Source organism: Rahnella sp. EDr1-12, assembly GCF_049206505.1.
Classification (GTDB): Bacteria; Pseudomonadota; Gammaproteobacteria; order Enterobacterales; family Enterobacteriaceae; genus Rahnella; species Rahnella rivi.
In genome coordinates this window covers 1,665,901-1,723,571 of the sequence record NZ_JBLZNY010000001.1, presented here as the reverse complement: position 1 = coordinate 1,723,571, position 57,671 = coordinate 1,665,901, and the positions used below count along the sequence as shown (strand labels likewise).

Genomic DNA, 57,671 nt, shown 5'->3' with positions numbered 1-57,671 from the left:
TCAGAACAGGTTGATCCAACGGGCGCTGCGGCGAATTAAGCCAGCCCCGCCTGACTGCGGCATGACTGGTAAGGGTTCCGACCGGCAAGTTTAGCGTGTTTCAGTCGTGTTCCCAACCATCAGCTTCACAGTAAGACGAGAATGTTGCTGGCGCAGTGTCAGGCAGTCAGTATTTAACCGGCAGTCAGGGCGATTTCTCCGGATTCACTGGCGGGGCGCAGAGGGTGAGGGCGGCCAACAAACATACCGGAAGTCAGAATATCCGTGAGTTTAACCACATGATAAATCGCCTGTTTGTTGTGTGTTTTGACCTTGCGCTTAATATTGCCTTTGTGCGATGCGACGGTTTTTTGTTTGATATTCAGATGCTGTGAAATGTTCAGCGTATCCAGCCCTGACATCCACATTTTCAGAATGCTGAACTCGGTGCGGCTCAGGCTGACCGGAGTGAGATCTAACGGAACCCCGATTTCTATCGCCCGTGAGATTTGCAGGTTAGGAGCGATAAGCTGATAGATAGTGGTCGTGCGGATGGATTTCGACACAATGATGACGTTGTGGCGGATCGGGACATAGTTCTGATAATTCAGGTTATCTTTGGAAATAAACACAAAAAACAGCGTGCCGGGATGGGCGTTGATCACGGCTTTTAACGCCAGGCCCGCCTGCACATCCGACATAAAGCAGTCTTCATTTACAAAGATGATTTCAGGTGTCAGAGACTTGCAGGCAGTTTGCAGCTCAGTAATGTCCTTTAGCGAAAGAATGTCTTTCTGATGTTGTCCGTTGAGTTGCAAAAGTGACTGCAATGCCAGCTGTGTGTAAAAGCACTTATCTACAATGAGCGATGACATCGTGAGTTACCTATTTTTGGCTCCATGTGGTTCTGCTTGCGCAGAAAGAGCTCGTTTTTATGAAACTGCTGAGGATCTATCGGGTAGTGTCCTGAAAATCGCCGGTGAGCGGGGAAGCTGAAATGGCTGTGCGCCGGGAATACCCTTGGGCAGAGTAATAAGTCGGGGGCGGGTTGATGTAAATCAGTTGTACGGGCTTTGGGATGTTTTGTGTGAAATTTGAGACGAAATGAGCGCCGGTGAGGCTGAATTATTTGAATATGTTACTTTTATGACAAAAAAACCGGGCTACAGAATATAGCCCGGCAGGTTGCATTAAGGTCAGACTTTTTTGCGGATGTAGCGGTTAACCAGCCATTTTTCGATTTCGACGATAATGAAGATCATCGCACCGACCACCAGCGTAATTCCCCAGAATTTCAGTGGCATTGGCACGGTGCCGAACAGGTTGTTCATCACCGGCAGGTAAATCAGCGCCAGCTGCAACACCAGTAATACGCCGGAGACAATCCACAGACCTTTGTTGACGAACACTTCGCGGGTCAGCGGGAAACGGTCCATGACGCGGCAGTTAAACATGTACACCCACTGCGCGGTGACCAGCGTTTGCAACAGCACGGTGCGGATAAGATCGCTGCTGTAGCCACGCGGCTGCATCCAGGCTTCGAGGATAAAGGCGCTGCAGGCGATCAGAATCCCCACGAACGCGATACGCCAGACAGAGTACAGGTCGAGAACGTGCTGACCCGGTGCGCGCGGTGCGCGACGCATCATGCCTTTCTCCGCGGGCTCGAAGGCCAGACCGAAAGAGAGCGTGGTCGAGGTGGCCATGTTCATCCATAAGATCTGCACCGGGGTGAGCGGAATGACCGCGCCAGCCAGAATCGCCAGGATGATCAGCAGCCCCTGCGCGAGGTTAGTCGGTAAAATAAACAGAATGGTTTTCTTGAGGTTGTCGTATACCCGACGTCCTTCTTTCACCGCACTGGCAATCGTCGCAAAGTTGTCATCGGTAAGCACCATGTCTGCCGCTTCTTTGGTGACTTCTGTCCCTTTGATGCCCATCGCGATGCCGACGTCGGCTTGTTTCAGCGCGGGCGCATCGTTCACGCCATCGCCGGTCATGCCCACCACTTCACCGGTATCCTGTAACGCTTTTACCAGACGCAGCTTATGCTCAGGGCTGGTTCGGGCGAAAATATCGTACTGACTGGCGGCAATCGCCAGTTCGGTGTCATCCATGTGCTCCAGCTGGTAGCCGGTGATGGAGTCGCCGCTGTTACCGATGCCTAACATTTTACCGATAGCCATCGCCGTTTCCTGGTGGTCACCGGTGATCATTTTCACGCGGATCCCGGCCTGCTGGCACTGAGCAATGGCGTCAATCGCTTCGGGACGCGGTGGATCCATCATCCCGGCAATACCGGCGAAGATCAGACCGTCCTGCAAATCATCATGATCCAAATCGCCGTTGATCTCTGGCTCATCTTTAAACGCCGCTGCGACCATGCGCAGACCCTGACGGGCATAGCGCGCCATTTCTTCTTCCCAGTATGCGCGGCGGAAAGGCGTAATGCCGTTTTCAGTCAGCTCAAATTTAGCCAGCGAGAACAGAACATCCGGTGCGCCGGTCAGGAACAGCTGCGTTTTGCCGTCAATGCGTTGCAGGGTAGACATGTATTTGTGCTTGGAATCGAACGGAATTTTATCCAGTGGCTCGACCTTGCCGGTGTTCAGATTCGATTTGGCTGCCAGCACTTTCAGGGCGCCGGACGTGGGTCCGCCGGTGATGCCCCAGTGGCCTTTTTCGTCCTGCATCAGCTGGCTATCGTTACACAGATCCACGGCGGTGATGAAGGTATTGAGCACCGGCGTGTTGATCACATCGACCTGTTTGTGCGTTTGCGCGTCAACGATGCGGCCTTTCGGCTGGTAGCTTTCGCCTTCGACGTTATAGACCCGGTCTGCCAGGATCACGGCCTTGACGGTCATTTCATTCATGGTCAGCGTGCCGGTTTTATCCGAGCAGATCACGGTCATGGAACCCAGGGTTTCGACAGTCGGCAGCTTACGGATAATGGCGTGATTACGCGCCATCGACTGAACGCCCAGGGAGAGAATAATCGAGATAATGGCCGGTAAACCTTCCGGCACCGAGGCGACAGCCAGGCTAATCAGCGACAACAGCAGCTCGCCGAGTGGCATATCACGCAGGATGAAAGCGAAGACGAACAGGAACGCCATCATCAGTAAAATCAGGGCGAAAATGCCTTTGCCCAGTTTGTCGATTTGCTGCAACAGCGGCGTACGCTGCGGCTTAATCGCCGACATCATCTGATTGATGTGGCCGAGTTCGGTGTCTTTACCGGTGGCATAAACCACACCGGACGCAGTACCGCCGCTGATCATCGTGCCGGAGAACAGCAGATTGTGGCGATCGCCAATCATCACTTCGCCATCGATCACATGGGCATTTTTGGTCACAACGGTGGATTCACCGGTGAGGATCGCTTCTTCGACCTGCAGGTTATGGGCGCTGATAATGCGCAGGTCAGCCGGAATTTTGTCGCCGGGACGCAGTTGCACGATATCACCGGGCACAAGCTGGTCGGCATTGATGGTTTGCACCTGTCCGTCGCGCAGCACGACGGCCTGGCTTGAGAGCATATTCTGAATACTTTTCAGTGACTTCTCTGCGCTGTTTTCCTGCAAAAAGCCAATCATCGCGTTGACTACTGCCACGCCGAGGATCACAAAGGTATCGACCCAGTGGCCCATTGCGCCGGTCACCACCGCAGCTGCCAGCAGGATATAAATCAGAACATCATTGAAGTGCGCCAGAAAACGCATCAGCGCGCTTTTGGTTTGTTTTTCAGGTAATGCATTTGGCCCGTATTCTTTCAGACGTTCGGTCGCATCCGGCTGGCTCAGACCATTTTCGCCGGTACCCAGACGTAACATGGCTTCTTTACCGCTCAGCTGATACCAGGTTTTGTTATCTGGCGGTGCTGAAGAAGAAGGGCTGGCATTCGTTTTTACTGCACTAGATGAATGGTTCATAATGTTTTCCGTAAGCGAGTAAAGGAGTGTCGCTGATTAATTAATTCACCGATGTAATGGCGGAGAATATTAAGACCGCTTTTACAATATGAGTGAGATGATAATTTAATCGTATTTAAGGTTTTTGATCTGAGTTAAGAAATACTTTGTTACGTTCGCTTTTAATAGTTTTTTTCATTAAAAACAATGAAATATAAATTTTAAGATTATCCGTATTAATGCATTTTCATTTAGTAATCGTTTAGGAATCAAATATCAATGTAAATTAGCGTAAATATATCTCAGCTTTGTTATGGGCTTATTATTTATGTGATAGTAAGGAAGCTATCTATTATCGTGAATAATCCTAAGAATATTGTTATTCACTCAATAATAATGCGGGTATTACCTCGCATAAAGTAAAGGCGTGAAGTAAAAACGTCCGGCCACGTCTGGTAACCGCGCACTGCTTGCACCACACTGTGTAAAGTTTGTGATGTCGCGGCGGCATTACTTCAATTTTAAAAATGAATCGATTAGCGTAGTCGAGGTCTGAATAACGCATAACGGTTCCGGCAAGAATTTCAGAGCGTCTGCAGGGCAATTCCTGTGCAGTCTGCGCAGCAAGAAACACAACCCGCGAGGATAAAGGTAAGTATGGTCAAGGTGGACAGATGGCACTCGCTGGCAATGAGCATGTTGCTGGTGACGGTTTCGGGCGTGGCGAAAGCAGATTCCCTCGACGCACAGCGTCAGCATTACATGCAGATTAAACAGGCATGGGACAGCAACCAGATGGATGTCGTCAGTCAACTGATGCCAACGCTGGAAGATTATCCGCTTTATCCCTACCTCGAATACCGTCAGCTGACGCAGGATCTTGGCGAGGCGACGCCTGCCCAGATCAACGCTTTTGTGAAAGCGAACCCGACATTACCGCCTGCGCGCTCGTTGCCTTCTCGTTTCGTCAACGAGCTGGCGCGCCGTCAGGACTGGAACAGTCTGCTTTCTTTCAGCCCGCAGCCACCAAAGCCCGTCGCTGCCCGCTGTAACTACTATTATGCAAAATGGGCGACCGGCGATCAGAAAACGGCTTTCGACGGCGCCAAAGACATCTGGCTGACCGGCACTTCATTGCCGAATACCTGCGATAAACTGTTCAACGTGTGGCAGGGCGCCGGGAATCAAACCGCGCTGACCACATTGCAGCGTATCGGTCTGGCGATGAAAGCCGGGAATACCAACCTGGTTAACTTCCTGGCGAAACAGTTGCCACCGGATTATCAGACCATGCGCGATGCGCTGCTGGCGCTGCAAAACAATCCCAACACCATTGAAAGCTTTGCACGCAGCGTAGGGCCGACCGATTTCACCCGTAACGCGACCAGCATTACGTTCGCCCGCATTGCGCGCGATGATTCAGAAAATGCGCGCTCGATGATCCCGGTGCTGGCACGGTTGCAGAAGATGAGCGACAGCGATCGTCTTGAACTGGAAGAGGCTGTCGCCTGGCGCTACATGGGCAGCGATGTCACCTCTGAACAGGCGGCATGGCGCGATAACGTGATTCTGCGCAGCCATTCCACCACGCTGGTGGAACGTCGCATCCGTATGGCGCTGGCCGCCGGTGACCGTCAGGGTTTAAGCCAGTGGCTGGAACGTTTGCCGCAGGACGCGCTGCAAGAAGACGAATGGCAGTACTGGCGTGCTTCAGTGATGATCGACAAAGGGCAGAAAACGCAGGGCGAGGCGATGCTGCGCACCTTGATGAAAGGGCGTGGTTTCTATCCGATGGCCGCGGCTCAGAAGCTGAATGTCGCGTATCCGATGCAGATTTCCGTTGCCGCCAGACCGGATGCCAGCATTGGCAAATTGCCGGAAGTGGCGCGCGTTCGCGAGCTGATGTACTGGCAGATGGATAATCTGGCGCGCACCGAGTGGAGCTATCTGGTGAGCAGCCGCAGTGAATCTCAGCAGTCGGCGCTGGCACGTTATGCTTTCGAACAAAAATGGCCGGATCTGAGCGTGCAGGCGACCATCACCGGCAAGCTGTGGGATTATCTGGAAGAACGTTTCCCGCTTGCCTGGCCGGATGAATTCCGCCGTGCGACCAATGATAAAGGCATCACGCAAAGTTATGCGATGGCGATTGCCCGTCAGGAAAGTGCGTGGAATCCTAAAGCCCGTTCGCCGGTTGGCGCGGCGGGTCTGATGCAGGTCATGCCTGCCACCGCGCAGCACACGGTGGATATGTTCAGTTTGCAGGGTTACAGCAATCCGGCGCAGTTGCTGGATCCGCAGATGAATATCACTATCGGTACCAGCTATCTGGAATACGTCTATCAGATGTTTGGCCGCAACCGTATTCTTGCCAGCGCCGCTTACAACGCCGGGCCTTCGCGTGTGAATACCTGGCTTGGCAACAGTGCGGGCAGGGTCGATTCTGTCGCCTTTGTCGAAAGCATCCCGTTCTCTGAAACACGCCGATATGTTAAAAATGTGTTGGCATATGATGCGTTTTATCGCTATTTTTTACATCAACCCGCCAAAATATTGACGGATGCCGAATGGCAGAGGCGTTACTGATCGCCGGTTGTCTATGTTAAACTGCTGTACTAGTTCAATAGTATGGCAGCCAAACATGACTCAACGACCGCTCAATGACCCTGCTCTTTCCCAACAAGGCAATGAGGACTGGCAGTGCTTTCTGGCACTGCTACAGCAATCTTTTGCTGAAAATCTGCATCAGGATCTCTTGCAACTGCTGCTGACGCCCGACGAACGTGCGGCGCTCGGCACGCGGGTGCGGATTATTCAGGAGCTGATGCGCGGGGAGATGAGCCAGCGGGAGCTGAAGAGTCAGTTAGGTGCGGGGATCGCCACGATTACGCGCGGTTCCAACGGCCTGAAGAACGCGCCGGCACCGCTGAAGGCATGGCTGGGAGAGCAACTGTTGACGGAGGGATCTTCGGCAGACAAAACGGACGACTGATGCGTCCGTTTTGATCATAAATTTAATGTGTCAGCGATCTTATCTGATAAACCGCATTATGGAAGGGCGCTAAGGCCAGTACCAGCGCCTGATGGTAAACACTGGTGCGGGTCAGTTTCCCTGCTGTAAACACACCAATGGCACCGCCTTTGCGTTTCACTTCTGCGATACCCGTCAGTTTTTCCATCTCATCCCCCAGTTCACTGCCCTGGTTGATTCCCTGTAAAATGATTTCAGGTAACATCAGGCTGGCTGAGCGGGATTCACCGCGCTGGTGCATGTTCTCAATCACCATCCAGGCGAACGTCATATTGTCTTCGATACCGGCTTCCACGCCGACCCAGAAGTCAGCTTCCGGGCGAACCTGACGTGCGCCGATCACGCGATGACGCGCTCCGGTGCGGGTTTCATTGCTGCCGATGGGCTGATTGGGTACACCACTGTCGACGTCAACACCTTCGATGCGGAATGCCTCAGCGCCGAAAATATCTTCAAAAGCCATGGCGATAGCTTTGATCTTTGCCGGGTTAGTGGTTGCAGCGACAACATGGTACATAGAGTTTTAGCATCCTTTAGCAAATTTCACGCAGTATAACGGAAAACACTCATGTTACAGGTATATCTCGTCCGTCATGGCGAAACAGAATGGAACGCAGCGCGCCGTATTCAGGGGCAGTCAGACAGCCCGCTGACGGAAAAAGGTCTTTTTCAGGCCCGTCAGGTGGCGGAGCGTGTGCGCAACGAAGGCATCACTCACGTTATCACCAGTGATTTGGGGCGTACCCGTCACACCGCACAGATTATCGCTGATGCCTGTGGCTGTGAAGTGATCAACGAACCGCGCCTGCGGGAGTTGCATATGGGCGTACTCGAAGAGCGTATTCTCGATGGTCTGACGGAACAGGAAGAAATCTGGCGTAAGCAGATGGTGGACGGTTCGCCGGAAGGGCGTATTCCGCAAGGCGAAACCATGACCGAACTGGCAACCCGGATGCGCGCCGCGCTCGACAGTTGTCTGGATCTGCCTGCGGGCAGCAAGCCTCTGCTGGTCAGCCACGGCATTGCGCTGGGCAGTCTGATCAGTACGATCCTGGGGTTGCCTGCTTATGCTGAGCGTCGTCTGCGGTTGCGTAACTGCTCGCTGTCGCGAGTCGATCATCAGGAAAGCGCCTGGCTGGCGAGTGGCTGGATAGTGGAAACAGCGGGCGATATCTCACATCTGGATCAGCCCGCTTTGGACGAATTACAACGCTAACGCCAGAGGCGTTAGCGGCGGATTGGGATCAGGTAATCACATTCTATTTCGGTCGGCGTCGTACCCGGCGCCCGGCCGTTGGTGTAGAAGCGTTCGATGTCCTGTCCCTTTCTGCGCGTCAGTTTCAGGGTCGGCAGACAGGTGCTGTACAAGGTCAGAATGAATTCCTGCAAATGCTCAGGCGTGCCACTGTAGTGGAACATGGCATATTCCCCTTCCTGTAACACAATCGGCTGACCTTCAACGTTTTCCGGCAAATGATTCGGTTCCAGCGCCGTGGTGTACATGACTTCCTGCTCATCATCCTTTTCCTGACTTGGACGCGAATGGTGCAGGCCGTAGAGGACTGGCGGCAGGGTTTTCGCTTCACCAATGTACTGGCGCCAGAAGTGACGGCGCATCTCGTTACGGTACGTGGTAATTTGCTCCAGCGTACAGGCGTAACTCTGCGTCATCCCAATCAGGTGTTGTTCCGGCAGTGAGATATACTCAGGCTGCGGCAGAATGAAAGCACCGAGACGGATAGGCGGACAAATGCCGAACGAATGCCAGTCTTCAGCACGGCGATACAGCGCAGGCGTCTGGGCAAACTGTTTTTTAAAGGCCCGGGTAAACGTTTGTTGAGAGTCAAAACGGTATTGCAGGGCGATATCTAAAATCGGGCGGCTGGTGAGACGAAGTGCGACGGCCGCTTTAGAGAGACGACGTGCGCGTATGTATGCGCCAATAGCGTTATTGGTGACATCTTTAAACATGCGCTGCAGGTGCCACTTGGAATAGCCAGCCTTGGCTGCGACATTGTCGAGTGACAAAGGCTGGTCTAAATGGGTTTCTAACCAGCTAAGAAGGTCACGAATGATTCCTGCTTGATCCATAGATCGTCCTCGTTGAGCTAAGATAAATGCACAGAATGATGGTCGGCATAATAGCAACTTTTTCGAGATAAGACTTCTTAAGAATTTTTTGGCTATCTGTGCTATTCGCGGGTGTTACAGAGTATTTCACTCTGAAAGTGTGAATAAACGCTTTCTGAATGGGGTTTCTATAGAAAACAACGTCATGCTTATGACGTGGAGTAACTTAATGAAAAAGTGTTGGATTTTTGTTTTTGGGATGTTTGTTTTTTGTTCTGGTGCTGCGCATGCAGAGCAGGTGGGGTCGGTAGATACGGTCTTTAAACTGTTCGGTCCGGATCACAAGATCGTGGTCGAGGCCTTTGATGATCCTGATATTAAAAATGTAACCTGTTATATCAGCCGTGCAAAAACCGGCGGTATTAAGGGCGGGCTGGGTCTGGCGGAAGATACTTCTGATGCTGCGATTTCCTGTCAGCAGGTCGGGCCGATTGAACTGAGTGACAAAATTAAACAAGCGAAAGATAAGGGGGAGGTTGTTTTTCAGAAACGGACATCACTGGTGTTTAAAAAGCTTCAGGTGGTTCGGTTCTACGATGAGAAACGCAACGCCCTTATTTATCTGAGCTATTCCGATAAAGTCGTTGATGGTTCGCCGAAAAATGCGCTGAGCGCCGTGCCGATCATTCCCTGGGGGCATCCGGCACCGTAAATCAGGGTGTCATCCTGCTATAGAAAAGGCCAGCTTTCGCTGGCCTTTTACGTTTGATACCTGTGGCAACAGAACGGTTGGCAACCTTCTGTATGCGGGCCGGGGATCAGTCTTCCAGATCACCGCAGAAACGGTAGCCTTCGCCGTGAATGGTGGCGATGATTTCAGGTGTGTCAGGCGTCGCTTCGAAATGCTTACGGATGCGACGGATAGTCACGTCCACCGTACGGTCATGAGGTTTCAGCTCACGGCCAGTCATTTTCTTCAGCAAATCGCCACGGGTTTGGATCTTGCCCGGGTTTTCACAGAAGTGCAGCATGGCGCGGAATTCACTGCGCGGTAATTTGTACTGCTCACCCTGAGGGCTGATCAGTGAACGGCTGTTGATGTCTAATTCCCAGCCATTAAATTTGTAGCTTTCTACCAGACGACGTTCTTCACCGGCAGTACCCAGGTTCATCGTGCGGGAAAGCAGGTTGCGAGCGCGGATGGTCAGCTCACGTGGGTTGAACGGCTTGGTGATGTAATCATCTGCGCCGATTTCAAGACCCAGAATTTTATCAACTTCATTGTCGCGGCCGGTCAGGAACATCAGTGCAACGCTGGCTTGTTCACGCAGTTCGCGTGCCAGCAGCAGGCCATTTTTGCCCGGCAGGTTGATGTCCATGATAACCAGATTGATGTCATTTTCGGACAGGATGTGGTGCATTTCTGCGCCATCATTGGCTTCATGTACCATGTAGCCTTCTGCTTCAAAAATGCTCTTTAACGTATTACGTGTCACTAACTCGTCTTCGACGATCAGAATATGTGGGGTCTGCATGATTGCTACCTAAGATTGCCAACAAATAGAAAATAGGAGTACAGAAGTCCTTGTTATCCCGATGAATTTCGACGGCTTACTGGCCATCTCACTCGTTACATGACTAAAGTACGTAAACGCGTTCTCGATGCAATTTCCATCAACGGCAACAACATCGCAAGCTCGGTCAGGGATTCCACTTTCTGCAGTTCCACGTGGTCCTAAAGCGGCGCATATCCTAACCCTATTAACAGCAATATAACAGCGAGTGCCGAAATTACCACCCAACAAAACTACGGTTTGTTGACATATATCAAGTTCAATTGTAGCACGGTAACAGAAACGTGAAAAACACTTATAAGAATGCACGCTTGAGTCACATTTCGTCCTTTATTGTACACGATTCAGCAATTCATTAAGTTGACCGAGATAAATGCAAAAAATGGATGAGTGAGTATTATATATCCTTATGAAAAATAATGATTTAAATTTTAATAAAGTTTGCTTAACCGCGCCAGCACCTTTTTTTACTGTCAGCTTCGGTTTTCCGATAAAATGGATGAATATATTCCGTCGGCTGTTAAGTTCTTGTGAATAATATAAGCATTGAATAAGGTCTGGCGCAGGGCAAAAATTCATCGCTGAACCACACCCGACATTATCTCTCCCACTCTTTGCGAAGGTACGACATGCAACTTCATATTATTTTGGTTTCACCTGCGCGCCCTGAAAATGTCGGGGCGGCGGCACGAGCCATGAAAACCATGGGCTTCGCATCCTTGCGTATTGTCGACAGCGAAGCGCATCTGAAACCGGAAGCGGGCTGGGTGGCGCATGGTTCGCAGGAGATCCTGCAAAATGCCCTGCATTTCACCACGCTGGCGGAGGCACTGGCCGATATCGATTTTACGGTGGCGACCACTGCCCGCAGCCGTGCGCGCTTCCACTATTACTGCACGCCGCCGGATTTGCTGACGCAGCTGGAAGAAAAAAGTCAGTGGGTGAACCATGCGGCGCTGGTGTTTGGGCGTGAAGATTCAGGCCTGACGAACGAAGAGCTTGAGCTCGCCGACATCCTCACGGGTGTGCCGATGGTGGCTGATTACCCGTCTCTGAATCTCGGGCAGGCGGTGATGGTTTTCTGTTACCAGCTGTCGTCGCTCAACCAGGTTGCCGCTGCACGTGCGGAAAATGCCGAGGCAGGGCAGTTGTCTGCCTTGCGTTCGCGGGTGGGCCGATTACTGGAAAACGTCGGGGCTGAAGATGATCAAAAACTGGCCGACTGGGTGCATCAGCGCCTCGGACTTTTGCAGCAGCGGGATGCTGCAATGCTGCACACTTTGCTGCATGACATCGAAAAAAAGCTGAACCAATGATGTGAGGGGTTTATTCTTTACGGTAGTGCAATATTCCGGATAAACTGAATAACCCTGCTATTTGAACTGGAATTTACTTTACGTGCAGCGGATTGTTCATTTTGTTACGACCGTGACCGTCAGCGTAAAACCAGAAAAAATTTGACTTGTTGTGCCTTATGCTTTAGCTAATAGAGGCAGACAGCGTAAAAACTCTAAGACAGACAGAAGATAAAAATGCGAATCATCAGCCTGAACACAACAATTATTACCACCACCGATACCACAGGTAACGGGGCGGGCTGACGCGTACAGGAAAAAAGAAAAAAGCCCGCACCTAACCAGTGCGGGCTTTTTTTTTAACACTTTAAAACGACGAGCTTCAGGAGAGAATCAGAAATGCGAGTGTTGAAATTTGGCGGGACCTCGGTAGCAAACGCAGAACGCTTCTTGCGGGTTGCGGACATTATGGAAAGCAATGCGCGTCAGGGACAGGTCGCAACGGTATTATCTGCACCTGCCAAAATTACCAACTATCTGGTCGCCATGATTGAGCGAACTGTCGCAGGACAGGACATTCACACCATCATGAGTGATGCAGAAAGCATTTTCGGACAGCTGATCTCGGGTCTGGCGGACGCACAACCGGGCTTTGATCTGGCAAAAGTGAAAGCCTATGTGGATCAGGAATTCGCTCAGCTCAAACAGTTGCTGCACGGCATCACCCTGCTGGGCCAGTGCCCGGACAGCGTCAACGCCTCAATCATCTGTCGTGGCGAAAAACTCTCTATCGCCATCATGGAAGCCGTATTTATTGCCAAAGGCTTTGGCGTCACCGTGATCAATCCGGTTGAGAAGCTGCTCGCGCAAGGCCATTACCTTGAATCCACCGTAGATATCAATGAATCCACCCGTCGCATTGCGGCAAGTGCCATTCCCGCTGACCACATTGTGCTGATGGCCGGTTTCACCGCCGGTAACGACAAAGGCGAACTGGTGGTGCTGGGGCGCAACGGCTCTGACTATTCCGCCGCCGTGCTGGCAGCGTGTTTACGCGCTGACTGCTGCGAAATCTGGACCGATGTTGACGGTGTCTATACCTGTGACCCGCGCATTGTGCCCGATGCCCGCCTGCTGAAATCGATGTCGTATCAGGAAGCGATGGAGCTGTCGTACTTTGGTGCGAAAGTGCTTCATCCGCGTACCATCCTGCCTATTGCTCAGTTCCAGATCCCTTGTCTCATCAAAAACACCACTAACCCGCAGGCGCCGGGTACCCTGATTGGCAGTGAAAGCCTTGGCGATAACACGCCGGTGAAAGGCATTACCAACCTGAACAACATGGCGATGATCAACGTGTCCGGGCCGGGTATGAAAGGGATGATCGGCATGGCGGCGCGCGTTTTTGCGGTGATGTCCCGTTCAGGCATTTCCGTCGTTCTGATCACTCAGTCCTCGTCTGAATACAGCATCAGTTTCTGTGTGCCGCAAAATGAGCTGGAGCGCGCGCGTAAGGCGCTGGAAGACGAATTCTATCTGGAACTGAAAGACGGCCTGCTTGAGCCGCTCGACGTGATGGAAAAACTGGCGGTGATTTCCGTGGTCGGCGACGGCATGCGGACGCTGCGCGGGATCTCGGCGAAATTCTTCTCTGCGCTGGCGCGTGCCAACATCAATATTGTGGCGATTGCCCAGGGTTCTTCTGAGCGTTCAATTTCTGTTGTCGTCAATAACGACGATGCGACTACTGGTGTGCGTGTCAGCCACCAGATGCTGTTTAACACCGATCAGGTGATCGAAGTATTCCTGATCGGCGTCGGCGGTGTGGGCGGCGCGTTGATCGAACAGATCCGCCGTCAGCAGGCATGGCTGAAAACCAAACATATCGATCTGCGCGTTTGCGGTATCGCCAATTCCCGCGCGTTGCTGACCAACGTTCACGGCATTGCGCTCGACAGCTGGCAGCAGGAGCTGGCCGCCGCGAAAGAGCCGCTGAATCTGGGGCGCCTGATCCGTCTGGTCAAAGAATATCATCTGCTCAATCCGGTGATCGTCGACTGTACGTCCAGCCAGGAAGTGGCCGATCAGTATGCCGATTTCCTGACAGACGGTTTCCACGTTGTTACGCCGAACAAAAAAGCCAACACCTCATCGATGAATTACTACCACCAGTTGCGCAAAGCGGCGGATGGTTCGCGCCGTAAATTCCTGTACGACACCAACGTCGGTGCGGGTTTGCCGGTGATCGAAAACCTGCAAAACCTGCTGAACGCCGGTGACGAACTGCTGCGATTCTCCGGCATCCTTTCCGGTTCGTTATCGTTCATCTTCGGTAAACTGGATGAAGGCATGTCACTGTCTGCGGCGACCTTGCAGGCGAAGGAAATGGGCTATACCGAGCCGGATCCGCGTGATGATCTTTCCGGTATGGACGTTGCCCGTAAGTTGCTGATTCTGGCGCGTGAAGCCGGATACAAGCTGGAGCTGACGGATATCGAGGTGGAATCTGTTTTACCGTCTTCCTTCAATGCAGAAGGCAACGTGAATGAATTTGTGGCGCGTCTGCCGGAACTGGATGCACAATTCGCCAAACGCGTGGCCGAGGCTACCGCAGAGGGCAAGGTACTGCGTTATGTCGGTGCTATCGAAGAGGGGCGTTGCAAAGTGAAAATCGATGCCGTCGATGGTAATGACCCGCTTTATAAAGTAAAAAATGGTGAGAATGCGCTGGCGTTTTATAGTCGCTATTATCAGCCGTTGCCGCTGGTTCTGCGTGGTTACGGTGCCGGTAATGATGTGACGGCAGCAGGTGTGTTTGCCGATCTTTTGCGAACGCTGTCATGGAAGTTAGGAGTTTAATATGGTTAAGGTGTATGCCCCGGCTTCAATTGGGAACGTCAGCGTCGGTTTCGACGTGCTGGGCGCGGCAGTTTCTCCGGTGGACGGTACGCTGCTCGGCGACTGTGTGTCGGTTGAAGCTGCCACAGAATTTAGCCTGAAAAGTGAAGGCAAGTTTGTCTCCAAACTGCCAGACCGCATGGAAGACAACATTGTCTATCAGTGCTGGCAGCGTTTCTGTCAGGAAATCGGCAAGGAAGTGCCGGTGGCGATGACGCTGGAAAAAAACATGCCGATCGGATCCGGTCTGGGTTCCAGCGCATGCTCGGTGGTTGCCGGTCTGATGGCGATGAATGAATTCTGCGGCAAGCCGTTAAGTGAAAACCAGATGCTGTCGCTAATGGGAGAGCTGGAAGGGCGTATTTCCGGCAGCGTACATTTTGACAACGTCGCGCCGTGCTATCTGGGCGGCATTCAGCTGATGCTGGAAGAGCTGGATATCATCAGCCAGAACGTGCCGAGTTTTGACGACTGGCTGTGGGTGATGGCGTATCCGGGGATTAAAGTTTCAACGGCGGAAGCTCGGGCAATCTTACCGGCACAGTATCGCCGTCAGGATTGCATCAGCCATGGCCGTTATCTGGCGGGCTTTATTCACGCCTGCCATACCCAGCAACCCGCGCTGGCGGCGAAGCTGATGAAAGACGTGATTGCTGAACCGTATCGCACTCGTCTGCTGCCGGGCTTTGCGGAAGCACGCACCGCCGCAGAAGAAATCGGTGCGCTGGCCTGCGGGATTTCCGGTTCCGGCCCGACGCTGTTTGCAGTGTGTAACGACAGCGCCACGGCGAAACGCATGGCTGACTGGTTGCAGGCGCACTATCTGCAAAATGACGAAGGTTTTGTTCATATTTGTCGTCTTGATACCGCGGGCGCGCGGGTATTGGGATAACTCGAAAATTTACTGGGATAACAAATGAAACTGTACAACCTGAAGGATCACAACGAGCAGGTCAGCTTTGCTCAGGCAGTTAAACAAGGTTTAGGAAAACAGCAGGGTTTATTCTTCCCGCTGGATCTGCCTGAATTTGAACTGACCGAAATCGACCGCTTGCTGGAGCTGGATTTCGTCACCCGCAGCAGCCATATTCTTTCTGCTTTCATCGGCGATGAAATCCCTGAAGAAGCGTTACATCAGCGTGTGAAAAATGCGTTTGCCTTCCCGGCGCCGGTCGCCAAAGTGGAAGAAGACATCGCCTGCCTGGAGCTGTTCCACGGCCCGACGCTGGCGTTTAAAGATTTCGGTGGCCGCTTCATGGCGCAGATCCTGACTCAGGTGTCTGGCGATCAGCCGGTGACCATTCTGACCGCAACCTCCGGGGATACCGGTGCGGCAGTGGCGCATGCTTTCCACGGTATGAAAAATGTGCGCGTTGTTATTCTGTATCCGCGCGGCAAAATCAGCCCGCTGCAGGAAAAACTGTTCTGTACGCTCGGTGGCAATATTCATACCGTGGCGATTGATGGCGATTTCGATGCCTGTCAGGCGCTGGTCAAGCATGCCTTTGATGATGAAGAGCTGAAACACGCGCTGAAGCTGAACTCGGCGAACTCTATCAACATCAGCCGTCTGCTGGCGCAGATCTGCTATTACTTCGAAGCCGTTGCCCAACTGCCGCAGGAAGCGCGCAATCAGCTGGTTGTGTCGGTACCAAGCGGTAACTTCGGCGATCTGACCGCCGGTTTGCTGGCGAAATCTCTGGGCCTGCCGATCAAACGCTTTATTGCGGCAACTAACGCCAACGACACGGTGCCACGTTTCCTGTCTAACGGGGAATGGGAACCGAAGAAAACCGTCGCGACGCTGTCGAATGCGATGGACGTCAGCCAGCCTAACAACTGGCCGCGCGTGGAAGAGTTGTACCGCCGCAAGATCTGGCAACTGAAAGATCTCGGTTTTGGTGCCGTCAGCGATGACACCACCGAAGACGCGATGCGCGAGCTGGCGGACCTCGGTTATATCTCTGAGCCGCACGCCGCAATTGCTTACCGCGTGCTGCGCGATCAGCTGCAACCGGGCGAGTTCGGCCTGTTTATCGGCACCGCGCATCCGGCGAAATTCAAAGAAAGCGTGGAATCGATTTTGGGTCAGGATATCGGCTTGCCGAAAGAACTGGCTGAACGCGCGGATTTACCGCTGCTGTCGCATAACCTGCCGGCTGATTTCAGCGAAATGCGTGCATTCCTGATGGCACTGCCTGAATAAAGGCTGTGCGTCAGAAAGGCAAAAGCCCTCTTCAGGAGGGCTTTTTTATGTCTGTCACTCAGGGAAATCAGCGTTCAGGGCGGGTAAATACCAGCTCATTGCCCTGTGAACGTGATTCATCAAATGCGTAACCTTCCAGATTGAAATCCTGAAGCTGTTTCGGCTTATCCAGACGCTCTTTGATGATAAACCGGCTCATCAGACCGCGGGCTTTTTTGGCGTAGAAGCTGATGACTTTGTATTTGCCATTTTTTTCATCGAGGAAGACGGGCTTGATGATCTCCCCATCCAGAAGTTTAGGTTTCACCGCTTTAAAATATTCGTCGGAGGCCAGGTTCACCAGTACTTTGCTTTTATGTTCGCTGAGCAACAGGTTCAGTTTCTCAGTCAGTAATTCGCCCCAGAAAGCATAAAGATTCGTGCCCTGCGGATTTTCCAGGCGGATACCCATTTCCAGACGGTAGGGCATCATCAGATCCAGCGGACGCAGCAGGCCATACAAACCGGACAACATGCGCAGATGTTTCTGGGCAAAATCGAAGTCTTTCTCGCTGAAATCTTCTGCCTGTAAGCCGGTATACACGTCCCCTTTGAAGGCCAGCAGCGCCTGGCGCGCATTCTTCGGCGTGAAATCGGGCTGCCAGTCGTTGAACCTTTCCGCGTTCAGATGGGCCAGTTTGTCGCTGATCCCCATCAGGGAAGATATCTGCGCAGGGGACATTTTACGCGCCACGGTGATCAGCTCACTGGATTTTTCCAGCAGTTCAGGCTGGGTGTAGCGCGTTGTCGCAAGCGGGCTTTCGTAATCGAGCGTTTTAGCAGGAGAAATAATGGTCAGCATAGTGCGTCCGTTTGGTCAGTGACGGTTCAGATTCAGGAATTTTTCGTTGCACTACTGTAGCAAAAAAGTCAGTGAAATAGCGCGCTGGTGAAAATAACAGCGATAGGGAAAATCAGTTTTGATGCGGATTTTTATCCCAGATACCCGGCTCAAGCTGGCCGCGCAGTTCAGGAAAATGGTTCGGATTAAACACGGGGATTTTCCCCATGCGCTGCTGACGTTCATAGTCTTTCACGACTTTGACGGCAATGCCTGACAGCAACAGCAGGGCGGTCAGATTGAGAAGGGCCATCAGAGCCATGAAGATATCCGCCAGTTTCCATAAGACCTGTAATTCCATCAGGCAGCCGCCGAATACCATCGCAATCACCAGTAAACGAAAAGCCAGTAATTTCCCGCCCCTTTCGCTGCGCACAAAGCCGAGGTTGTTTTCCGCATAGGCGTAATTTCCGCAGATGGAGGTGAACGCAAACGTAAACACCAGTGCCGCCAGCACGACATTGCTCCAGCCCGGTATCGCAGGAGAAATGGCCTGATGGAGCAGGGCAATTCCGGACGGTGCACCGGGATTTGCGAGCGCGCCGGAGGTCAGAATGATCAACGCCGTCGCGGTACAAATCACTACAGTATCGATAAATACGGCCAGCATCTGATTAAAACCCAGCGCCGCCGGATGACTTACCGAAGCCATTGCGGCGGCGTTAGGCGAGGATCCAACCCCCGCTTCGCTGGCAAACACACCGCGCTGCATGCCCTGCGTGATGGCCTGCGTCATACCGTACGCCAGCGCGCCGGAAGCCGCTTCCTGCAAACCAAAGGCGCTTTTGAACACCAGCGCCAGAACCTGCGGCAGTTTTTCCACATGATGACCAATGACCCAGACAGCCAGCAGCAAATAGCCGAGGGCGATGAAGGGCATGAGTTTGTTCGCCAGCCGCGTTATCGCGCTTATGCCGCCAAAAATCAGTATGGCCGTCAGTGCGGCCAGTACGAAGGAGGTGGTCAGCGCGGGCGTGTCTAAAAACCGGGAGGAGGCCTGTGCGATAGCATTGGCCTGCAAGGCGATAAAAATGAATCCGCAGGAAATGACGATCAAAATGGAAAACAGGATGCCCATCCAGCGCATGCCCAGACCTTTCTCCATGTAATCCGCGGGGCCGCCACGGAAACGACCTTTGTTGCCGGGGCTTTTATAAATTTGCGCCAGCGTATTTTCTATCATCCCGGTGGCCATACTGAATACCGCAATCACCCACATCCAGAATATGGCACCTGGCCCGCCCAGCGTCAGCGCAATCGCCACGCCGGTCAGATTACCTGTCCCCATTCTTGAGGACATGCTCAGGCAAAATACGCTCCATACGGACAAGCCCCGGGCGTCGGGATGACGTTTGAACGGTGCGCGGGAAAAGAGATGGCGAAAGCGGCGGAACTGAATAAAGCCGAGGCGGAAGCTGAGATAAATACCGGTGCCTAACAACAGATAAATCAGGATCGAACTCCAGAGAACTGTATCGAAAAATTCCAGTAACTCATTCATGACTTATCCTTGTTTGATTACCTTTCATCATTTTTATCCACTCCGTGCGTGCGCCTCGCTGCGGGAGGGCTAACATACCTTTTTTACGTGACGGGGAATATATTCATTTTGGCTGATTTTGTGTGTTTTGGAAGGTGGGAAAATCCATGATGTTCGTAGCCGAGCATGCCGCGATAAGCGCCTTGCGCCTGGCTTTTTGCATGTTATCATCAGCCAAAGGCAAGGCATGAAAATGCCTATACGAAAACGTCCAAACGATGAGATATGCCAAAATGACCGATAAACTGACTTCCCTACGCCAAATGACTCAGGTTGTTGCTGACACCGGAGATATCGCGGCAATGAAGTTGTACCAGCCGCAGGATGCGACCACCAACCCGTCACTGATCCTCAGCGCTGCGCAAATTCCTGAATACCGTAAACTGATCGACGAAGCAATCGCCTGGGCACGTGACCAGAGCAGCGATCACGATCAGCAGATTACTGATGCCGCTGACAAACTGGCAGTAAACATCGGTCTGGAAATTCTGAAACTGGTCCCTGGCCGCATTTCAACTGAAGTTGATGCTCGTCTGTCTTACGACACTGACGCGAGCGTGGCTAAAGCTAAACGTCTGATCAAACTGTACAACGACGCGGGTATCACTAACGACCGTATCCTGATCAAACTGGCGTCTACCTGGCAGGGCATCCGCGCTGCAGAGAAACTGGAAAAAGAAGGCATCAACTGTAACCTGACGCTGCTGTTCTCCTTCGCTCAGGCTCGTGCTTGTGCAGAAGCGGGCGTCTTCCTGATTTCTCCATTCGTTGGCCGTATCCTCGACTGGTACAAAGCCAATGGCGACAAAAAAGAGTTCGCACCGAATGAAGATCCGGGCGTTGTGTCTGTGACCGAAATCTACGAATACTACAAACAGCACGGCTACGAGACTGTCGTGATGGGCGCAAGCTTCCGTAACATCGGCGAAATCATCGAACTGGCTGGCTGTGACCGTCTGACCATCGCACCTGCACTGCTGAAAGAGCTGGCAGAGAGCGAAGGCCCGCTGGAGCGCAAACTGTCCTTCTCCGGTGAAACCAAACCACGTCCTGCGCCACTGACTGAAGCTCAGTTCTACTGGGACCACAACCAGGATCCAATGGCGATCGACAAACTGGCTGACGGCATCCGTAAGTTTGCAATCGACCAGGGTAAACTGGAAAAAATGATTTCTGACCTGCTGTAATCAGCACTCAGTTTCAGCAAAAAGCGGCTCATCAGCCGCTTTTTTTATGCCTGCGATAAAACCCTCGGCCGGTTACCGATATACTGAAGCCTGTGACAATGAAGAAAAATGCTGTGGAGAAATAGCATGGATAAATTACTAATTGGTCTGGTATCGGTATCAGATCGCGCGTCGGGCGGTATTTATCAGGATAAAGGCATTCCGGCACTGGAAACGTGGCTGGAAAAAGCGCTGATCACGACCTATACGCTGGAAAAAAGATTAATCCCCGATGAGCAGCCGTTGATTGAACAGGCGATCAGTGAGCTGGTGGATGAATGCGGTTGTCATCTGGTGCTGACCACCGGCGGAACCGGCCCGGCGCGTCGCGACGTTACGCCAGACGCTACGCTGGCCGTTGCAGACCGTGAGATGCCGGGCTTTGGTGAGCAGATGCGTCAGATCAGTCTGCACTTTGTGCCGACGGCGATTTTATCGCGCCAGGTGGGCGTGATCCGCAAACAGGCGCTGATCCTCAATTTACCCGGCCAGCCAAAATCGATTCAGGAAACGCTTGAAGGGCTGAAAGATGCAGAAGGGAAGGTGATTGTGTCCGGCATTTTTGCCAGCGTACCTTACTGCATCCAGTTGCTTGATGGCCCTTATGTGGAAACGCACGAGGCGGTTGTAGCAGCTTTTCGCCCGAAAAGTGCCCGTCGCGATACAAAAAACTGAATACCATCACTTTATGAAAATATGCTGACGTAAGATTCAGGCTCACTGGTGTGAAAATTATTTGCCGCTATAGTAATGATTACTTTACATGAGGCGGCAAAACCTTTTTTCTATTCTCACTCTGGTGTCACACGGACTCTTATGCAACACGCACAATCGCGCCGGCTGAACCGGCAGGATTTCAAAACGCTGTCCCTGGCTGCGCTGGGCGGCGCCCTCGAATTCTACGACTTCATCATTTTCGTCTTTTTCGCTGCGGTAATCGGCGATCTTTTCTTTCCTGCAGATATGCCCGACTGGCTGCGTCAGGTTCAGACCTTTGGCATTTTCGCCGCCGGTTATCTGGCACGTCCGCTGGGCGGCATTATCATGGCGCACTTCGGCGATTTAGTTGGCCGCAAGCGCATGTTCAGCCTGAGCATTTTACTGATGGCGCTGCCAACGCTGGCCATGGGGATGCTGCCAACCTATGCCTCAATCGGCATCGCTGCACCGTTATTGCTGTTGTTGATGCGCGTTCTGCAGGGCGCGGCGATTGGCGGAGAAGTGCCCGGTGCATGGGTCTTTGTGGCAGAACACGTTCCGCGTAACCGTATTGGTTTTGCCTGCGGGACGCTGACCGCCGGGCTGACGGCGGGGATCCTGCTAGGTTCTCTGGTGGCAACCCTGCTTAACAGCGCAATGACGCCTGCGGCGATCAGCGACTTTGGCTGGCGAATTCCGTTCTTCCTCGGCGGTATTTTCGGCCTGTTTGCTATGTATCTGCGTCGCTGGTTGCAGGAGACGCCGATCTTCCTTGAGATGAAAGCGCAAAAAACGCTGGCAGAAGATCTGCCGCTGAAATCAGTGGTAGTGAATCATAAAAAAGAGATCGTGGTATCGATGCTGATGACCTGGCTTTTGTCGGCGGGCATCGTGGTGATCATTCTGATGACGCCAACCTGGCTGCAAAAGCAATACGGCATTCCGGCTGCGCAGGCGTTACAGGCGAACAGTCTGGCGACCATCGCTTTGACGTTTGGGTGTATCGCGGCGGGCTGGATTGTTGACCGCTTTGGTGCCAGCAAAACCTTTATCGTGGGCAGCCTGTTCCTTGGCATCTGCAGCTGGTCCTTCTACCATTCTGTGGCCGCAGACCCGTCGATGCTCATGGGCATGTATGCGCTGGTAGGGTTCAGCGTCGGGATCGTTGGCGCGGTGCCTTATGTACTGGTTCGCGCATTCCCGGCTGAAGTCCGTTTTACCGGTATTTCATTCTCGTACAATGTGGCTTACGCCATTTTTGGCGGGCTTACACCGTTATTTGTCACGTTGATTATGCGCGTGACGCCGATGGCACCGGCGTATTACGTTCTGGCGTTATCGGCGATCGGCTTGCTGACGGGCATCTATTTAACCCGTGATCTCAACAGTGAGGACAAGACACCGGCCCGTTATGATCAGCGGGTGACCTCCGGGCGTTAATGGCAACCGGGCCTTTCGACGGTAAAAACATCGGTACTATATCGGTACTACACCGGTACTATAAAAGCCAAAGGCCCCGCACAAGCGAGGCCTTTTTAGATCGTGCAGAGGGGAATTATGCCCCGGCGGTTACCGCATTCAGTGCGTGACCGTGAGGTTCGCCAATCGGCAAAATGGTGCGACCGTATTGTTCGTTGAGCACTTCAGCCATGGCCAGATAGATTGCGCTGGCGCCGCAGAAAATGCCTTCGAAACCGGCAAAGTGCAGTACGGCGGTGTTGCCCGTCATGTTGCCGAAACACAACAATGCGAACAAAATCGTCAGGCTTGCGAAAACAACCTGCAAACCTCGGTTGGCTTTCAGGGTGCCGAAAAACATGAATAAGGTGAAAATGCCCCACAGGCCAAGATACGCGCCGAGGAAACTTTCACTGCTGGCATCAGCCATGTCCATACGTGGCAGCATCAGAATGCCCACCAGGCTCAGCCAGAATGCGCCGTAAGAGGTGAACGCCGTGGTGCCAAAGGTGTTTCCCTTTTTGAATTCCATCATGCCGGCCAGAATCTGAATCAGACCGCCATAGAAAATACCCATGCTCACGATCACCGCCGTCAGCGGGAAGAAGCCTGCATTGTGTAAATTCAACAAGATAGTGGTCATACCGAAGCCCATTAACCCGAGCGGGCCTGGATTTGCCAACGTTTTGCTCTGCATAGATCCTCTGAATAAGAAATATTACGAATAGATAACTGGGGGATATCCGCTTGCGAAATGGGTAAAAACCCCACATATCTTCAGAAGCGCGCGGCATCATAAAGAGGTGGCGGCGGGCAAACATTGATCTGGCGTAACAGCAATCGAAGATTTTTTTTCACTTGTCCCCTTGATGCTGCGCTGCATGGCCCCATCTTATTCCCAACCGCAGTTGTTACCGTCGGGAAAGCCGCGATATCGGGCAGTTGAAATCGAACTATTGAAATCGAAAATATTGCCCGCATATACAGTAACAACATGATCGAATATGAATTTTAAGTGGAGACGTTTAAATGGGTAAAATTATTGGGATCGACCTGGGTACTACCAACTCTTGTGTAGCTATTATGGATGGCACTACTGCACGTGTGCTGGAGAATGCTGAAGGCGACCGCACCACTCCTTCCATCATCGCTTATGCGGCAGATGGCGAGACTCTGGTAGGTTCTCCGGCTAAACGTCAGGCTGTGACTAACCCACAGAACACCCTGTTTGCGATTAAGCGCCTGATTGGCCGTCGCTTCCAGGATGAAGAAGTTCAGCGTGACAAAGGCATCATGCCTTACCAGATCGTAGGCTCCGACAACGGTGACGCCTGGATCGACATCAAAGGCCAGAAAATTGCACCTCCGCAGATCTCTGCTGAAGTGCTGAAGAAAATGAAGAAAACCGCTGAAGATTATCTGGGTGAACCCGTTACTGAAGCTGTTATCACCGTACCTGCATACTTCAACGATGCACAGCGTCAGGCAACCAAAGATGCTGGCCGTATCGCAGGTCTGGAAGTAAAACGTATTATCAACGAACCTACCGCAGCGGCACTGGCTTATGGCCTGGATCGCGAAGTCGGTAACCGCACTATCGCGGTATACGACCTGGGTGGTGGTACTTTCGATATTTCCATCATCGAAATTGATGAAGTAGATGGCGAAAAAACCTTCGAAGTTCTGGCAACCAACGGTGACACTCACCTCGGTGGTGAAGACTTCGACAGCCGTCTGATCAACTACCTGGTTGAAGAGTTCAAGAAAGAACAAGGTATGGATCTGCGCAATGATCCGCTGGCGATGCAACGTCTGAAAGAAGCGGCTGAGAAAGCGAAGATTGAATTGTCTTCTGCTCAGCAAACTGACGTGAATCTGCCGTACATCACAGCAGATGCGACCGGTCCTAAGCACATGAACATCAAAGTGACCCGTGCAAAACTGGAATCTTTGGTTGAAGACCTGGTTAACCGTTGTATCGATCCGCTGAAAGTCGCGCTGAAAGACGCAGGTCTGTCAGTGTCTGACATTCAGGACGTGATCCTGGTCGGTGGTCAGACGCGTATGCCAATGGTTCAGAAGAAAGTGGCTGAATTCTTTGGTAAAGAACCACGTAAAGACGTGAACCCGGACGAAGCTGTTGCTATCGGTGCAGCGGTTCAGGGTGGTGTGTTGGCAGGTGATGTGAAAGACGTTCTGCTGCTGGACGTTACTCCGTTGTCACTGGGTATCGAAACCATGGGCAGCGTAATGACGCCGCTTATCACCAAAAACACCACCATCCCGACAAAACACAGCCAGGTGTTCTCTACTGCGGAAGACAACCAGTCTGCAGTGACCATCCATGTGTTGCAGGGTGAGCGTAAACGTTCAAGCGATAACAAATCTCTGGGTCAATTCAACCTGGACGGTATTCAGGCAGCGCCGCGCGGTCAGGCACAGATCGAAGTGACCTTCGATCTTGACGCCGACGGTATCCTGCACGTGTCTGCGAAAGACAAGACTACCGGCCGTGAGCAGAAGATCACCATTAAGGCATCTTCTGGTCTGACGGAAGAAGAAATCCAGAAAATGGTCAATGATGCCGAAGCGAATGCTGAGTCTGACCGTAAGTTCGAAGAACTGGTCCAGACCCGCAATCAGGCGGATCACCTGATCCACGGTACCCGTAAGCAACTGGAAGAAGCCGGCGACAAACTGCCAGTGGAAGACAAAACCGCCGTTGAAGAAGCCCTGCAAGCACTGGAAGTTTCTGCTAAAGGTGAAGACAAGGCTGACATCGAAGCGAAAATCCAGGCGCTGGTACAGGTTTCCGGTAAGCTGATGGAAATGGCTCAGCAGCAGGGTCAGGCTGAAGGCGGCGATAACAGCGCTCAGAAAGATGATGACGTTGTTGACGCTGAATTCGAAGAAGTCAAAGACAAGAAATAATCGCCCTTAAGCGGGCACAGTAAGAGTTCATTACTGAAAACCAGCACGGGCGTCGAGGAAACTCTGCGCCCGTGCACGCATGTTGAGGGTAGGTTAAAGCATGGCGAAGCAAGATTTTTATGAGATTTTAGGCGTATCCAAAACAGCGGATGAGCGTGAAATCAAAAAGGCCTACAAGCGCCTGGCGATGAAGCATCACCCTGACCGCAATCAGGGCGATAAAGCCTCTGAAACTAAATTTAAAGAAATTAAAGAAGCGTATGAAATTCTGACCGATGCGCAAAAGCGTGCGGCCTATGACCAGTACGGTCATGCAGCCTTTGAACAAGGTGGCATGGGCGGCGGTGGTGGCTACGGCGGTGGCGGCGGTGCAGATTTCAGCGACATCTTTGGTGACGTCTTTGGCGACATCTTTGGCGGCGGTCGCCGTCAGCGTGCAAGCCGGGGATCAGACCTGCGTTACAACATGGATCTGACTCTGGAAGAGGCCGTTCGTGGTGTCACCAAAGAAATCCGCATTCCTACGCTGGATGAATGTGACGTCTGCCACGGCAGCGGCGCGAAAGCGGGCAGCTCTCCGGCCACCTGTCCAACCTGCCATGGTGCGGGTCAGGTTCAGATGCGTCAGGGCTTCTTCACCGTGCAGCAGGCGTGTCCGACCTGTCAGGGGCGCGGTAAGGTCATCAAAGATCCTTGCAGCAAATGTCACGGTCATGGCCGCGTAGAGCGTTCGAAAACCTTGTCCGTGAAAATCCCTGCGGGTGTAGACACCGGCGACCGTATCCGTCTTGAAGGCGAAGGCGAAGCGGGCGAGCATGGTGCACCGTCAGGCGATCTGTACGTTCAGGTTCAGGTTAAAGCGCACAAAATCTTTGAGCGTGAAGGCAACAACCTGTACTGCGAAGTGCCCATCAACTTCGCTATGGCTGCACTGGGTGGCGAAATCGAAGTCCCAACACTCGATGGCCGCGTGAGCCTGAAAATTCCTGCCGAAACGCAAACGGGCAAGATGTTCCGTATGCGCGGACGCGGTGTGAAATCCGTGCGCGGCGGTGCTCAGGGCGATTTAATGTGCCGCGTTGTTGTTGAAACGCCGGTCAGCCTGAGCGACAAACAGAAGCAGTTGCTGCGTGATCTGGAAGAAAGCTTTGGTGGCGTCTCGGGCGAGAAAAACAGCCCGCGCTCTAAAAGCTTCCTGGACGGCGTGAAAAAGTTCTTCGATGATCTGACCCGCTAATCCCGCGCTGAAAACAGCGACGGAAAGCCAGACAAAATCCCCGGCAGCGGTTGACGCTCCGGGGATTTTTTTATAGGTCAAAACAGGCAAAAGCCTGAAATCCAATGATTCGTAAAAACCGAGTTATACTGCAGAAATAATCGAATTTTTACGAAGTGAGTCTTTGCGTACAATTCGGTCATTCCATTGTGGCAATCCCTTTTGCGCCACGGTTTTTCTACAGGAGAGTCAGAATGTCGAATATTATTCGTCAGTTTTTACGGATGGAAGCCGCCGGAGGTGTGGTGCTGATCGTCGCGGCTATCGTGGCATTGATCATGGCGAACAGCCCGTGGCAGGGGGCTTATCAGGCATTTCTGGATATTCCCGTTACGCTACGTTTTTCAGAACTGCTGATCGATAAACCTCTTTTGCTCTGGATCAATGACGGCCTGATGGCGGTGTTTTTCCTGATGATCGGGCTGGAAGTGAAGCGTGAGCTGTGCGAAGGCGCGCTGGCAAATCGTGAACAGGCGCTATTCCCGGCAATTGCCGCTCTGGGCGGAATGATTGTGCCTGCGCTAATCTACTTACTGTTTAACGGTAGTGATGAGATCGCTCGTCAGGGATGGGCCATTCCTGCGGCCACCGATATTGCTTTTGCGCTTGGGGTGATGGCGCTGCTGGGTTCGCGTGTACCGACAGGGCTTAAAGTATTTTTACTGGCGCTTGCAATCATTGATGACCTCGGTGCGATCGTCATCATTGCACTGTTTTACAGCCATGATGTCTCTGTGCTGGCGCTGGGGCTGTCCGCGGTTTGCATCGGGGTGTTGGCATTCATGAACTGGCGGGGAGTGACCAGACTGACGCCTTACCTCGTTGTGGGCGCCGTGTTCTGGGTATGCGTACTGAAGTCTGGCGTACACGCCACCCTGGCAGGAGTGATCCTCGGGTTCCTGATCCCGCTGAACACCAAAAAGAATAAACCATCACCGGCGCGTCGCCTTGAGCATGGCATTCATCCTTACGTCGCCTGGTTTATTTTGCCTGTCTTTGCTTTTGCCAATGCGGGGATCTCATTGCAGGGCGTATCGTTATCTGGTGCTTTTTCCCTGTTGCCTTTGGGCATCGCTGCCGGATTACTGCTCGGTAAGCCGTTGGGTATCATCCTTTTCAGCGGTGTCGCCCTGAAGTTGGGCCTAACCCGTTTGCCGTCGGGAATTACGTTTAGCCAGATTGCTGCTGTGTCTGTGTTGTGCGGTATCGGTTTCACCATGTCGATTTTTATCGGCTCACTGGCCTTCGCTACACGTGACCCGGCACTGCTGACCTACGCGAAAATGGGCATCCTGATGGGGTCTGTGGCTTCGGCGGTATTAGGTTACTTACTGTTAAGCCGCTCTTTGCCAAAGAAAGCCCTCAAATAATGATGAAGGTGCAGCGCGTTTCAGGGCGCGCTGCGCTTTTATTTTTCAGGAACGGATAAAACATGCCTCATATTAACTACAACCATTTGTATTATTTTTGGCACGTCTGTAAATCAGGTTCTGTCGTCGGAGCCGCAGAGGCCCTTTATCTGACGCCGCAGACCATCACCGGGCAGATAAAATCCCTTGAGGAACGTTTAGGCGGCAAGCTTTTTAAACGTCAGGGGCGCGGTCTGGTGCCGTCTGAGCTGGGACAACTGGTTTATCGCTACGCTGATAAAATGTTCACGCTGAGCCAGGAAATGCTGGATATCGTGAATTATCGCAAAGAGTCGAGTTTGCTGTTTGACGTTGGCGTAGCGGATGCGCTGTCGAAACGGCTGGTCAGTCGCGTGCTGGAAGCCGCCGTACCGGCTAACGCGCAGATTCATCTGCGCTGCTTTGAATCCACCCACGAAATGCTGCTGGAACAACTGAGCCTGCATAAGCTGGATATGATCCTGTCGGACTGTCCGGTGGATTCGACGCAACAGGAAGGGTTGTTTTCAGTCAAGCTGGGAGAAAGTCCAATCAGTTTCTATTGCTGCAACCCACCTGCGGGTTTTGATTTTCCTGCCTGCCTGGAGCAACGTTCTTTGCTGATCCCGGGACGTCGCTCAATGCTGGGGCGCAAGCTGCTCAACTGGTTTAACACGCAGGGTTTGAAAGTGAATATTTTGGGGGAGTTTGACGATGCTGCCCTGATGAAAGCTTTCGGCATGAATAATGACGCGATATTTGTTGCCCCAGCGATTTACTCTTCGACTGAGTTTCAGGACGAGAACATTGTTGAGGTGGGACGTGTCGAGGGGATTCTGGAAGAGTACTACGTGATTTTTGCCGAACGTATGATCCAGCATCCGTCGGTGCAAAGGATTTGCCACACGGATTTTTCAACACTGTTTGAGTAACAGTTCAGGCAAGACTCAACATTCAGGTATAAAAAAACCGGCGTTAGCCGGTTTTTTTATCAAGCATATCAGCGTAATGCAATTATTGCATTGCGTTGATTTGCGCAGTCAGGTTTGACTTATGACGCGCTGCTTTGTTCTTGTGGATCAGGCCTTTACAAGACTGACGATCCACAATTGGTTGCATTTCGTTAAATGCATTTTGTGCAGCAGCTTTATCGCCTGCTGCAATAGCCGTGTATACCTTCTTGATAAAGGTACGCATCATTGAACGGCGGCTCGCGTTATGCTTACGACGTTTTTCTGACTGTACGGCGCGTTTCTTAGCTGATTTGATATTAGCCAAGGCCAACTCCCAAATATTTTTCTATTGATGAACAATTCAAAGGCCGAGGAATATGCCTTTTCGGTCTTCTGTTGTCAACGGATTTGTGCAAATAAGCGTCGTTTTAAAGTGTGAACTTCAATCGTCGCTTGTTACGTTGTGATGGCGCAGGATTTTAACAGCTTCCGGCATCGGAATACAGTCTTTCGCGAGAAAAATCGACAGGAGAGTGTACAAACTGCCCACGGCGGCCATTAACGCTTTGTTTATGCGAAAAGTCACGCATTCCCTGCACGAAAAGAAAGATTTTCGTCACCACACACTCATTTGAACCGCAATATCTGCGGTATGCAAGAGAGAATGGTGTGATCCTGCTAATCGCTGGTTAACCTTGGGGGCTGTACAAGGTATAATCCGCCGATTTCCATCTTTATGAGTCAGCATTGGATTTGAGCCAGCTATGGAGCTAATTCGCGGAATACACAATATTCGAGCACGCCATCATGGATGTGTGCTGACTATTGGCAATTTTGATGGTGTACACCGTGGTCACCAGGCCCTGATTGAACAGCTAAAGCTGGAAGGTCAACGTCTGGGGCTGCCGGTGATGGTCATGATATTTGAACCACAGCCGCTGGAACTGTTTGCAGGGGATAAAGCGCCTGCTCGTTTAACCAGCCTGCGTGACAAAGCCAAATATCTGGCTGAGTGCGGCGTAGATTATCTTTTATGTGTGCACTTTGAGCCGCGGTTCGCTGCGCACATGGCACAGGCGTTTGTCTCACAACTGTTGGTCGAAAAGCTGGGCGTCAAATTCCTGACCGTTGGGGATGACTTCCGCTTTGGTGCCAGTCGTTTGGGCGATTTTGAACTGTTGCAGAAAGCCGGAAAAGAGTATGGCTTTGAAGTGATCAGTACCCAGACGTTCCGCGAAGGCGGTAACCGTATCAGCAGTACGGCAATCCGCGATGCGCTGCGTGACGATGACTTAGCACTGGCCGAAAACTTACTGGGCCATCCGTTCAGTATTTCAGGTCGCGTCGTCCACGGTGACAAACTGGGGCGCACGATTGGTTTCCCGACGGCTAACGTGCCGTTAAAACGCGTAGTTTCACCGGTTCGCGGCGTGTATGCCGTCGAAGTTCTTGGCCTGGGCCCGGAACCTTTGCCGGGCGTCGCCAATATTGGTATTCGTCCGACGGTCGGTGGCGTACGCAAGCAGTTGGAAGTTCACCTGCTCGACACCACATTAGATTTATACGGGCGCCACATTGACGTGGTGCTTCGCGCAAAATTGCGCAACGAACAGCGTTTCTCCTCGCTTGATGCTTTAAAGCAACAAATTGCGAACGATGAGGTGACGGCCCGGGAATTCTTCGGGTTAAAGACACCACGCTAAACTTGTACTGACAGGCGTGTAACAAAGCCTGGAATCCAGCCGAAAACGGAACCGAGAATCTATGAGTGACTACAAGAACACCCTGAATTTGCCGGAAACAGGGTTCCCGATGCGTGGCGATCTGGCCAAGCGTGAACCTGACATGCTGAAAAATTGGTATGACCAGGATCTGTACGGGATTATTCGTGCTGCCAAGAAAGGCAAGAAAACCTTTATTTTGCATGACGGCCCTCCGTATGCGAACGGCAGCATTCATATTGGTCACTCAGTCAACAAAATTCTTAAAGACATGATCGTTAAGTCCAAAGGGCTGGCGGGCTTCGATGCGCCTTATGTACCGGGCTGGGACTGTCATGGTCTGCCAATCGAGCTGAAAGTCGAACAACTGATCGGTAAGCCGGGCGAGAAAGTGACCGCCGCGGAATTCCGTCAGGCGTGCCGTAAATATGCCGCAGAACAGGTTGAAGGTCAGAAGAAAGACTTCATCCGTCTGGGCGTGCTGGGCGACTGGGATCATCCGTACCTGACCATGGACTTCAACACTGAAGCCAACATCATCCGTGCGCTGGGCAAAATCATCGGTAACGGCCACCTGCACAAAGGGGCTAAGCCGGTTCACTGGTGTACAGATTGTGGTTCATCACTGGCTGAAGCCGAAGTGGAGTATTACGACAAAAGCTCCCCTTCTATTGATGTGATGTTCAATGCAACCGATGCGGCTGCGGTGGCGGCGAAATTCGGCGCGACGTCCTTTAACGGCCCGATTTCGCTGGTTATCTGGACCACCACGCCGTGGACCATGCCAGCAAACCGTGCGATTTCACTGAACGCTGAGTTCTCCTATCAGCTGGTACAGATTGACGGGCAGTGCGTGATCCTGGCAACCGATCTGGTTGAAAGCGTCATGAAACGCGCAGGCGTTGCACAATGGACCGTACTGGGCGAGTGCAAAGGTGCCGATCTCGAATTACTGCGCTTCAAACATCCGTTCCTTGGTTTCGACGTTCCGGCGATCCTCGGTGATCACGTGACCCTCGATGCCGGTACCGGCGCCGTGCACACTGCACCTGGCCATGGCCCGGATGACTTTGTTATCGGCCAGAAATACGGTCTGGAAGTGGCAAACCCGGTGGGGCCGAACGGTTGCTACCTGCCTGGCACATACCCGACGCTGGACGGTAAATTCGTCTTTAAAGCCAACGATTTGATTGTTGAGCTGCTACGTGAAAAAGGCGCATTGCTGCACGTTGAGAAAATCACGCACAGCTATCCGTGCTGCTGGCGTCACAAAACACCGATCATCTTCCGCGCTACGCCACAATGGTTCATCAGCATGGATCAGAAAGGCCTGCGTCAGCAGTCTCTGGAAGAGATCAAAGGCGTGCAGTGGATCCCTGACTGGGGCCAGGCACGCATCGAAAATATGGTCGCTAACCGTCCTGACTGGTGTATTTCCCGTCAGCGTACGTGGGGCGTACCGATGTCTCTGTTCGTTCATAAAGACACCGAACAACTGCATCCGCGCAGCCTTGAGCTGATGGAAGAAGTCGCGAAGCGTGTTGAAGTGGACGGCATTCAGGCGTGGTGGGATTTGAACCCGGAAGACATTCTGGGTGCTGACGCTGCTGATTACGTGAAGGTGCCGGATACGCTGGACGTCTGGTTTGACTCCGGTTCCACACACTCTTCCGTTGTGGATGTGCGTCCTGAGTTCAACGGTCACGAGCCTGATCTGTATCTTGAAGGTTCTGACCAGCATCGCGGCTGGTTCATGTCTTCACTGATGATTTCCACGGCGATGAAAGGCAAAGCGCCTTACAAGCAAGTGCTGACTCACGGCTTCACCGTCGATGGTCAGGGCCGTAAAATGTCTAAATCCATCGGCAACACCATTGCGCCTCAGGACGTGATGAATAAGCTGGGTGGCGACATTCTGCGTCTGTGGGTTGCGTCTACGGATTACACTGGCGAAATCGCCGTGTCCGACGAAATCCTCAAACGTGCTGCTGATTCTTACCGCCGCATCCGTAACACCGCGCGCTTCCTGCTGGCGAACCTTAACGGTTTCGATCCTGCGTTGCACAGCGTGGCTCCGGAAGAAATGGTCGTACTGGATCGCTGGGCCGTTGGCCGCGCGAAAGCCGCTCAGGAAGAGATCATTGCTGCGTATGAAGCCTATGATTTCCATGGCGTTGTACAACGTCTGATGCAGTTCTGCTCGATCGAAATGGGCTCCTTCTACCTCGATATCATTAAAGATCGCCAGTACACCGCGAAAAGCGACAGCGTTGCCCGCCGCAGCTGCCAGACCGCGCTTTATCATATCTGTGAAGCACTGGTTCGCTGGATGGCACCGATCATGTCCTTCACTGCAGACGAGATCTGGGCTGAATTGCCAGGTAAACGTGAGAAGTTCGTCTTCACCGAAGAGTGGTACGACGGTCTGTTTGGCCTGATCGGTAACGAATCCATGAACGATGCGTTCTGGGATGAGTTGCTGAAAGTTCGTGGTGAAGTGAACAAAGTGATCGAACAGGCTCGTGCAGATAAACGTCTTGGTGGTTCTCTGGAAGCTGCTGTCACCTTGTACGCAGACGACGCGCTGGCCACTGACCTGCGTTCACTGGGCAATGAACTGCGTTTCGTCTTACTGACCTCCGGTGCGAAAGTCGCTGCGCTGTCAGAAGCCGACGATTCCGCTCAGGCCAGTGAATTGCTTAAAGGCCTGAAGATCGGCCTGGCAAAAGCCGAGGGCGATAAATGCCCGCGCTGCTGGCATTTCACTACCGATATTGGGCAGAACGCGGAACACAGCGACATCTGCGGCCGTTGTGTTACTAACATTGCCGGCGACGGCGAAGAGCGTAAGTTTGCATAATGAGTAAACCTCTCAGTTCTACCGGACTCCGCTGGCTATGGCTGGCGGTTCTCGTCGTTATCGTCGATCTCGGCAGTAAGTTTATGGTCATGGGGCATTTCCAGCTCGGTGAATCTCTGCCGCTGATCCCGTTCTTTAACCTGACCTACGCCCATAATCCGGGTGCAGCGTTCAGTTTCCTCGCGGATAAAGGCGGCTGGCAGCGCTGGTTCTTTACTGCCATCGCGTTGGTCATTGTGGTCGTTCTGCTGGTACTGATGTATCGCAGCAGCGCGAAACAGCGCATGAATAACATTGCGTTTGCGATGATTATTGGTGGCGCGCTGGGCAACATGTTTGACCGCATGGTGCACGGTTTCGTGATCGACTTTATTGATTTCTACGTGAATGACTGGCATTACCCGATCTTCAACTTGGCCGACAGTTTTATCTGCGTCGGTGCGGTGCTGGTCGTGCTGGAAGGTTTCCTCGCGAAACCGAACGAAGCGACGAAGAGCAAAGGATAAGAAGCATGTCTCAGCAGGTGAAACACGACAGCGCCGTACTGGTGCATTTTACGTTAAAGCTGGAAGACGGCTCGACGGCAGAATCTACCCGCGCCAATGGGAAACCTGCGCTGTTTCGCCTCGGCGACGGCAGTTTGTCTGACGCGCTGGAGAATCAGCTTTCAGGACTGAGTGTCGGGGATAAACATGCGTTTACCCTGTCACCTGAATCTGCATTCGGCACGAAAAGCCCGGATTTGGTTCAGTTCTTCTCGCGCCGAGATTTCCAGGAAACAGGGGTGCCGGATGTCGGCACCATCATGCTGTTCAGTGGTCGTGACGGTAACGAAATGCCGGGTGTGGTGCGCGAAGTGACAGAAGATTCAATCACCGTTGATTTCAACCATCCGCTGGCGGGACAGTACATTGATTTCGATATCGAAGTGCTGGAAATCGACCCGCAACTGGAGGAGAAACATGCAGATATTGCTGGCTAACCCGCGCGGATTTTGTGCGGGCGTTGATCGTGCCATCAGCATTGTGGAACGTGCGCTGGAATTATATGGCGCACCGATTTATGTCCGTCATGAAGTGGTGCACAACCGCTACGTGGTCGACAGCCTGCGTCAGCGCGGCGCGATTTTTATCGAGCAAATCAGTGAAGTGCCCGACGGTTCGATCCTGATTTTCTCCGCCCACGGCGTTTCGCAGGCGGTGCGTGCACAAGCAAAAGCCCGTGACCTGACCATGCTGTTTGACGCGACCTGCCCGCTGGTGACCAAAGTGCATATGGAAGTGGCACGTGCCAGCCGTAAAGGGACAGAAGCGATACTGATTGGTCACGCCGGTCATCCTGAAGTGGAAGGCACCATGGGCCAGTACAGCAATCCGAAAGGGGGCATGTACCTGGTTGAAGCGCCGGAAGATGTGTACAAATTGCAGGTAAAGGACGAAACCAACCTGTGCTTTATGACGCAAACTACGCTTTCTGTGGATGACACTTCGGCGATCATCGATGCCCTGCGCGATCGCTTCCCGAAAATCATCGGGCCGCGTAAAGACGATATTTGCTACGCAACGACTAACCGTCAGGAAGCCGTGCGAACGCTGGCCGATGGCGCGGATGTGGTGCTGGTGGTGGGGTCGAAAAACTCATCCAACTCTAATCGTCTGGCTGAACTGGCGCAGCGCGTTGGCGTCCCGTCCTATCTGATCGATTCCGCGGCAGATATTCAGGAAAGCTGGCTGAAAGACGCGAAAAGCATTGGTGTGACAGCAGGCGCATCAGCACCGGATATCCTGGTGCAGGATGTGATCAACAAACTAAAAACGTTTGGTGGTCTGGATGTGATTAACATCGAAGGGCGCGAAGAAAATATTGTTTTCGAAGTGCCAAAAGAACTGCGTGTGGATGTGAAACAGATCGACTGATTTTCACAGGTCCCTGCAACAATAAAAAAACCGGCTCATTCGTGGCCGGTTTTTTATTTTCTGCGTCTGCATCAGCGCTGCTTAAGGCTTTTGCAGTTTGAACAAATTCTGCGGTGCGCCAACGGTTGAGGTTTGAACGTGCAATAACGCCCCTTCCAGCGCATGGGGTGCTTCAAGGGTTTTGCGCGCAGAAGTGATGTAAAGCTCAGTCATGTCCGGCCCGCCAAACGTACAGCAACTCGGTTGTGTCACCGGGACAGGGGCCGTGTCCAGAGTCAGTAATTCACCCTGATTGATTTGCTGGCGTAACAAGCAATGTGATCCCCAGCAGGCGGTAATCAGCCAGCCATTTTGAGCCAGTGCAGAACCGTCGGGTGATTTATCTCCGGAAGAGAAGCAGGAGATTTTTTGCGGATTGATACGGCGTGCATTAGCAGAATAGAAGCGGTTTTTTCGGGTATCAGCGAACCAGACCTTGCCTTCATACCAGACCAGCGTATTAGTGATCCCGACGTTATCGAGCATCATTTCTGGCGCATCGGCTCCTGCTTCATAGCGATACCAGGCCCCGTTATTCTTTTCTTCTTTGAGGTCCAGCGTACCAAACCACAGGGAACCATCCGGCGCGATTGCGGCTTCATTCGGGCGTGTACCTTCTGCACCGAAATAACCGCAGATTGTCTGACGGCTTTTCAGATCGTAATCGTAGAGATGGATGCCGTCGATCGAAACCAGTAAAAACAGATTACGTTTCTCCGTCAGCAGGACTGCACTGGTGATGCTCGGCAGATCGTGGATTTCAGTTTTTTTGGTTTCAGGCCAGTAGCGCAACACACGTTGAGCAAGAATATCGACCCATAACAACGATTGAGTGCGCTGGCACCAGACGGGGGTTTCACCCAATTCGGCTCGATAATCGCCAACGGCGGTCACGTCGGACCGGAATAATGCTGACATCGTAAAGCTCTCCTGAGGGATAGGCTGTGGCAGCATTCAGTCTAGTCCTGCTTTGCGTGTAGTGGATAGTAGAAAAGGTGTAAAAATAAAGGGCCGGCACGTCATTAAGACGTAAAGCCGGCCCGCAAATGAGTGCTTAAATGCTTAGAAATCGTATCTCAGACGGATCAGGTTCATATCACCGAGATTATCGGTAGAGGACGTGAACACGTGTTCGTAATCAACACGGAAGCCGTAATCGAGCTGGAAGGAAACACCCAGACCGTTATCAATACGCTGGTAATTACGGCCTGTGACATAGGTCAGACGGTCACCCATGAAGTAAGGCTGAATGGTTTTGACGGCCATCTGATTGATCGGGAAGGCATAACCCAGGAAGTATTCCAGACCGTAAGCGTCGCCTGCAAAGAAGCTATCTTCAGTTTTCACGCCAGTGGTCAGGAAGTCGTGGTAATAACCGCCGCCGAAGGATGCCGTCCAGTTACCGGGTTTCCAGCTCAGCGCAGTACCGACAATACTCTGGTTATAGTCTTTAGACGTGTTATCGCCCGGATTTCTCATTTCTGCGTCGGTGTAGTTGTACGCAGTACCCCAGGTCAGGTCTTTGGTGATGTGGTAATCCACACCGACAGAACCGCCGCCGTTACGTTTGTAACGCAGGCCATTTTTGCCGGTCAGCAGTTCGCTGTCTTCAAACAGGTAAGAAGCGTAAACATCGGCATCGCCGAATGTATTTTTATATTTCAGCATTTTACGGGAACGGTATGAACCATCGTAATCGCCGTTAACACCATTACCCGGTGCTTGGGCGAGCATATCGTAATCCCAGATATCGGTTTTCGCACCGACCACATCATAGTAAACGCTGTTTTGCTGACCAAAGGTCAACTGACCGTAGGTTTTGCTTTTCAGACCGGTGTAAAGCATACGACGGCTGGTGTTATGCGCGCCATCTGCATGGTGATTATCCCAGCCGGTCAGGGCAGGAATGTTCACGCCCAGCTCGTAGTAGTTAATCCAGCTGATGTCATCAAACAGATAATAATCAGCAGAAAAACGGAAACGTGTGCCGCCATCAAAACCGTTGGTTTTGTAGTTTTTCACGCCGTTCTGGAACTGGAATTGTGGACGAATACTGCCGCCAACCTGGAAATTCAGGCGGCTGAGCGGATCGTTAGGCTGGGGATCTTGTTTGATCAGTGTGATTTCTGCGTGTGAAGCAAAAGAGGCTAAGCCGAATAACAGGCCTGCGGTCGCCACTTGCGTGACTTTGTTTAGTTTGAAGTTCATGTAAGTCCCTGAGCCAGTCCTCTGTTTTGAAAAAACCAACAGAGAAACCGGCCTTGTGTGTTTTATAATTTTTCCCCTTACTTATGACAGGCTGGTAAGGGTGAAGACGCGCCTCATACTTTCAGGCTGCTTTCATTTTAACCGCTCAAAAATCAACTTTCGGCGGTTAAAATTAGCTGGCTATTTATTATCATATTCATTGGTTTTATCAATATTATTTCGTGCCATATTATAAAATATTGATGTTTTAGATCTAAGAAATGGCGGTTTTGAGGAAATTATCTGCAAATTGCTTGGATACGGAGGAGGGCATGGCCGCGTTGAGGGTTGATCCCGCCCCTACGGGTGATAACAAGGAGATCATCCGGAGGGACAAGATCCTGTAGGGGTACAAATGGAATTAGGAAGCTAATGATATAATGACTTAGAGTGACAATATCGTAATGCGTATTATGAATAATGCCCTTAAAAGGCAAGAACGGTTTGTTGCTATTTAGTTTGAACACAAGAATAAATAATCCAATACCGGTCAGAGATAAATCAAATAATCAAGGAGGATAAATTAAATTATCGATAGTGTGATGTGTGTCTATCAATAAGATATCCCACTTATTAATGTTTTATATATTTTTATAATTATTATATATGCATGATTATTGATTTAAAAAATAGTATTGAATTAATGATGTCACTATTGAGTTTGAGCGTTTTTTTTGTTTTTAATGCTGTGGTACACGAAGTGCGAAAGGGATGTTTTGTCCATTATAAAGGGAATAAATAAACTATTATGTCACTGCTTGAAAATGAACTCAGTACAGGGGTGAAAAAACAGTATGATCTTGCTTTTTCTGCCCTGACTATTATTGCGCATTACCACGGTGTTGCTGCTAATGGTGAAGATTTAAAGCATCAGTTCAGTGATGGAAATGGTGAGCTGACAACAACCCAATGGCTGTTAGCGGCAAAGTCTTTAGGGTTAAAGGCAAAATTAGTGCGTCAGGATATAAACCGGCTTCACTTAATCAGCTTACCGGCCGTGGTATGGAGAGAAGATGGCGAGCATTTTATTTTGGCGAAAATTGATAACAATAAATATCTGATTCAGGATCTTGAACTCGGCAGGCCGGTTGTACTGGATAAAGGTGATTTTGAGGCGCGTTACAGCGGCAGGCTTATTCTGGTGACGTCCAGAGGTTCTGTGCTTGGCAGCCTGGCCAAATTTGATTTCACCTGGTTTATTCCTGCCGTTATTAAGTACCGAAAAATTCTGCTGGAAGTACTTGCAGCATCGGCAGTTATTCAGTTTTTTGCCTTAATTACCCCTTTGTTTTTTCAGGTTGTGATGGATAAGGTGCTGGTGCACAGGAGTTTTAGCACACTCGATGTTGTGGCTGTGGCATTACTTATTGTGGTGTTATTCGACGTTATTTTGAGTGGTTTACGAACCTATATTTTCGCGCATACCACAAGCCGCATCGACGTTGAATTAGGGGCGCGTCTGTTTCGCCATCTGTTTGCGTTACCGCTCGCCTGGTTTGAAAAGAGACGCGTGGGTGACACCATCGCGCGCGTCAGAGAGCTGGAACAAATCCGCACTTTCCTCACCGGACAGGCGTTGACCTCGGTGATGGATCTCAGTTTTTCATTCATCTTCCTTATTGTGATGTGGTTTTACAGTGGCTGGCTAACCCTTGTGGTGATGGTTTCATTACCCTGTTATGCCTTTTGGTCTGCCACCATCAGCCCTGTTTTGAGGGCACGTCTCAACGACAAGTTTGCCCGTAATGCCGACAGCCAGTCATTTTTGGTAGAGTCCGTCACCTCGGTCGGGACGATTAAATCGATGGCCGTTGAACCTCAGATGACCCGTAACTGGGATCAGTTGCTGGCGGCGTACGTGCATTCCGGATTACGGGTTACCCGTCTGGCGACCATCGGCCAGCAAGGCGTTCAGTTGATCCAAAAATTAGTGATGGTGAGTACGCTGTGGCTGGGAGCTCAGCTGGTTATTGGCGGAGATTTAACGGTCGGTCAGTTAATTGCTTTTAATATGCTGGCAGGCCAGGTTGCGGCGCCGGTGATTCGTCTGGCGCAGTTATGGCAGGATTTTCAGCAGGTAGGGATCTCCGTGGCGCGTCTGGGAGATATTTTAAATACGCCGACGGAACGTTCCGGTAGCCGTTTAGCGCTGCCTGAAATTAAAGGAAAAATAGATTTTGAACAGGTGAATTTCCGCTACCGTCCAGATGGTTATGAGGTATTGCGCGATCTCACTTTGAGTATTCAGGCCAGTGAAGTGGTGGGGATCGTAGGCCGTTCCGGATCAGGTAAAAGTACACTCACCAAACTGGTTCAGCGCTTATATACCCCGGGGCGCGGCAGGGTGCTGGTCGATGGTAATGATTTAGCGCTGGCTGATCCGGCCTGGTTACGGCGTCAGATAGGCGTGGTATTGCAAGACAACGTACTGCTCAACCGCTCCGTTCGTGAAAATATCGGTTTAGCGGAACCTGGTATGTCTTTAGAAAGAATCATCCACGCGGCCAAACTCGCCGGTGCGCATGAATTTATTATGGCATTGGCTGAGGGCTATGACACGGTTGTCGGCGAACAGGGCGCGGGGCTATCTGGCGGCCAGCGGCAACGGGTTGCCATTGCGCGGGCATTGGTCGGAAACCCACGGATTTTAATATTGGATGAAGCCACCAGCGCTCTGGATTATGAATCGGAAAGGGCAATTATGCAGAATATGCAATTAATTTGCCGTGAACGCACCGTACTTATTATTGCTCATCGTCTTTCTACTGTTCGTTTTGCGCAAAGAATCATTGCAATGGACAAAGGTGAAATCGTCGAACAGGGCAGTCATGAAGAACTGTTGAAAATAGAAAATGGTTACTATCGTTACTTACATGAGCTTCAGTCATTATGAATATCTGGTTGCAGGCCTCGAAAGAACTTATCCGCAAATATTGTCATGTCTGGAAAGAAGTCTGGAAGGTTCGTGAAAAATTGGACCCGCCTAAACGGGAAGGCGATGAGCGAGTTTTTCTTCCCGCCACGCTGGAAATTACGGAGACACCTGTTTCAGTGGCGCCGAAATATATCGCCAGACTGATTATGTTGTTTACTGCCATTGCATTGATATGGGCCATATTTGGGCATATCGATATTGTTGCGGTGACGCAGGGGAAAACCATCGTCAGCGGGCGCAGCAAAAAAATTCAGCCATTGGAAACGTCCGTCATTAAAAACATTTATGTTAATGACGGCGATTATGTCCACGCGGGTCAGACGCTGATTGAGTTGAATGGCATCGGTTCTGACAGCGATTACGAACAATCCCGACATGCTTTGGAAGCGGTGCAGTTAACGAAATTGCGCTGTGATGCGTTAATCAAAGCGCTTCAACATGAGGGCGACATTGAGATTAACCGCGAAGAGGCGAAACAACTCGGTCTGAAAGAAACCGAAATCTTAGCCACACAGTTACTGGCGAAAAATCAATTTCAGTCGTGGTCTGCTGATAATGAAAGGTTGCAGGCGATTTTAAGCCAGCACAAATCTGAATTACGGTCGAATGAAGATCAGGTCCACAAGCTGGAGCAGATCCGAAAAATTGAACTGCAGCGATCAAAAGATTATCAGGCTCTTCTGGAGAAAAAATACCTTTCTCAGCATGAGTATTATGAACAGGACAGCAAAACAATCCAGAATGAGCAGGATCTCCGCAGCCTGAGAAATCAGACGCAGCAAATAAAAGAAAGCATTCATCAGGCTGAACAGGAAAAGCTATTAAACACCCAGACGTTTCAGCGAGACACGCTGGACGCACTGCGCCAGGCAAATGAGCAAATACCTCAGCTTCAGGGCCAGATGGAAAAAACCCGGCAGCGACAGTCTTTGATGACATTAAAGGCTCCCGTCGACGGTACCGTTCAGCAGTTGGCATTTCATACGGTGGGTGGGGTGGCCTTAGAAGCAGAGGCGATCATGACGATTGTGCCACTTGATGAAAAAATCGAGGTTGAAGCGATGGTGGCAAACAAAGACATTGGGTTTGTGAATGTTGGGCAGGATGTCATCATAAAAATCGAATCATTCCCTTATACTCGCTACGGATATATCACCGGAAAAGTCACCAGCGTCAGTTTCGATGCGATTGAGCATGAGAAATTAGGGCTGGTATTCAATGCGAATGTCGCGCTCGACCAAAACTATCTGGTGGTCGAAGGTAAGCGTATCAACCTGGTGGCGGGGATGAACGTCAGCGCGGAGATTAAAACCGGCAAGCGTCAGGTGATTGATTATCTGCTGAGTCCGCTACAAACTAAAGTTGATGAAAGTTTCAAAGAGCGTTGATATCCCCTGACCATTATGCACAGAAATGAATGGTTATGCGGGGAGTCGTACACAGGTGAATTAAGGTTGGTTTTCTGAAACAGTTCCAGTTTGGTCGGGTTGTTAACACAAAACCTCACTTTAAGTAACCTGAAATCAAATGGTTTTTACTGATATTAACCAGCCTTTATCATAATTTTCTAATTATGTGGCAATTTTGCTGGCTACCCTATAACAGGGTAGTTAACCTGATTCTGTTTCACGGCAGAACCCCTATAAAAAGAGAGTATTTATGAGTAACGCTGAAATTCGCATGGCCATTGTTGGCGCGGGCGGGCGTATGGGCCGGCAGTTGATTCAGGCCGTTTCCGACGCAGAAGGTGTGGTGCTGGGTGCCGCGCTGGAGCGTCCGGGATCATCCCTTATCGGTACTGATGCCGGTGAACTTGCAGGGATCGGCGCAGCGGGTATCAAGGTCAATGATGACCTGAATGCCGTGGCGGATGACTTCGATATTTTGATCGACTTTACCCGTCCTGAAGGCACCCTGGTGCATCTGGAATTTTGCCAGAAGCACCATAAAGGCATGATTATCGGGACTACGGGCTTTGATGACGCGGGTAAGGGGGCAATTAAACAGGCTTCTGAGGTTATTCCGGTGGTTTTTGCGGCTAACTTCAGCGTAGGCGTGAATGTTGTCCTCAAACTTTTAGAAAAAGCCGCCAAAGTGATGGGCGACTATACCGACATTGAAATTGTTGAAGCACACCATCGCTATAAAGTGGATGCGCCATCAGGCACCGCACTGGCGATGGGTGAAGCGATAGCGGGCGCGCTGGGGCGAGATCTGAAAGAATGCGCGGTATATGCCCGTGAAGGTCACACCGGAGAGCGCGATCCTAAAAGTATTGGTTTTGCGACGATCCGGGCCGGAGATATCGTGGGTGAGCATACTGCGATGTTTGCAGATATTGGCGAGCGCGTAGAGATAACGCATAAGGCTTCCAGCCGTATGACTTTCGCAAATGGCGCTGTTCGTGCAGGAAAATGGCTTGCTTCGCATAAGTCTGGCCTTTACGACATGCGGGATGTGCTTGGATTGGATGATTTGTAGCAGATGATTTAGATGTGATGTGGTTGTATTGGTCATAATCTTTTGATAAAAGGGCAGTTCCTTGATTGCCCTTCTCTTTTTATTCAAAAATAAGCGTCCTGATTGAAATTTCACGATTAGTCGTCTTTTTTATATCTTTTGTGACGATTTTACCTGTCAGTCGCGTGTTTTTCGAACATCTCATTTCGTCCTCACCCGCACAAACCGATTTTCAGCACTATTTTCAGACATCCTCTTCCGCAAACGGTTACTATGTTTACTTAGCCTGTGGTTTTGTGGCTGTGACGGAGCCTTTTCACTGAGTTGTGCGAAAAATAGAGAAATATGGCGGCTTTTGGTAGACAAACCTCACTGCCATCATTAGAATGCGCGCAATTTGCCGAAAATTGGCTTCCCGAGCGATTTTTGCATTGATTTAGATCGGGTTATCTGAATTAATATGCAGATATTGTGATTTATTATTCTTGGAGGATGCTTTGATAAAGTCAGCGCTATTGGTTCTGGAAGACGGAACCCAATTCCACGGTCGGGCCATCGGGGCAGAAGGTTCGGCAGTGGGGGAAGTGGTCTTCAATACGTCGATGACCGGTTATCAAGAAATCCTCACTGATCCTTCCTATTCCCGCCAGATTGTCACTCTCACTTATCCCCATATCGGTAATGTCGGCACCAATGCCGCTGATGCAGAATCCTCCGCAGTACACGCCCAAGGCCTGGTCATTCGCGATTTACCTCTTATTGCCAGCAACTACCGCAGTGAAGAAAACCTTTCTGATTACCTCAAGCGCAACAACATCGTTGCCATCGCCGATATCGATACCCGCAAGCTGACCCGTCTGTTACGTGAAAAAGGCGCGCAGAACGGCTGCATCATCGCGGGCGATTCACCGGATGCTGAACTGGCACTGCAAAAAGCCAAAGCATTCCCTGGCCTGAAAGGCATGGATCTGGCGAAAGAAGTGACCACCGCGGAATCTTACAGCTGGCAACAAGGTAGCTGGACGCTGGAAGGCGAACTGCCGGAAGCGAAAAAAGAAGAAGAGCTGCCATTCCACGTGGTGGCCTACGATTACGGCGCCAAACGCAATATCCTGCGTATGCTGGTGGATCGCGGCTGTCGCCTGACGGTAGTACCGGCGCAAACGCCAGCGGCTGACGTGCTGAAAATGAATCCGGACGGTATTTTCCTGTCCAACGGCCCTGGCGACCCGGAGCCTTGCGACTACGCTATCGCCGCCATCAAAACTTTCCTGGAAACCGACATTCCGGTATTCGGCATCTGTCTCGGCCACCAGTTACTGGCACTGGCCAGCGGGGCGAAGACCGTGAAAATGAAGCTCGGCCACCACGGTGGCAACCATCCGGTGAAAGATCTCGATAAAGATATCGTGATGATCACGGCGCAGAACCACGGTTTTGCGGTGGATGAATCCGATCTGCCGGCCAACCTGCGCGTGACCCACAAATCACTGTTCGACCACACGGTGCAGGGCATTCATCGCACAGATAAAGCGGCATTCAGCTTCCAGGGTCACCCTGAAGCCAGCCCGGGCCCGCACGATGCGGCGCCATTGTTCGATCACTTCATCGAACTGATTAACGCTTTTCGCGCTTCTCACAACCACAACGCCAAATAACAGGAGCGAATAAAAAATGCCAAAACGTACAGACATAAAAAGCATCCTGATCCTCGGCGCCGGCCCGATTGTTATCGGCCAGGCTTGTGAATTCGACTATTCCGGTGCGCAGGCGTGTAAAGCGCTGCGTGAAGAGGGTTACCGCGTCATTCTGGTGAACTCCAACCCGGCCACCATCATGACTGACCCGGACATGGCGGATGCGACTTACATCGAGCCTATCACCTGGGAAGTGGTGCGTAAGATCATCGAAAAAGAGCGTCCGGACGCCGTGCTGCCAACCATGGGCGGTCAGACCGCACTGAACTGTGCGCTGGAACTGGAACGTCAGGGCGTGCTGGAAGAATTCGGCGTGACCATGATTGGTGCGACCGCAGATGCGATTGATAAAGCCGAAGACCGTCGCCGTTTCGACGTCGCGATGAAGAAAATCGGCCTCGACACGGCGCGTTCCGGTATCGCACACACCATGGAAGAAGCGCTGGCGGTTGCCGCCGATGTTGGCTTCCCGTGCATTATCCGTCCTTCCTTTACCATGGGCGGCACCGGTGGCGGTATCGCGTACAACCGTGAAGAGTTCGAAGAGATTTGCGAACGCGGTCTGGATCTTTCCCCAACCAAAGAGCTGCTGATTGATGAGTCGCTGATTGGCTGGAAAGAGTACGAGATGGAAGTGGTGCGTGATAAAAACGACAACTGCATCATCGTCTGTTCTATCGAAAACTTCGATGCGATGGGTATCCACACCGGCGACTCCATCACCGTGGCGCCAGCGCAAACCCTGACCGATAAAGAATACCAAATCATGCGTAACGCCTCGATGGCGGTACTGCGTGAAATCGGCGTAGAAACCGGGGGTTCCAACGTCCAGTTCTCGGTTAACCCGAAAAATGGCCGCCTGATTGTTATCGAAATGAACCCGCGTGTTTCCCGCTCTTCCGCGCTGGCCTCTAAAGCGACCGGTTTCCCGATTGCTAAAGTCGCGGCGAAACTGGCAGTGGGTTACACCCTCGATGAGCTGATGAACGACATCACCGGTGGCAAAACCCCGGCATCGTTCGAACCCTCTATCGACTACGTTGTGACTAAAATTCCTCGCTTCAACTTCGAGAAATTTGCCGGTGCAAATGACCGTCTGACCACGCAGATGAAATCTGTTGGCGAAGTGATGGCGATTGGCCGTACGCAGCAGGAATCTTTGCAAAAAGCGTTGCGCGGTCTGGAAGTGGGCGCGAGCGGTTTTGACCCGAAAGTGAACCTTGATGACCCTGAAGCGCTGACCAAAATCCGTCGCGAGCTGAAAGAAGCCGGTGCCGAGCGTATCTGGTACATCGCCGATGCTTTCCGTGCCGGGATGTCGGTTGACGGTATCTTCAACCTGACCAACGTGGACCGCTGGTTCCTGGTACAGATTGAAGAGCTGGTGAAACTGGAAAATGAAGTGGCTGAAGGCGGCTTCAACATTCTGACTCACGATTACCTGCGCATGCTTAAACGCAAAGGCTTTGCGGACCTGCGTCTGGCAAAACTGGTCGGCGTTTCTGAAAGCGAAGTGCGCAAACTGCGTCATAAATACAATCTGCATCCGGTCTACAAACGTGTCGATACCTGTGCGGCGGAATTCTCCACCGATACCGCGTACATGTACTCCACGTATGAAGAAGAGTGTGAATCTAACCCGACCAATGACAAGCCGAAAATCATGGTACTGGGTGGCGGTCCAAACCGTATCGGTCAGGGGATTGAGTTCGACTACTGCTGCGTACATGCCTCACTGGCGCTGCGCGAAGACGGTTACGAAACCATTATGGTTAACTGTAACCCGGAAACTGTGTCTACCGACTACGACACTTCTGACCGTCTGTATTTCGAATCCGTCACTCTGGAAGATGTGCTGGAAATCGTGCGTATCGAACAGCCAAAAGGCGTGATTGTTCAGTACGGCGGTCAGACTCCGCTGAAACTGGCACGTGAACTGGAAGCTGCGGGTGTGCCCATTATTGGTACCAGCCCGGATGCGATTGACCGTGCAGAAGACCGCGAACGTTTCCAGCAGGCGGTTCACCGTCTGGGCCTGAAACAACCGGCAAACGCCACGGTTGCGACAATCGAACAAGCCGTCGAAAAAGCAGCCGGTATCGGTTATCCGCTGGTGGTGCGCCCGTCCTATGTACTGGGTGGCCGTGCGATGGAAATCGTCTACGACGAAATCGACCTGCGCCGTTACTTCCAGAACGCGGTGAGCGTCTCCAACGATGCGCCGGTGCTGCTGGATCGCTTCCTTGACGACGCCATCGAAGTGGACGTTGATGCCATCTGCGACGGTGAACGTGTGCTGATTGGCGGCATCATGGAGCACATCGAACAGGCGGGCGTTCACTCCGGTGACTCCGCATGTTCATTGCCGTGCTACACGCTGAGCCAGGAAATTCAGGACGTGATGCGTCAGCAGGTCGAGAAACTGGCCTTTGAGCTGAGCGTTCGCGGCCTGATGAACGTCCAGTTTGCGGTGAAGAACAACGAAGTCTATCTGATTGAAGTTAACCCGCGTGCTGCGCGTACCGTGCCGTTTGTCTCCAAAGCAACCGGTGTGGCGCTGGCAAAAGTGGCGGCGCGCGTGATGGCGGGGCAGACACTGGCGCAGCAGGGCATCACAGAAGAAGTGATCCCGCCTTACTACTCCGTGAAAGAAGTGGTGCTGCCGTTCAACAAATTCCCAGGCGTTGACCCGATTCTGGGGCCGGAAATGCGTTCTACCGGTGAAGTCATGGGCGTCGGCCGTACCTTCGCCGAAGCCTTTGCCAAAGCGCAGTTGGGTAGCAACTCCGGCATGAAGAAAGCCGGTCGCGCACTGTTGTCAGTCCGCGAAGGCGATAAAGGCCGCGTGGTGGATTTAGCCGCGAAACTGCTCAAACGCGGTTTCGAGCTGGATGCGACTCACGGTACCGCGGTGGTGCTGGGTGAAGCCGGGATTAACCCGCGTCTGGTCAACAAGGTGCATGAAGGCCGTCCACATATTCAGGACCGTATCAAGAACGGTGAATATGTGTATATCGTGAATACCACGGCGGGCCGTCAGGCGATTGAAGACTCCAAGCTTATCCGTCGCAGTGCGCTGCAATACAAAGTGCATTACGACACCACGCTGAACGGTGGTTTCGCCACGGCGATGGCGCTGTCTTCTGACCCGACGGAGCAGGTGATTTCAGTGCAGGAAATGCACGCGAAAATCAAAGGCTAATGGCATAATTGCTTGATGAAAGGCGCGGCGAAAGCTGCGCCTTTTCTTTTTATACGCTCAGCTTTTACCAGAAAGCCCAAAATTGCGTATGCTGAAGTAAAGCTAATAAGACAAGAGACCTGCATGATTTTAATAATTTACGCCCATCCTTATCCGCGCCATTCGCGGGCCAACCAGGGACTGCTCTCGGCCGTCAGCGATTTACCCAATGTTGAAGTGCGTTCGCTGTATGACCTTTACCCCGATTTCAATATCGATATCGCGGCCGAACAGAAGGCGGTTGAACGCGCCGATATGGTGGTATTCCAGCATCCGATCCAGTGGTACAGCCTGCCGCCACTGATGAAGCTGTGGCTGGACAAGGTGCTCGAGCACGGCTGGGCTTACGGCCATGACGGCAACGCGCTCAACGGTAAGCATTGCCTGTGGGCAGTGACGACCGGCGGTGATGAACACCATTTTGAGCTCGGCGATCACCCCAATTTCGACGTGCTGGCGCAGCCATTACAGGCGACGGCAGTTTATTGCGGCATGCACTGGCAGCCATATTTCGCCGTGCATAACACCTTTATTTGCGATGAAGTTGCGCTGAAAGCCGCGGGTGAAGAATACCGTCGACGTCTGACCGCCTGCCTGAGCCTGAAAGAAGGCTGTGCGCCGGAGGTCGAAAATGGATAACCATACCCTGATGATTGAAGGGCTGATTTATCTCGGCTCTGCGGCGTTGTTTGTCCCGATTGCAGTACGTCTTGGTCTGGGCTCGGTGCTCGGATATCTGATCGCCGGCTGCATTATCGGGCCGTGGGGCCTGAAACTGGTTTCTGATGCTGAGTCGATTCTGACCTTTGCGGAAATCGGCGTAGTGCTGATGTTGTTCGTTATTGGCCTTGAGCTGGATCCTAAACGGCTTTGGACCATGCGCGCCTCGGTCTTTGGCGGCGGCAGCATCCAGATGGTCGGCTGCGGCGTGGTGCTCAGCGCATTCTGCTATTTCCTCGGTCTCGACTGGAAAATCGCCATGCTGATCGGCCTGACGCTGGCGCTTTCCTCAACGGCCATTGCCATGCAGGCAATGAGTGAACGCAGCCTGACGGCGTCACCGATTGGCCGCAGCGCCTTTGCGGTGTTGCTGTTCCAGGATATCGCCGCGATCCCGCTGGTGGCGATGATCCCGCTGCTGGCGAGTACCGGTGAAGCCACCACGCTGATGAGCTTTGGCCTGTCGGCGGCGAAAGTGGCCGGTGCGCTGGTGCTGGTGGTGTTGCTCGGGCGCTATGTCACCCGCCCGTTACTGCATTTTGTTGCCCGCTCCGGTATGCGTGAAGTGTTCAGTGCCGTGGCGCTTTTTCTGGTGTTTGGATTTGGCATTCTGCTGGAAATGGCGGGTATGTCGATGGCGATGGGCGCGTTTCTGGCGGGCGTATTGCTGGCGAGCTCTGAATATCGTCATGCGCTGGAAAGCGATATTCAGCCGTTCAAAGGCCTGCTTCTCGGGCTGTTCTTTATCGGCGTCGGCATGTCCATTGACTTCGGTACACTGGTTCATCAGCCGCTACTGATCGCCACCTTGCTGGTCGGTTTTATGGCGCTGAAAGCCGCTTTACTGTGGCTGGTCGCACCCTGGCTTGGCGTTCCGAAAAAGCAGCGCGGGTTGTTCGCCATCCTTATCGGGCAGGGCAGTGAATTCGCGTTCGTGATTTTCAGCACAGCACAAATGGCCGGTGTGTTGCCGGTGGAATGGGCAAAGGCGCTGACGCTTGCTGTGGCGCTGTCGATGGCGGTCACGCCGCTGCTGCTGGTTCTCGCCGCGCGTATGGAACGCAATGCGCCGCAAGACGATCGTCCGCAAGATACGATTGATGATGAAAATGCGCAGGTGATTATCGCCGGTTTCGGGCGCTTTGGTCAGATTGCCGGTCGTCTATTGCTGGCGAATAACGTTCATACCGTGGTGTTGGATCACGACCCGGATCACATCGAAACGCTGCGTAAATTCGGCACCAAAGTGTTTTACGGGGATGCCACGCGGGTGGATTTGCTGGAATCAGCCGGCGCAGCGCAGGCCAAGGTGCTGATCAACGCTATCGATGATGTGGAAGCCAACCTGCAACTGACCGCGCTGGCAAAAGAGCATTTCCCGAACCTGAAGATTATTGCCCGCGCCCGCGACGTCGATCACTGGTATCAGCTGCGGCAACTGGGTGTGGAAGCACCGGAGCGGGAATTGTTCGAAGGATCCCTGCGCGTTGGCCGGGAAGTGCTGGAAACGCTCGGGCTTGATGCGTATGAAGCCCGCGAGAAAGCCGATCTGTTCCGCCGCTACAACCTGAAAATGCTGGAAGCGACCATCGAGAATTACGAAGACACTGAGTTTCGTATCGCCAGTATGCAGCGCGCGAAAGACATGCTGAGCGCCGCGATTGAACAGGATCAGGAACGTCTCGCCTCTGAACAGCAACAAGGCTGGCGGGGAAGTATCGACGGTAAAGCACCGGAGAATGAAGTGATTGAAGCGAAGAGTTAAGCAAGGATGAAATCTGAAGCCGGTGCCTGAACAGCACCGGCTTTTTTTTGTGTTTCTGTCAGCTCAGCGCGACTTTGATACCCAAACCTATCAGTACGCCGCCCAGCAGTTTATCGATAATTTTTTGCGCTTTTGCCAGACCACGACGCACCGGAGCGCTTTGGATCAACATGGCCAGCGACGGCCACCAGACCAATGAAAGTCCGACAATGATCGAGGCATACCAGAGTTTTTCGCCAAGGCTGGAGTCTACCTGTAATACCTGAGTAAACATCGCCAGGAAAAACAGCGTTGCTTTAGGATTCAGCAGGTTGCACAGATATCCCTGTACAAAAGCGGTACGCAGTTTCACCTGCTGCGGCACCAGTCCGTCGAGATTCATTTTACTGTTGCTGCGCGAGAACAATGCCTGGATCCCCACCCAAATCAGATAAGCCGCCCCGACGTATTTCAGCAAGCCAAACAACCACGGCGTGGTGGTGATCACGACCGCCAGACCTGCGACGCAGTAAGACATATGTGTAATCACGCCACAAATCACCCCCAGCGAGGTCATCAGTGCCGCCGCGCGCGGATAGCGGGCCGCATTTTTGATCACCAGAAAGAAATCGGGGCCGGGAGAGAGCATGCCGAGGAAGGCGATACTGGCAATAAAAAGGGAGGTTTCAAGCATGAAAGTAACCGTCGTCAATGTTCAGGGCAAAATAAGGCCGCATGATACGTCAATCTTCACCTCGACGTATCACACTTATTGGCTTTTTTTACGGGCGGTAAAGGCTATGCAAGAACCTGTCGTTGAATACCCGCAGCGCGAAAGTCCACAGGCGCATTACCAGCGTGAAATCACCCGCCTGTGCATCGAATGTGCTCTGTTGTTGTTACAGCACGGCGCTGAAAGTATGTTGGTGGAGCAGTTATCAGCACGGCTCGGTATCGCGCTGGGCATGGATCGGGTGGAAAGTTCGATCTCCGCCAATGCCGTGGTGCTCAGTACGCTGTGCGGCGGATACTGCCTGACCTCAACGCGAAAAAATGTCGATCGCGGGATCAACATGCAGGTGGTCACCGAAGTGCAACATACGGTGATCCTCGCCGAGCATAAGTTGCTCGACAGCACGCTGGTGGCGAAGCGTCTGAGCCATATCAAGCCGCTGCGCTATCCCCGCCCGCTGATGATCCTGATGGTGGCGCTGTCGTGTGGTTGTTTCAGCAAACTGAACGGCGGTGGCTGGGATGCGTTCAGCATAACGTTTATCGCCAGCGGTGTGGCGATGGCGGTGCGCCAGACGCTGACCCTTCGCCATATGAATCCGCTGATTAACTTTTGCTGTACCGCCTTTGTGGCGACCTCGATTTCCGGCCTGCTCATGCGCCTTGATGCATTCCATCACACCTCGAACGTGGCGATGGCTGCCAGCGTTTTACTGCTGGTGCCGGGGTTTCCGCTGATTAACGCGGTGGCCGATATGTTTAAAGGCCATGTGAACACCGGTTTGGCGCGCTGGGCAATGGCCAGTTTGCTGACTTTGGCAACCTGCATCGGGGTAGTCATGGCGATGGCGCTGTGGGAGTTGCGGGGGTGGGCATGAGTCTGATCTTGGCACTCCTGCAGGATATGTTTCTGGCCGCAGTGCCGGCGCTGGGTTTTGCGATGGTGTTCAATGTCCCGCCGCGTGCGTTGCGCTATTGTGCGCTGCTCGGTGCCATCGGGCACGGCTCCCGCATGCTGATGATGCATGGCGGGATAAACATTGAGTGGGCTTCTTTGCTGGCGGCTATACTGATCGGCATCATTGGTATTCGCTGGTCGCGCTGGTTTCTCGCGCACCCTAAAGTTTTCACAGTAGCCGCCGTCATCCCCATGTTTCCGGGAATTTCTGCGTATACGGCGATGATTTCCATGGTGGAAATTTCGCACCTTGGTTACAGCGAAGTGCTGATGTCTACCATGGTCACCAATTTCCTGAAGGCCAGTTTTATCGTCGGGGCATTGTCGATTGGATTATCTTTGCCGGGGCTGTGGCTGTACCGCAAACGTCCCGGCGTGTAAGTCTGAGCGGCGCGCGTTTATATCTTTGTAAAGCGCGAGTCTCCCTATCGACGGCTGATGGGGCTTTCCGTATAGTGGCAGCTCTTTTTTCGGGTCACGGTTTTATTCCTTATCTACACAGGGCTTCACAATGATTATTAGCCTGATCGCCGCACTGGCGACCGATCGCGTTATTGGCATGGAAAACGCTATGCCTTGGCATTTACCCGGTGATCTGGCCTGGTTTAAGCGTAATACGCTCAATAAACCCGTCATCATGGGACGCAAAACGTTTGAGTCGATAGGACGCCCTTTGCCTGGCCGACTGAATATTGTCATCAGTTCTAAACCCGGCGAGCACGAAGGCGTGACCTGGGTGACGTCTGTTGATGCCGCACTGGCCGCTGCCGCCGGCGTGGAAGAAGTGATGGTCATGGGCGGTGGTCGTGTGTATGAGCAATTCCTGCCTAAGGCGAACCGCTTATATCTGACCCACATTGACGCCGAAGTTGAAGGGGATACCCATTTCCCTGACTATGAGCCGGACGACTGGGAAAGTACGTTCAGCGAATTCCATGATGCGGATGAGCAGAACTCTCACGGCTATTGCTTTGAGATCCTTGAACGCCGCGCCTGATTGAGCCGCAGCAGTCAGCAAAAAGGCACCTGAGAAGGTGCCTTTTGTCTTTCCGAAACAGGGAAAATGTCTGCTCAGAGCGCCTTTGGCGCGAGCGCCAGATCCTTTTCACTGCGCCGGTGAGAAGGCTCAGTGAAATAGGTTTTATCTTCCCAGCGCAGCATGGTCATATCGCCGCCCCAGCAACAGCCGGTGTCCAGCGCATAAATACCTTCCGGCGCGCCTTTTCCTTCCAGCGAAGCCCAGTGACCAAACGCAATGCTGAAACCCGCTTCCTGTAAAGGACCCGGAATATCAAACCAGGGTTTGAGCGGTTTCGGCGCGGTATCGGGCGTGTCTTTGCAGATCATATCCAGTTGCCCGTTAGGGAAGCAGTAACGCATCCGGGTCAGCGCATTGGTGCTGAAACGCAGACGCGCAAGGCCGGTCAGCTCGGGATGCCAGTTGTTGGGCATATCGCCATACATCGCGTCGAGAAACAGCGGATAGGTGTCACTTCTCAGCACGGATTCCACTTCACGCGCGCACATCTGCGCGGTTTCCAGGTCCCATTGCGGCGTAATCCCCGCATGGGCCATCACCAGCTTCAGCTCTTCATCCACCTGCAGCACCGGCTGGCGTCGCAGCCAGTTGATCAGCTCATCTGCATCTTCAGCTTCAAGCAGCGGGGTGATGCGATCTTTCGGTTTGTTAAAGCTGATACCGGCGTAAACCGCTAACAGATGTAAGTCGTGGTTGCCGAGCACCATGCGGACTGCGTCGCCTAAACCACTGACAAAACGCAGCACCTCGAGCGAGGACGGGCCACGGGCAACCAAATCTCCGGTCAGCCAGAGACAATCATTTTGCGGATTAAAATCCACCTGCGCCAATAGCGCCTTGAGTTCATCGATGCAACCGTGAACATCACCAATAAGGTATGTCGACATAAAGGATTAATTTATCAGTGTAGGGATGGCGAGGCGGAAGACCGGAACCGGCACACGGAAGGATTCACCGTCTTGTGCGACCATTTCATAATGGCCTTCCATGGTACCGAGCGGCGTTTCAAGGATCGCACCGCTGGTGTAGTGAAATTCACTGCCGGGCAGGATCAGCGGCTGTTCGCCGATAACCCCTTCGCCCTGTACTTCAGTCTGGCGGCCGTTACTGTTGGTGATCAACCAGTAACGGCGCAGGAGTTGTACGTTAAAACGCCCAAGATTGCGGATGGTGATGGTGTAGGCGAAGACAAAACGCTCATCTTCCGGTATCGACTGTGACTCAATGTAGACACTTTGCACCTGAACACATACGCGGGGCGAATTAAGCATATCGCTACTCCTGGGGTTCTGTGGTTTTCGGTCGGGTTGATAACCAGTTAGCCAGTTTACAGAATTGTTCGACTGAAATGTTCTCAGCACGCATTGACAGATCCAGACCCAGCGCGCTCATTTGTTCTGGTGTGAACAAGTGGCCGAGGCTGTTACGAATCGTCTTACGGCGCTGGTTAAACGCATCCGTTGTCAGACGACTCAGAATGCGGATATCTGAAACCGGGTACGGTATCACGTCATGCGGAATCAAACGCACCACAGCGGAATCAACTTTCGGCGCTGGCGTGAAGGATTCCGGTGGAACTTCCAGAACCGGGATCACGTTACAGTAATACTGCGCCATGACGGTTAAACGACCATACGCTTTGCTGTTCGGCCCCGCAACCAGACGGTTGACCACTTCCTTTTGCAACATGAAGTGCATGTCTTTAATGGCGTTGGTATAGGTGAACAGGTGGAACATCAGTGGCGTAGAAATATTATAGGGCAGGTTGCCGAATACGCGCAGCGGCTGGCCGAGCTCTTCGGAAAGCTCGGCGAAATTGATTTTCATCGCATCAGACTGAATGACGCGCAATTTGCCCTGAAACTTAGGATTACTTTCCAGACGAGCCGCCAAATCGCGGTCAATTTCGATAACGGTCATGCTGTCCAGACGCGAGGCGACGGGCGCTGTCAGCGCTGCCAGGCCGGGCCCGATTTCGACCACCGCTTGTCCCGGCATCGGATGAATGGCCGACACAATGCTATCAATCACAAATTGATCGGTTAAAAAGTTTTGGCCGAAACGTTTACGGGCAAAGTGCCCCTGGTGGACTCTACTATTCATTGTTTTTATTTATCAGTGTGTTGTGGTTCAAAAGTATTGATTGCCATACGAATGGCGAGATTTATTGCTGTCCTGAAACTGCCTGCATCGGCGGTGCCGGTAGCGGCAAGTTCAAGCGCAGTACCGTGATCAACGGAAGTCCGGATAAAGGGCAGGCCAAGCGTGATATTCACAGCGCGACCGAATCCCTGATATTTTAGCACCGGAAGGCCCTGATCGTGATACATCGATAAAACAGCATCGGCGTGTTGCAGATATTTCGGCTGGAAAAGCGTATCTGCCGGCAGCGGACCCACCAGATTCATCCCCTGCTGACGCAGTTCGTCCAGTGCAGGAATGATCGTATCGATCTCCTCATGCCCCATATGACCGCCTTCCCCGGCATGCGGATTCAGACCGCAGACGTAAATCTGGGGTTCAGCAATGCCAAATTTGGTTTTCAGATCATGATGCAGAATGGTGATCACTTCATGCAGACTTTGTCGGGTAATGGCACCCGGCACGGCCAGTAACGGTAAATGCGTTGTCGCCAGCGCGACGCGTAATTCTTCGGTCGCCAGCATCATCACTACACGTTCACAGTGGCTGCGGTCAGCGAAGAATTCGGTATGCCCGATAAACGGAATACCGGCATCGTTGATGATGCTCTTCTGGACCGGCCCGGTGATCAATGCAGCGAATTCGCCGCTTATCGCACCGTCACAGGCTCTGGCCAGCGTTTCCACGACGTAAGCACTGTTCGCGACGTCCAGCTTGCCCGCCGTCACCGGCGTTGCGGTTTTCACCGGCAGAACCGTGAGTGTCCCTGCAGCCTGAGGCTGGGCCGGGCGGCCCTGCACGTAATCGCGTAACTGAATGTTCAGACCCAGCGTCGCGGCACGTTCAAGCAACAGGGCCGGATCGGCACACACCACTAACTCAACAGGCCATGCCTGCTGAGCCAGCGCCAGTACCAGATCCGGCCCAACCCCGGCGGGTTCGCCGGGGGTGATGACCACAGATTTTGTCATGGAAGTATTATTTACCATTACCATCCATAATTTTCACATAAGCTTCAGCACGTTGTTCCTGCATCCACGTCTGAGCTTCTTCCGCAAACTTACGGTTGAACAGCATGCGGTAAGCACGTTCTTTCTGAGCGGCATCGGTTTTATCGACCTGACGGGTATCGAGTAATTCGATCAGATGCCAGCCAAAGGAAGAGTGTACCGGTGCGCTCATCTGACCTTTTTTCAGGTTAATCAGTGCTTCACGGAACGCCGGATCGTACATGTCCGGAGAAGCCCAGCCTAAGTCCCCGCCCTGAAGCGCAGAACCCGGATCCTGAGAAATCTGTTTTGCTTCCTCAGCAAAGGTCGCTTTGCCGCTCTTAATGTCTGCAGCAACCTGTTCCAGTTTTGCTTTAGCCTGTGCATCCGTCATGACGACGGAAGGTTTCAGCAGAATGTGACGGGCATGAACTTCGGTGACGGAAACCGTTTTGTTATCGCCACGGATGTCGTTCACTTTCAGAATATGGAAGCCAACGCCTGAACGGATTGGGCCGATGATCTGACCTTTCTGCGCGGTGCTCAGCGCCTGAGCAAACAGCGAAGGCAACTCCTGCAATTTGCCCCAACCCATGTTGCCGCCTTTCAGCGCCTGTGAGTCAGCAGAATAGGTGATCGCCAGCTTACCGAAATCAGCGCCGTTATTCAGATCTGCAACAATTTTCTTCGCCTGCTCTTCAGCAGCATCGACCTGATCCTGCGTCGGGTTTTCCGGCAATGGCAACAGGATATGGCTGAGGTTGAATTCAGCACTGCCGCCATTTTGTGCCGCCACTTGCTTAGACAGCTGATCCACTTCCTGAGGCAGGATCGTCACGCGACGGCGAACTTCACCATTACGGACTTCACTGATCAGCATTTCTTTGCGGATCTGGGCGCGGTAGGTGCTGAA

At 52.3% G+C, this 57,671-nt stretch carries 48 protein-coding genes and 1 other annotated feature (1 of these 49 running past the window's edge); of the genes, 31 read left to right on the top strand and 17 right to left on the bottom strand.

Annotation, left to right across the window (positions count from 1 at the left end):
• Positions 1-173: 173 nt before the first annotated feature.
• Both rcsA and ACO0U8_RS07935 read right to left on the bottom strand, forming a co-directional pair.
• Entirely contained in the window at positions 174-854 is a 681-nt protein-coding gene (gene rcsA / locus ACO0U8_RS07940) for a transcriptional regulator RcsA (protein WP_421670577.1), read from the bottom strand.
• A gap of 321 nt (positions 855-1,175) precedes the next feature.
• Positions 1,176-3,914, bottom strand: a complete 2,739-nt coding sequence (locus ACO0U8_RS07935; protein ID WP_390974220.1) for a cation-transporting P-type ATPase — start codon at positions 3,912-3,914, stop codon at positions 1,176-1,178.
• A gap of 636 nt (positions 3,915-4,550) precedes the next feature.
• Between ACO0U8_RS07935 and sltY the strand changes: the two genes are divergently transcribed.
• Positions 4,551-6,479, top strand: coding sequence for a murein transglycosylase (sltY, locus tag ACO0U8_RS07930; RefSeq protein WP_056776714.1), 1,929 nt, complete (start codon positions 4,551-4,553; stop codon positions 6,477-6,479).
• 55 nt (positions 6,480-6,534) lie between these two features.
• Positions 6,535-6,885: a trp operon repressor gene (trpR, locus tag ACO0U8_RS07925; RefSeq protein WP_056776717.1), complete on the top strand. Its 351-nt coding sequence runs from the start codon at positions 6,535-6,537 to the stop codon at positions 6,883-6,885.
• 22 nt (positions 6,886-6,907) lie between these two features.
• On the opposite strand, the gene yjjX is transcribed toward trpR, so the two are convergent.
• Positions 6,908-7,441, bottom strand: coding sequence for an inosine/xanthosine triphosphatase (gene yjjX / locus ACO0U8_RS07920; RefSeq protein ID WP_056776720.1), 534 nt, complete (start codon positions 7,439-7,441; stop codon positions 6,908-6,910).
• A 51-nt stretch (positions 7,442-7,492) separates the two neighbouring features.
• On the opposite strand from yjjX, the gene gpmB reads away from it, so the two are divergent.
• The gene (gene gpmB, locus ACO0U8_RS07915; protein ID WP_056776725.1) at positions 7,493-8,140 is read left to right on the top strand and encodes a 2,3-diphosphoglycerate-dependent phosphoglycerate mutase GpmB; all 648 of its coding nucleotides are present in this window, start codon (positions 7,493-7,495) and stop codon (positions 8,138-8,140) included.
• Positions 8,141-8,151: 11 nt separating this feature from the next.
• Here the strand turns inward: gpmB and robA are convergent, their stop codons facing one another.
• Complete coding sequence (robA, locus tag ACO0U8_RS07910) at positions 8,152-9,015, bottom strand: MDR efflux pump AcrAB transcriptional activator RobA (RefSeq protein WP_056776728.1); 864 nt, start codon at positions 9,013-9,015, stop codon at positions 8,152-8,154.
• 208 nt (positions 9,016-9,223) lie between these two features.
• Here robA and creA point away from each other — a divergent pair, with 208 nt between their 5' ends.
• Entirely contained in the window at positions 9,224-9,706 is a 483-nt protein-coding gene (gene creA, locus ACO0U8_RS07905; protein WP_056776733.1) for a protein CreA, read from the top strand.
• Positions 9,707-9,812: 106 nt separating this feature from the next.
• Here creA and arcA read toward each other — a convergent pair whose 3' ends face one another.
• Complete coding sequence (arcA, locus tag ACO0U8_RS07900; RefSeq protein WP_056776736.1) at positions 9,813-10,529, bottom strand: two-component system response regulator ArcA; 717 nt, start codon at positions 10,527-10,529, stop codon at positions 9,813-9,815.
• Positions 10,530-11,197: 668 nt separating this feature from the next.
• Between arcA and ACO0U8_RS07895 the strand changes: the two genes are divergently transcribed.
• The 5 genes from ACO0U8_RS07895 to thrC all read left to right on the top strand — a co-directional run bounded on the left by ACO0U8_RS07895 (position 11,198) and on the right by thrC (position 16,967).
• Positions 11,198-11,884, top strand: a complete 687-nt coding sequence (locus ACO0U8_RS07895; RefSeq protein ID WP_421670576.1) for a tRNA/rRNA methyltransferase — start codon at positions 11,198-11,200, stop codon at positions 11,882-11,884.
• A 216-nt stretch (positions 11,885-12,100) separates the two neighbouring features.
• Entirely contained in the window at positions 12,101-12,169 is a 69-nt protein-coding gene (gene thrL, locus ACO0U8_RS07890) for a thr operon leader peptide (protein WP_071823645.1), read from the top strand.
• Positions 12,108-12,224: a sequence feature (Thr leader region), on the top strand. It overlaps the preceding gene by 62 nt.
• A gap of 38 nt (positions 12,225-12,262) precedes the next feature.
• Positions 12,263-14,722 (top strand): bifunctional aspartate kinase/homoserine dehydrogenase I, encoded by a 2,460-nt coding sequence (thrA, locus tag ACO0U8_RS07885; RefSeq protein ID WP_122094232.1) that lies wholly within the window; start codon positions 12,263-12,265, stop codon positions 14,720-14,722.
• A 1-nt stretch (position 14,723) separates the two neighbouring features.
• Positions 14,724-15,653 (top strand): homoserine kinase, encoded by a 930-nt coding sequence (gene thrB / locus ACO0U8_RS07880; protein WP_056776750.1) that lies wholly within the window; start codon positions 14,724-14,726, stop codon positions 15,651-15,653.
• Positions 15,654-15,677: 24 nt separating this feature from the next.
• Positions 15,678-16,967 (top strand): threonine synthase, encoded by a 1,290-nt coding sequence (gene thrC / locus ACO0U8_RS07875; RefSeq protein WP_421670575.1) that lies wholly within the window; start codon positions 15,678-15,680, stop codon positions 16,965-16,967.
• Positions 16,968-17,034: 67 nt separating this feature from the next.
• Here the strand turns inward: thrC and yaaA are convergent, their stop codons facing one another.
• Positions 17,035-17,808: a peroxide stress protein YaaA gene (gene yaaA, locus ACO0U8_RS07870; protein WP_421670574.1), complete on the bottom strand. Its 774-nt coding sequence runs from the start codon at positions 17,806-17,808 to the stop codon at positions 17,035-17,037.
• Between the two features lie 112 nt (positions 17,809-17,920).
• Positions 17,921-19,348 (bottom strand): alanine/glycine:cation symporter family protein, encoded by a 1,428-nt coding sequence (locus ACO0U8_RS07865; RefSeq protein WP_421670573.1) that lies wholly within the window; start codon positions 19,346-19,348, stop codon positions 17,921-17,923.
• A 272-nt stretch (positions 19,349-19,620) separates the two neighbouring features.
• Here ACO0U8_RS07865 and tal point away from each other — a divergent pair, with 272 nt between their 5' ends.
• The 3 genes from tal (at position 19,621) to ACO0U8_RS07850 (ending at position 22,752) form a co-directional block, all read left to right on the top strand.
• A complete protein-coding gene (tal, locus tag ACO0U8_RS07860; protein ID WP_056777212.1) occupies positions 19,621-20,574 on the top strand; it encodes a transaldolase in 954 nt (317 codons plus the stop codon).
• 126 nt (positions 20,575-20,700) lie between these two features.
• Positions 20,701-21,288 carry a molybdopterin adenylyltransferase gene (gene mog, locus ACO0U8_RS07855; protein ID WP_421670572.1) on the top strand — a complete coding sequence of 196 codons (588 nt, stop codon included), beginning with the start codon at positions 20,701-20,703 and terminating at the stop codon, positions 21,286-21,288.
• Positions 21,289-21,429: 141 nt separating this feature from the next.
• The gene (locus ACO0U8_RS07850; protein ID WP_421670571.1) at positions 21,430-22,752 is read left to right on the top strand and encodes an MFS transporter; all 1,323 of its coding nucleotides are present in this window, start codon (positions 21,430-21,432) and stop codon (positions 22,750-22,752) included.
• A gap of 115 nt (positions 22,753-22,867) precedes the next feature.
• Here the strand turns inward: ACO0U8_RS07850 and satP are convergent, their stop codons facing one another.
• Positions 22,868-23,467, bottom strand: a complete 600-nt coding sequence (satP, locus tag ACO0U8_RS07845; RefSeq protein ID WP_421670570.1) for an acetate uptake transporter — start codon at positions 23,465-23,467, stop codon at positions 22,868-22,870.
• Positions 23,468-23,799: 332 nt separating this feature from the next.
• Between satP and dnaK the strand changes: the two genes are divergently transcribed.
• The 4 genes from dnaK (at position 23,800) to nhaR (ending at position 29,297) form a co-directional block, all read left to right on the top strand.
• The gene (gene dnaK, locus ACO0U8_RS07840; protein WP_421670569.1) at positions 23,800-25,701 is read left to right on the top strand and encodes a molecular chaperone DnaK; all 1,902 of its coding nucleotides are present in this window, start codon (positions 23,800-23,802) and stop codon (positions 25,699-25,701) included.
• Between the two features lie 100 nt (positions 25,702-25,801).
• On the top strand, positions 25,802-26,938 hold the full coding sequence (dnaJ, locus tag ACO0U8_RS07835; RefSeq protein WP_056776775.1) for a molecular chaperone DnaJ: 1,137 nt from the start codon (positions 25,802-25,804) through the stop codon (positions 26,936-26,938).
• A 233-nt stretch (positions 26,939-27,171) separates the two neighbouring features.
• Positions 27,172-28,347, top strand: a complete 1,176-nt coding sequence (gene nhaA / locus ACO0U8_RS07830) for a Na+/H+ antiporter NhaA (protein ID WP_421670568.1) — start codon at positions 27,172-27,174, stop codon at positions 28,345-28,347.
• A gap of 62 nt (positions 28,348-28,409) precedes the next feature.
• Entirely contained in the window at positions 28,410-29,297 is an 888-nt protein-coding gene (gene nhaR / locus ACO0U8_RS07825; protein ID WP_056776782.1) for a transcriptional activator NhaR, read from the top strand.
• An 82-nt stretch (positions 29,298-29,379) separates the two neighbouring features.
• Here nhaR and rpsT read toward each other — a convergent pair whose 3' ends face one another.
• Positions 29,380-29,643 carry a 30S ribosomal protein S20 gene (gene rpsT, locus ACO0U8_RS07820; RefSeq protein WP_056776784.1) on the bottom strand — a complete coding sequence of 88 codons (264 nt, stop codon included), beginning with the start codon at positions 29,641-29,643 and terminating at the stop codon, positions 29,380-29,382.
• 439 nt (positions 29,644-30,082) lie between these two features.
• On the opposite strand from rpsT, the gene ribF reads away from it, so the two are divergent.
• From ribF to ispH, 5 genes are all read left to right on the top strand, one after another.
• Positions 30,083-31,021 carry a bifunctional riboflavin kinase/FAD synthetase gene (gene ribF, locus ACO0U8_RS07815; RefSeq protein ID WP_056776787.1) on the top strand — a complete coding sequence of 313 codons (939 nt, stop codon included), beginning with the start codon at positions 30,083-30,085 and terminating at the stop codon, positions 31,019-31,021.
• Between the two features lie 61 nt (positions 31,022-31,082).
• Positions 31,083-33,899: an isoleucine--tRNA ligase gene (gene ileS, locus ACO0U8_RS07810; protein WP_122094220.1), complete on the top strand. Its 2,817-nt coding sequence runs from the start codon at positions 31,083-31,085 to the stop codon at positions 33,897-33,899.
• Positions 33,899-34,405: a signal peptidase II gene (gene lspA / locus ACO0U8_RS07805; RefSeq protein WP_056776793.1), complete on the top strand. Its 507-nt coding sequence runs from the start codon at positions 33,899-33,901 to the stop codon at positions 34,403-34,405. Before ileS ends, lspA begins: the two co-directional genes overlap by 1 nt.
• 5 nt (positions 34,406-34,410) lie before the next feature.
• Positions 34,411-34,881 (top strand): FKBP-type peptidyl-prolyl cis-trans isomerase, encoded by a 471-nt coding sequence (gene fkpB / locus ACO0U8_RS07800; protein WP_056776797.1) that lies wholly within the window; start codon positions 34,411-34,413, stop codon positions 34,879-34,881.
• Positions 34,862-35,815, top strand: coding sequence for a 4-hydroxy-3-methylbut-2-enyl diphosphate reductase (gene ispH / locus ACO0U8_RS07795; RefSeq protein WP_056776801.1), 954 nt, complete (start codon positions 34,862-34,864; stop codon positions 35,813-35,815). Before fkpB ends, ispH begins: the two co-directional genes overlap by 20 nt.
• A gap of 81 nt (positions 35,816-35,896) precedes the next feature.
• Here ispH and ACO0U8_RS07790 read toward each other — a convergent pair whose 3' ends face one another.
• The gene (locus ACO0U8_RS07790; RefSeq protein WP_421670567.1) at positions 35,897-36,772 is read right to left on the bottom strand and encodes an SMP-30/gluconolactonase/LRE family protein; all 876 of its coding nucleotides are present in this window, start codon (positions 36,770-36,772) and stop codon (positions 35,897-35,899) included.
• Between the two features lie 144 nt (positions 36,773-36,916).
• Positions 36,917-38,062 (bottom strand): porin, encoded by a 1,146-nt coding sequence (locus ACO0U8_RS07785; protein ID WP_056776810.1) that lies wholly within the window; start codon positions 38,060-38,062, stop codon positions 36,917-36,919.
• Between the two features lie 787 nt (positions 38,063-38,849).
• Here ACO0U8_RS07785 and ACO0U8_RS07780 point away from each other — a divergent pair.
• The 7 genes from ACO0U8_RS07780 (at position 38,850) to kefC (ending at position 50,919) form a co-directional block, all read left to right on the top strand.
• Positions 38,850-40,994, top strand: a complete 2,145-nt coding sequence (locus tag ACO0U8_RS07780) for a type I secretion system permease/ATPase (protein ID WP_421670566.1) — start codon at positions 38,850-38,852, stop codon at positions 40,992-40,994.
• Positions 40,991-42,424 carry an HlyD family type I secretion periplasmic adaptor subunit gene (locus ACO0U8_RS07775; protein ID WP_421670565.1) on the top strand — a complete coding sequence of 478 codons (1,434 nt, stop codon included), beginning with the start codon at positions 40,991-40,993 and terminating at the stop codon, positions 42,422-42,424. Before ACO0U8_RS07780 ends, ACO0U8_RS07775 begins: the two co-directional genes overlap by 4 nt.
• Positions 42,425-42,695: 271 nt before the next feature.
• Entirely contained in the window at positions 42,696-43,517 is an 822-nt protein-coding gene (gene dapB / locus ACO0U8_RS07770; protein WP_056776816.1) for a 4-hydroxy-tetrahydrodipicolinate reductase, read from the top strand.
• A gap of 476 nt (positions 43,518-43,993) precedes the next feature.
• Positions 43,994-45,154 (top strand): glutamine-hydrolyzing carbamoyl-phosphate synthase small subunit, encoded by a 1,161-nt coding sequence (gene carA, locus ACO0U8_RS07765; RefSeq protein ID WP_136376082.1) that lies wholly within the window; start codon positions 43,994-43,996, stop codon positions 45,152-45,154.
• A gap of 16 nt (positions 45,155-45,170) precedes the next feature.
• Positions 45,171-48,395, top strand: coding sequence for a carbamoyl-phosphate synthase large subunit (gene carB, locus ACO0U8_RS07760; RefSeq protein WP_056776825.1), 3,225 nt, complete (start codon positions 45,171-45,173; stop codon positions 48,393-48,395).
• A gap of 123 nt (positions 48,396-48,518) precedes the next feature.
• A complete protein-coding gene (gene kefF, locus ACO0U8_RS07755; protein WP_056776827.1) occupies positions 48,519-49,073 on the top strand; it encodes a glutathione-regulated potassium-efflux system oxidoreductase KefF in 555 nt (184 codons plus the stop codon).
• The gene (gene kefC / locus ACO0U8_RS07750) at positions 49,066-50,919 is read left to right on the top strand and encodes a glutathione-regulated potassium-efflux system protein KefC (RefSeq protein WP_421670564.1); all 1,854 of its coding nucleotides are present in this window, start codon (positions 49,066-49,068) and stop codon (positions 50,917-50,919) included. The genes kefF and kefC overlap by 8 nt, the downstream gene beginning before the upstream one ends.
• A 58-nt stretch (positions 50,920-50,977) precedes the next feature.
• Here kefC and ACO0U8_RS07745 read toward each other — a convergent pair whose 3' ends face one another.
• Positions 50,978-51,592, bottom strand: a complete 615-nt coding sequence (locus tag ACO0U8_RS07745; RefSeq protein ID WP_056776833.1) for a LysE family translocator — start codon at positions 51,590-51,592, stop codon at positions 50,978-50,980.
• Between the two features lie 106 nt (positions 51,593-51,698).
• Between ACO0U8_RS07745 and ACO0U8_RS07740 the strand changes: the two genes are divergently transcribed.
• From ACO0U8_RS07740 to folA, 3 genes are all read left to right on the top strand, one after another.
• Positions 51,699-52,508, top strand: a complete 810-nt coding sequence (locus tag ACO0U8_RS07740; RefSeq protein ID WP_122094594.1) for a threonine/serine ThrE exporter family protein — start codon at positions 51,699-51,701, stop codon at positions 52,506-52,508.
• Positions 52,505-52,969: a threonine/serine exporter gene (locus ACO0U8_RS07735; protein WP_162997794.1), complete on the top strand. Its 465-nt coding sequence runs from the start codon at positions 52,505-52,507 to the stop codon at positions 52,967-52,969. Before ACO0U8_RS07740 ends, ACO0U8_RS07735 begins: the two co-directional genes overlap by 4 nt.
• Positions 52,970-53,099: 130 nt before the next feature.
• Positions 53,100-53,585, top strand: coding sequence for a type 3 dihydrofolate reductase (folA, locus tag ACO0U8_RS07730; protein ID WP_421670563.1), 486 nt, complete (start codon positions 53,100-53,102; stop codon positions 53,583-53,585).
• 74 nt (positions 53,586-53,659) lie between these two features.
• On the opposite strand, the gene apaH is transcribed toward folA, so the two are convergent.
• The 5 genes in view from apaH to surA are tightly spaced (at most 6 nt apart) and all read right to left on the bottom strand, a layout consistent with a single transcriptional unit that may run on beyond the window.
• A complete protein-coding gene (apaH, locus tag ACO0U8_RS07725) occupies positions 53,660-54,514 on the bottom strand; it encodes a bis(5'-nucleosyl)-tetraphosphatase (symmetrical) ApaH (RefSeq protein WP_183848551.1) in 855 nt (284 codons plus the stop codon).
• A 6-nt stretch (positions 54,515-54,520) separates the two neighbouring features.
• Positions 54,521-54,898 (bottom strand): Co2+/Mg2+ efflux protein ApaG, encoded by a 378-nt coding sequence (gene apaG, locus ACO0U8_RS07720; RefSeq protein ID WP_056776850.1) that lies wholly within the window; start codon positions 54,896-54,898, stop codon positions 54,521-54,523.
• A gap of 4 nt (positions 54,899-54,902) precedes the next feature.
• Positions 54,903-55,730, bottom strand: a complete 828-nt coding sequence (rsmA, locus tag ACO0U8_RS07715) for a 16S rRNA (adenine(1518)-N(6)/adenine(1519)-N(6))-dimethyltransferase RsmA (RefSeq protein ID WP_056776854.1) — start codon at positions 55,728-55,730, stop codon at positions 54,903-54,905.
• A 5-nt stretch (positions 55,731-55,735) separates the two neighbouring features.
• Positions 55,736-56,758: a 4-hydroxythreonine-4-phosphate dehydrogenase PdxA gene (gene pdxA, locus ACO0U8_RS07710; protein ID WP_136376933.1), complete on the bottom strand. Its 1,023-nt coding sequence runs from the start codon at positions 56,756-56,758 to the stop codon at positions 55,736-55,738.
• Positions 56,748-57,671, bottom strand: partial view of a peptidylprolyl isomerase SurA gene (gene surA, locus ACO0U8_RS07705; protein WP_056776857.1) — the 3' portion only. The gene runs 372 nt beyond the window's last position; the window shows 924 of its 1,296 coding nt (coding positions 373-1,296); the start codon falls outside the window, past its right edge; it ends in the stop codon at positions 56,748-56,750. The genes pdxA and surA overlap by 11 nt, the downstream gene beginning before the upstream one ends.

What these genes read in the sequence shown, in the direction of transcription:
- ACO0U8_RS07895 (WP_421670576.1), top strand. Translation starts at nt 11,198, where the DNA reads ATGCAACTTCATATTATTTTGGTTTCACCTGCGCGCCCTGAAAATGTC.
- ribF (WP_056776787.1), top strand. Translation starts at nt 30,083, where the DNA reads ATGGAGCTAATTCGCGGAATACACAATATTCGAGCACGCCATCATGGA.
- arcA (WP_056776736.1), bottom strand. Translation starts at nt 10,529, where the DNA reads ATGCAGACCCCACATATTCTGATCGTCGAAGACGAGTTAGTGACACGT.
- ACO0U8_RS07780 (WP_421670566.1), top strand. Translation starts at nt 38,850, where the DNA reads ATGTCACTGCTTGAAAATGAACTCAGTACAGGGGTGAAAAAACAGTAT.
- thrB (WP_056776750.1), top strand. Translation starts at nt 14,724, where the DNA reads ATGGTTAAGGTGTATGCCCCGGCTTCAATTGGGAACGTCAGCGTCGGT.
- thrC (WP_421670575.1), top strand. Translation starts at nt 15,678, where the DNA reads ATGAAACTGTACAACCTGAAGGATCACAACGAGCAGGTCAGCTTTGCT.
- rsmA (WP_056776854.1), bottom strand. Translation starts at nt 55,730, where the DNA reads ATGAATAGTAGAGTCCACCAGGGGCACTTTGCCCGTAAACGTTTCGGC.
- ACO0U8_RS07785 (WP_056776810.1), bottom strand. Translation starts at nt 38,062, where the DNA reads ATGAACTTCAAACTAAACAAAGTCACGCAAGTGGCGACCGCAGGCCTG.
- fkpB (WP_056776797.1), top strand. Translation starts at nt 34,411, where the DNA reads ATGTCTCAGCAGGTGAAACACGACAGCGCCGTACTGGTGCATTTTACG.
- tal (WP_056777212.1), top strand. Translation starts at nt 19,621, where the DNA reads ATGACCGATAAACTGACTTCCCTACGCCAAATGACTCAGGTTGTTGCT.
- dapB (WP_056776816.1), top strand. Translation starts at nt 42,696, where the DNA reads ATGAGTAACGCTGAAATTCGCATGGCCATTGTTGGCGCGGGCGGGCGT.
- ACO0U8_RS07740 (WP_122094594.1), top strand. Translation starts at nt 51,699, where the DNA reads ATGCAAGAACCTGTCGTTGAATACCCGCAGCGCGAAAGTCCACAGGCG.
- ACO0U8_RS07735 (WP_162997794.1), top strand. Translation starts at nt 52,505, where the DNA reads ATGAGTCTGATCTTGGCACTCCTGCAGGATATGTTTCTGGCCGCAGTG.
- yjjX (WP_056776720.1), bottom strand. Translation starts at nt 7,441, where the DNA reads ATGTACCATGTTGTCGCTGCAACCACTAACCCGGCAAAGATCAAAGCT.
- ACO0U8_RS07745 (WP_056776833.1), bottom strand. Translation starts at nt 51,592, where the DNA reads ATGCTTGAAACCTCCCTTTTTATTGCCAGTATCGCCTTCCTCGGCATG.
- trpR (WP_056776717.1), top strand. Translation starts at nt 6,535, where the DNA reads ATGACTCAACGACCGCTCAATGACCCTGCTCTTTCCCAACAAGGCAAT.
- kefC (WP_421670564.1), top strand. Translation starts at nt 49,066, where the DNA reads ATGGATAACCATACCCTGATGATTGAAGGGCTGATTTATCTCGGCTCT.
- thrA (WP_122094232.1), top strand. Translation starts at nt 12,263, where the DNA reads ATGCGAGTGTTGAAATTTGGCGGGACCTCGGTAGCAAACGCAGAACGC.
- dnaJ (WP_056776775.1), top strand. Translation starts at nt 25,802, where the DNA reads ATGGCGAAGCAAGATTTTTATGAGATTTTAGGCGTATCCAAAACAGCG.
- ACO0U8_RS07790 (WP_421670567.1), bottom strand. Translation starts at nt 36,772, where the DNA reads ATGTCAGCATTATTCCGGTCCGACGTGACCGCCGTTGGCGATTATCGA.
- ACO0U8_RS07935 (WP_390974220.1), bottom strand. Translation starts at nt 3,914, where the DNA reads ATGAACCATTCATCTAGTGCAGTAAAAACGAATGCCAGCCCTTCTTCT.
- pdxA (WP_136376933.1), bottom strand. Translation starts at nt 56,758, where the DNA reads ATGGTAAATAATACTTCCATGACAAAATCTGTGGTCATCACCCCCGGC.
- nhaR (WP_056776782.1), top strand. Translation starts at nt 28,410, where the DNA reads ATGCCTCATATTAACTACAACCATTTGTATTATTTTTGGCACGTCTGT.
- carB (WP_056776825.1), top strand. Translation starts at nt 45,171, where the DNA reads ATGCCAAAACGTACAGACATAAAAAGCATCCTGATCCTCGGCGCCGGC.
- ACO0U8_RS07865 (WP_421670573.1), bottom strand. Translation starts at nt 19,348, where the DNA reads ATGAATGAGTTACTGGAATTTTTCGATACAGTTCTCTGGAGTTCGATC.
- rcsA (WP_421670577.1), bottom strand. Translation starts at nt 854, where the DNA reads ATGTCATCGCTCATTGTAGATAAGTGCTTTTACACACAGCTGGCATTG.
- apaG (WP_056776850.1), bottom strand. Translation starts at nt 54,898, where the DNA reads ATGCTTAATTCGCCCCGCGTATGTGTTCAGGTGCAAAGTGTCTACATT.
- ileS (WP_122094220.1), top strand. Translation starts at nt 31,083, where the DNA reads ATGAGTGACTACAAGAACACCCTGAATTTGCCGGAAACAGGGTTCCCG.
- ispH (WP_056776801.1), top strand. Translation starts at nt 34,862, where the DNA reads ATGCAGATATTGCTGGCTAACCCGCGCGGATTTTGTGCGGGCGTTGAT.
- lspA (WP_056776793.1), top strand. Translation starts at nt 33,899, where the DNA reads ATGAGTAAACCTCTCAGTTCTACCGGACTCCGCTGGCTATGGCTGGCG.
- satP (WP_421670570.1), bottom strand. Translation starts at nt 23,467, where the DNA reads ATGCAGAGCAAAACGTTGGCAAATCCAGGCCCGCTCGGGTTAATGGGC.
- creA (WP_056776733.1), top strand. Translation starts at nt 9,224, where the DNA reads ATGAAAAAGTGTTGGATTTTTGTTTTTGGGATGTTTGTTTTTTGTTCT.
- kefF (WP_056776827.1), top strand. Translation starts at nt 48,519, where the DNA reads ATGATTTTAATAATTTACGCCCATCCTTATCCGCGCCATTCGCGGGCC.
- sltY (WP_056776714.1), top strand. Translation starts at nt 4,551, where the DNA reads ATGGTCAAGGTGGACAGATGGCACTCGCTGGCAATGAGCATGTTGCTG.
- ACO0U8_RS07850 (WP_421670571.1), top strand. Translation starts at nt 21,430, where the DNA reads ATGCAACACGCACAATCGCGCCGGCTGAACCGGCAGGATTTCAAAACG.
- yaaA (WP_421670574.1), bottom strand. Translation starts at nt 17,808, where the DNA reads ATGCTGACCATTATTTCTCCTGCTAAAACGCTCGATTACGAAAGCCCG.
- gpmB (WP_056776725.1), top strand. Translation starts at nt 7,493, where the DNA reads ATGTTACAGGTATATCTCGTCCGTCATGGCGAAACAGAATGGAACGCA.
- nhaA (WP_421670568.1), top strand. Translation starts at nt 27,172, where the DNA reads ATGTCGAATATTATTCGTCAGTTTTTACGGATGGAAGCCGCCGGAGGT.
- ACO0U8_RS07775 (WP_421670565.1), top strand. Translation starts at nt 40,991, where the DNA reads ATGAATATCTGGTTGCAGGCCTCGAAAGAACTTATCCGCAAATATTGT.
- dnaK (WP_421670569.1), top strand. Translation starts at nt 23,800, where the DNA reads ATGGGTAAAATTATTGGGATCGACCTGGGTACTACCAACTCTTGTGTA.
- mog (WP_421670572.1), top strand. Translation starts at nt 20,701, where the DNA reads ATGGATAAATTACTAATTGGTCTGGTATCGGTATCAGATCGCGCGTCG.
- apaH (WP_183848551.1), bottom strand. Translation starts at nt 54,514, where the DNA reads ATGTCGACATACCTTATTGGTGATGTTCACGGTTGCATCGATGAACTC.
- folA (WP_421670563.1), top strand. Translation starts at nt 53,100, where the DNA reads ATGATTATTAGCCTGATCGCCGCACTGGCGACCGATCGCGTTATTGGC.
- robA (WP_056776728.1), bottom strand. Translation starts at nt 9,015, where the DNA reads ATGGATCAAGCAGGAATCATTCGTGACCTTCTTAGCTGGTTAGAAACC.